We start from the raw sequence: 45,692 nt of genomic DNA, 5'->3' as shown, positions 1-45,692 counted from the left end.
GGGGCACGTCGGAACTCACGCTTGGGGAGAAGCAGCCTCTACTCTGGTAGAATCCGTTCTGTCAGAGCAAGCAGCCTCGATGAACCAAGAATCCCCCGCGCTTTAGCCGGGGGAGTGTCAACACCTCAAGAATTTGTCGATTTGCAGTATAGCTGTCGCAAAATTTGGGAGAAGTGGATTTCTCCAGAAGGCTTTTTTGCTAACTTGTATCGTCATTTTTCAAAACTTTAAAAAAGGGTTTATATTGAAAGAAAAAAATGAGACGAAAGAAAGCCCCGTCCCAACACTCACCTTCGGTACAACACAGGGCTTGTTTGAGTTAAGCTAACCGGTGCGTAAGGCGTTTAAAGCAGAGTGGACACGATCGCTGCTTTGCAAATGTGTCCGCAGTTGGGTGATGGCTTCACACAGATCCGCTTGGGAAGCCCCTTGTGCCATTTCCTTAAGGAGGTTTTGATCCGCGTCGTTCAACTCTAATTCGGTGGCGTAGTTTTGGATCACTTGCGCGATCGCGCTATCAAAGGCAAGTCCCTGTTCATGAGTGGTTTTCACCTTCTTGGCTAATTCAGCAATGCTCAAATCATCCCGACAATAGGCTTCCGCACCCGCAGCAAAGGCAGCAATTACCTGTTTTTCTGATTGGAGGGAACAACGCAATAAAACTTTAAAGGTCAGTTCCTCATCTTCTGCTTGTAACTGGCGCACCTTCTGAGTAAAGGTGACCCCATCCATATCCGATAGGATCATGGGCGCGATTGCGAGATCAACAGGAATCGATTCCAATAAAACCAATCCCGTTTCCCCATTGGTCGCTTCACTGGCAATTTCAATCCCCGCTTGTTGGCGCAACTCGGTTCTCAGTTGGATGCGAGTAGCTTCATCCGACTCCACAATAATTACCTGAATGCATCCATGCTCTTTTCCTAAGCAATATTTTCCAGTATTTCCAGCTTACTGCTGAGAGGAGTTTTGATTGCCGGAGACCGTTCCCGCAAAACTCATATCGGCTTCTAACTCAGGATGTTCCCGTTTCCGTTGCGCTAACTCTTCGCGAGTAAAAACTTTCGATTCATCAAAGCCGAGATCGATATTGGTCTGTAAGCCTTTGTATTTGACACGACCGAGATTATAGAAGCGCTTATTCAGAGTTGTTTTGGCAAAGGCTTTCAAGCAGCCGAGTAAGTATTTCCGTTTGAAGGGATCACGGGCAAACCAGTATTCGAGAGTTTTCCGCATATAGAAACGAGCATAGTTGCGCAAAACTCCTTTCAAAACCTCTTCCCGTTCCATATGATCGGGCTTCATAATCGGGGTGACAAAATTATATTGGGAATAGTCTCGCACTTCCACGCGATCGCCGAGATCTTGGAATAAATCAGAAAAGGGCCAAGGAGTAAACATATTCCAGTTCACCATATCAGGATTCCAATCAAGTGCCATGCGATAGGTTTCTTCGATGGTTTCTGGGGTTTCGTTTTCTAGCCCCATAATAAACTGCGCTTCGGCAACAATTCCGTTTTTCTTCAGTAACTGCACCGCCCGTTTGTTATCTTCAATGGTCGTTTCTTTCCGGAAAAGATTTAAGTTTAACTGTGCTGCCGCTTCAGTGCCTAGAGAAACGTGAACTAAGCCTGCTTTGCGGTAGAGGGGCAAGAGTTCTTCATCTCGTAAAACGTCGGTTACACGGGTATTAATCCCCCAATGAACTCCTAAGTTGCGCTCAATCAGTTCTTCACAAAGGGCAATGAAACGAGAACGGTTAATGGTGGGTTCTTCATCTGCCAGAATAAAGAAACCGACCTTGTAGTCTTTCACTAGGGTCTCGATTTCATCCACAAATTTTTCTGGGGTGCGCGATCGATATTTCCGCCAGAACCGCCACTGGGAACAGAAGCGACACCGGAAGGGGCATCCTCTGGCATAATTGGGAACCGCTACTCGGACATTCAGGGGCGTATAGATATAATGTTCCCATTCTAAAAGACTCCAGTCGGGGCTGAGCGTATCCAAATTTTTAATCGGAGGATGGGCAGGGGTGGCGACCACTTCCCCGTTGTCTAAGAAGGCAATGCCGTTAATTTCAGCGCGATCCGTTTGATCGGTTCCAAGCGCAATCGCGCTTAGCAAATTAACAGTGATTTCTTCCCCCTCTCCCCGAATAATATAATCCACCCATGGTGCTTCATTGAGAACTTCGGCATACATATAGGTGGGATGAATTCCGCCCATTACCGTAACCACATTCGGACAAACGTCCTTCGCAATTTTCAGCGTTGTTTCCGACTGGTAAATCATCGGGGTAATGGCAGTTGCCAAGACAACATCTGGCTGATTCGTTTCGATAATCTGCGCTAACACCTCATCCGAGATGTTTTGACTCATTGCATCTACAAATCGGACATTGGTGAACCCAGCTTGCTTCAGGGCACCCCCCACATAAGGAACCCAACTTGGCGGCCAATTTCCGGCAATTTCGGCACCACCGGCATGGTAATTGGGTTGAATCATCAAAATGCGCATTCTATTATTCCTCCTTGAGACGGTTAAAGCCGGTGTGATTTTTCAACACACCCTCACGCCATCTCTTGTTAAGACTTGATTTAAAAAAAACTAAATAACTATAAAGTAAATTACTTAAAAAATGGTGTCAAGAGCTCTTCTCTGAAATTGTTACCTAGTTTAAAAAAATAGTGCCACGGCACAATTGCCGATCAGCGTGATTGTTGAAATTCTTTACGCTTCTGATCGGAAATAATGCTAAGGGTAATATCAGAAATGACACTAGCTAACCTAAACCCTGCCCAAGATTTCCACGTTGTGAGGACTCATCCCCTGCTATGTACCGTTACCCTCTGCTTTTACTCACCCTCGCCCTTCCGTTAATGGTGAAGGTATCCACGGCGCAAGCTCAACCCAATTCCACTCTAGCGCCACCTGTGATACCTGTTACTGATTTAAAAGATATTGAGACGAGCCACTGGGCATTTTCTGCGTTACAAGCCTTGCAAAGACAATACCAATGTGTTGCCGGATATCCGGATCAAACTTTTCGCGGTGAGCAGGCGGTGAGTCGTTATGAATTTGCCGCTTTACTCAATCATTGTATTGGTCAATTGGAGATTAAGATTCGCTTAGAAGAACAACCGATTATCCAGCGACTACAAACAGAATTTGCACGAGAACTGTCGATTTTGCGAGGGCGAGTGGATGGTGTAACAGCGCTCGTGCGAGAGTTAGAAATTACTCAGTTTTCAACCACCACTAAATTACAGGGCGTGGTGAATTTAGCGGTTACCCATAGTGCTCAAAGTGGAGAAGAAACAGGCATTGTTGGGCAAGCGCGATCGCGCCTTGATTTTAAGACGAGCTTTACCGGTCGCGACTCACTCCTCACTCGTTTGACAGCTGGGAATAGCATCACTCCTAATTTAGCCAATGGGACCAGTGAACTAACTCAAACCCAGCAATGGCGTGGTAACACAGATAACACGCTAATTCTGAGTAAGCTCAGTTATCGCTTCCCACTGAGTGAGAATACGCGTACCTTGTTAACGGCAAAAGGGGGACAGCATGCAGATTATAATACCCCTGCAGTTAATCCCTTTTTGGAAGATGATAACGCTGGAACCACAACCCTTTCGACCTTTGCTCAACGCAACCCCATTCTGAGTTTAGGCGGTGGAACTGGCGTTGCGATTTCTCATTATCTCCATGATCTCCTGCACGTAGGAGTAGGATACTATACTTCAGATGCACAGGATCCAGAAACCGGCTTCGGGAATGGTTCTTATAGTACAGGGCTGCGTTTAAAGTGGAAGGCGACCGACAATCTTTCTTTTGGCGTGAATTATCTCCATAGCTATTTTCAAGAAGGAGACTTTGGTTTTAGCGATGGACTTTCTGAAGGAGAGACGATTGTGGGGACCGCAGTCGTGAATGATATTCTAGCCCAATTTCCCACAGTGACTAATGCCTACGGGATGGAAGTGTTTTGGCAAGCTAATTCTAAACTCGCCTTTGGGGGTCGCTTTGGCTACACAGATGTGAAGGCGCTAGGTGAAGGTGACGGAGAAATTTGGAATTATGCGGTTTCAATCATTTTTCCAGACTTGGGTCATACAGATAATTTAGGGGGAATTATTGTCGGTGCTCAACCCTATCTGGGTTATTTAGAAAACCAATCTGGCATAGAAAATCAGATTCCTTGGCATTTAGAAGGTTTTTACAAGTGGCAAGTGAGTGACCAGGTTACGCTTACCCCAGGAATTATTTGGCATCTCAATCCGAATCAAAATCGAAGAGAAGCTGATATTCTGACTAGTACGATGAGGATGACAGTGACCTTCTAGCAAGCATCATTGACTCATGTGAAGAATATCGCTTGATGAATTTGGGAGAGATCAGTAAACTACAGGTATAATAGGTAAAATAAAATACTAACAAACGAAAACAGTTACGTATTATTACAGTTACGTATTATTACTGATATACTGATCGAGAAACTATTACTTCCTTGGGTTAGGGTAGTCATGGAACAGCTGATTGAAGTTTTAATTGAAAACTATGGTTTTGAACTTGATGGAGAAACATCGCAAACCTTGGCAGCACGTTGGTTAGAGGAATATGATGCTTCTTGGATTCGCTTAGCCATTATCGAAGCCCTCTATTTAGGACGATATAAAACAATTTCGGTGGAGCACATTCTCAACCTTTGGGAACATCGGGGTCAACCCAAGTTTCACTTTACTCACGAGTTTGAACAGTTAATTTGTCATCGACTACCGAAAGCATTACGCGAAGTTTCTATTGCAGTTGAAAACAGAGGAAGAAATTCTTCCCCCATATCTGAACCGGAACCAGAAATTGAAGAAGAATTGGAGGCAGAAACCGTCATCGAAGATGAAGAAGAAGCACGTGAACCTTCCTTGAGTATTGACCGCTTTACCCCCTTACTCGATCAATCTCAGGTTTACTCAAAACTGAAAGCAGTTGCCAATTCAGAAGCGAATTAACTTGTGATGCGGCGAATTTCAGAATAAAACATAACCCATCCTTGATGTCCGGTTTCATTTTCTTGCCAAACCGTGCGCAGGCGTAAGTTCGGATGAGCAAACCACAGTCGTTCTTTAATAATGCTGTTTGTTTGAGCAGTGGTAGATAGCGTTAAGGCTTCATCTTCTCCAAGCGTAAAGCGACCGACAGTGGGAATAGAGTCACCACTTATTGTTTTTTGAATCAGTTTTCCCTGCTGTTGCTGTGTATCATCGGCAATCAAAAGAATTAAATTACTGCCTTTTTGGCTATCAGCATCCCAACTAATTCTTGCCCCAGCACCATGAGATAAATCGGTTGCGGTTTGATCACTCAGTTGACGAGCTACTTGTTCATAGAGATCCGCGATCGCGCCATCTTCTAGTGACAATAACTCGACCGTTAATTCAGCTTGACCATTTTCGACTTTGTTTTGCGCCAGATTATACTGAGTCCGTTGGGTAAACCATTTGCCTTCACTTTGTTCAAAAAAAGTTTTAATATCAATCATCGTTTCTAAAATTGAGTTAATTGGCAAGTTTTTCTAAAGAAATCGTTGCTGCTTTGCTCACTTGGGGGTGGCTATCTTTCTTTAAGTAATTCAGGGCGGAGATACTTTGATCAGTGGCAAAGTTGCCGAGGGCTTCGGCGAGGCGTTGACGCACCAGCCAATCTTCAGATTGGGCGAAGCGTAACATTTCTTCAATCGCATCGCTACTTTTAATTTCTCCCAAAGCCGCGATCGCGGCTTGTTGTAAAACCACTTCTTCACTATTGAGGGCTTCTAGCAACACTTGCTTCGCTTCTGGATTTTTGAGATTACCTAAAGAGACCGCTGCACTAAATCGTACCAACCAGTTGGTATCTTCATAAAATAACCGTACCAAAGGCTCAAAAGCCCGTTGATCTTGCAAATAGCCCATTGCCCCTGCGGCATCCGCCCGAATCCCATAATCCTCATCTTCAAGACATTCCAAAAGCAGCGGAAAAGACTCTGCGGTTGGTTTTACTCCCAAAGCAAACACAGCCATTGAACGAATCTGCAAACTTTTATCATATAAAACTTTTTTAATCAGGGGAACCGCTTGTTCGGGATCAACATCTCTCAGCCGCGCTAAGGCCACCATGCGATCGCGCTGACTGGAACTTTCCAGCTGCTGAGATAACTGCTCTAAATTAACATCACTCATTGTTATTGGTTTTTATAAAAAATTTCTAAGCTTTCTTGATTACCAACATAGCGCCAATGCCAAGGTTCATAACTAATTCCCTGCGCATTCTCTTCTGGAAAAGACAATTCAAAGTTGTAGCGGGCTGCATTCGCTTCTAACCAAGCAAAGGCTTCCGTTTCAGCAAAACTTTTTTCCACATGAGTGGCGGGGGCTTTCCCATCACCAATATCAATGGCATAACCCGTATGATGTTCGCTATATCCTGGGGGGGCACTCACTTCCGCTCGTTCCGTTGTTCTTTGCCGCCGTTGCGCTTTCACCCCAAAAAAGAGGTCTTCTTGCTGGGCAAGAGAACGAAACCCTGATAAAGGGACTAACAACACTCCTTCCCGCCGAGCATCCGCTTGCATCTGCAAAAAGTCTTCCGCAGCAGGGGTTTTCAACTGAATGCGACCATCAGCGGTAACGGGCGTTAAAGTTTCCGGAGATGCCGCTTCATAAGGCAAATGCCCCAATAAATCAGGACGGCTTTCTTGGAGGACGGCTTTTGAGGATAACGCTTCTTGTTCGGTTTGCGCTGTCTCGTTCTTTTTTTCTGGTTGTGATGTCAGGTTTTCTAGCACTTGTGGGGTAGAGGCCACTCTCAGGTTTGAATTTTCATTCCAGAGATAGACTCCAATCATTGCACCGACTATGGCTAAGCCTACACCAGTTCCCAGCCAAAGCCAGAAACGATTCCGTTTGGTTTTGACAATGGGAGTGACATCTCTCAAGGCTTCTGGAATTTCATCAGGAGAGGGTTGATTATTCCCAACAGACAAGGTTTCTCCTCCACATAAATAAGGGTGTGATGGGCTTTCCTCAGTTTAGCAAGCTGTGAGTAAGTTCAAGGGAAGAAAAAATTCTGAGAAAAGTCAATTCTATTTACTAAGTTTTATTGCGATTTATTTAGTTTTACTTTATATTTGTAAAAGAAGAGTAAAAGAAAAATTTATTTCACAGCAATATATGCCAGTTAAAGCGTACGTCTCCCCTAATGGAAGGCTTCTTTGCTGGAAAGGACAAAAATCGAAAGTCCTATTCTTTGTTTTCAGGGGGGAGAAAATTACCGCCTCAACTTGCATTTACTCTTCATTGAGCTTAATCCCATGCACGAGCTACTTCAGGAAAAATATAAAACATAATGGTTCAAAAAGCACTTGATTTATCATCAAAACTCTTGCGCTCTAACTTCAGCGCTAACTATTGGTCCCAGTCTGTTTGGGCAATTCTGCGAGTCGTTGTGGGTGTGATGATGATTCACAACGGACTCGATAAACTATCTGACATTGAAAGCTTTGCAACGGCTTACGTAGAAGTGATTGGACTACCTTTTCCGATCTTCTTCAGTTATGTTGCTGCCTACACTGAATTGATCGGGGCCCCCTTGGTTGCCTTAGGGTTACTGACGCGCCCGGCTGCACTGGGTTTAGTTGGGACAATGGCAATCGCCATGTATCACCATATCTTAGTTGCCGGTTTCAGTATTCCCTATTTAGAACTCTCATCCATTTATGCCAGCTGCTTCCTCTTCTTCCTCATTAATGGGGGTGGCTTATTCTCCGTTGACACCTTCATTAGCAGTTGGCTTAGCGCGCAAGTCCTCTCTGAAGAACAGCAGCCTGAACAGATCCGCCAAGATGCTCAACAGGCTACTGAGAATATCGAAGAAAAAGTTGCTTCTAAATAGCTTCTAACCGCTACTTAGATAACTGAATGAGAGAGTGATCTTGCCCGATTACTCTCTTTTTTATACTAAAACAGATTTCTTGACAGGCGTCAAAGATTACGTCTTCTGTTCAAGAAGGTGCCGGCTTTGACCGTTGGTCAATAGTTTGTTAAAAACTTCCTCGCATCCGCCGGACTCAGGTGTTGAGAGCCGACGGCAACTGAACGAAACAAACGCCCTTCAACTAAAATTTTAATGCGTTTTGCTAAACGTAACTTAATAATTGGCAGTTCTAATAAAGGAATTAAATCGCAGACTGCATTCGCCAATTCCGAATTTGGGCAGTTAATCCGAAAATCACCCCAACGCCGATTGACTTTGCAATTTCCTAAGATTTTCAATTGTTGGGATTCGGACTTATTTTCTCGATAATAATTCCAAATTAATCGGGTGAGTTGTGGATATCGCTTCATGGTACCCTTAATTTATTTCTGAAAAAATACACTCTGCTTCTTTGTTTTCATTAAACCGAAACCATTTCCGGAGTTGCCAGCTTTGTAAGAAGATTTAATGAGAGTTTGCAAATAGTAATGTTTGCGAAAAGCGCTCAATTTCCTGATGCAAGTAGAACCGTAACGATTATTTCTCAGGTGGTAATGTAACGATCCTGTAAAGGAAAAGACAAAAACACACTTTTTTGATAAGTAAGGGGAAGAGAGAACAGAATTACGCGGTTCGATGAGTAACAAGAATCAGCTATAATGGCTCTCCAGATTAAGAGATTTTAAGGAAAATTCAACAATGACTATGCACCCGAATTTAGAAGGAGCATTTCAGCATCAGGATGTCCTGAAAGTAATTAGTGGGTTGAATAATTTTGATCGCGCCAAGGTTGCCCAAGTCATTAAAGCTGCCAGTGCTGGTGGGGCAACGTTTGTGGATATTGCTGCAGATGCTGAATTAGTGAAGATGGCAAAAGACCTCACGTCTCTTCCGGTTTGCGTATCGGCAGTTGATCCAGAGGCTTTTTTGCCCTGTGTAGAAGCGGGGGCAGATTTAATTGAAATTGGTAACTTCGACACCTTTTATGCCCAAGGGCGACGCTTTGAAGCAGCAGAAGTTTTAGCGTTAACCCGACAAACACGTCAGTTACTGCCAACGATTACGCTGTCGGTAACGGTTCCTCATATTTTGCCTTTAGATGAACAAGTCGAACTGGCAATGCAGTTGGTGGAAGCGGGTGCTGATATTATTCAAACCGAAGGCGGAACCAGTAGCAGTCCCACTCATGGGGGAATGCTGGGATTGATTGAAAAAGCGACTCCCACTTTAGCGGCGGCAGCTAGTATTTCCCAAGCCGTTTTTGTGCCTGTTTTATGCGCTTCTGGCTTATCCAGTGTCACAGTTCCCATGGCGATCGCGGCGGGTGCTTCCGGTGTCGGTGTCGGTTCTGCCATTAATCAACTCGATGATGAAGTAGCGATGGTGGCAACGGTGCGCAGTTTAGTGGAAGCCCTGGCAACGGTTCAACGGCGTCGGGTTGTCCCTTCTTAATCGTTTCTGGGCGGATAGCCGTTACCCCTCCTTGGCAAGAATTTCGGCTATCCGTAAAAGTAGGGAGCAGACCCACTTGTTAAATTTTAAAGTGAAGGATAAATTCGTTGATTGTCGTCGCATATGGAATAAGTCTGCTGGTTTAGACGTGTATTACAAGGAAGTGTTTGGATTCACCACAAAGATACGAAGGACACAAAGGAATTTATAGATACGAGCCTGCCAAGTACTTTGCTATCAGTGTGTTTCTGGCTCAACAGGAGATGAGGACAGCCCTATGGAACTCCCTTTAGAAATTACTCACCGCAACCTGACCAAAAGCGAAACGATTGACACTTTAGTACGAGAACAAGTCGAGAAACTGGAAAAAGTCTGTGACCATATCAATAGCTGTCGGGTTGCCATTGAAAAAGAACATGAAAACCCAGAAACGGGTTCCCCGTATCGAGTCCGTATCGACTTAACCGTTAAGCGGGGTCACGAAATCGCCGTGGATAAAAATTCTGGTAAAAACCGTCAATACGAAGCGTTGCAGCCTCTGATTAAAGATGCGTTTAAAGCGGCCCGCCGTCAACTGCTGGAATTGACGGAACGCCAGCGTAATGAGGTCAAACAGCATTAGTCATTAGTCATTAGTCATTGGTCATTGGTCATTGGTCATTACTTACTTGAATCAGGGCTTTGTGACGGTTGCCAAAAATCAGCTGCGATCGCTGCAAGAAGAAATTGAACAAACCCCAGATCGTCACTCGACCTTAAGTGAGAGAATTAGTGAAAGGAGAGGCCCGAGAACAATTACAGCAAGCCGAAGGCATTGGTGCTTTTCTCCGGGCTTAAGTCTAACCACCCAGACAGATTAACTCACTTCGGATCAGGGAGGGGAAAGTTCTTGCTATGATAGGTACTCACCGATGATTGCAGTGGGCTTAAGAGTGAATCTTCTGAGTCCACTGTCAATCTCCCATCCATCTCAATTGTTCTAAGTTAGCGACTGATGCTTAAACATACGTTATCCGTTTTGGTGGAAGACGAAGCAGGGGTACTAACCCGCATTGCTGGTTTATTTGCAAGACGAGGCTACAACATTGAAAGTCTTGCCGTGGGACCCGCAGAAAAAGAGGGTATTTCTCGGATTACGATGGTGGTTCCCGGCGATGATCGCACCATTGAACAGTTAACGAAACAACTCTACAAGTTAATTAATGTCCTGAAAGTGCAAGATGTAACCCAAGTTCCTTGTGTCGAACGGGAACTGATGCTGATCAAAGTAAATGCAACGGCATCCGGGCGAGCGGAAGTGATTGAACTTGCTCAAGTGTTCCGCGCCCGAGTGGTGGACATTTCAGAAGACTCCCTCACCCTAGAAGTGGTTGGCGATCCCGGAAAAATGGTGGCAATTATCCAAATGCTGAGTAAGTTTGGCATTCGGGAACTCGCCCGTACCGGAAAAATTACCTTAACCCGCGATTCGGGAGTGAATACAGAATATCTCAAGTTAGTGGAAACAGTTCCCAGTCAGCCATAATCAATTTGTCATTGGTTTTTCGTCCTTTGTCCTTTGCCCTTGGGATAGCGCTACTTGAACAAGCAATCGGTTTGCAGGCAAGTCCCTAAAGACAAGGAGACAAGGTGACAAGGTGAATCTTTGATGACCAATGACCAATGACTAATGACTAATGACCAATGACCAATGACTAATCAATCACAACCTAATGCCCTGAATCGAATAATCCAATAATTGCATCGGGTGAAGCAGAGGAACCGTTTTTCCTTGTTGATGGAGATGTTTTTGAATCTGTAAAGAACAACCTGGATTAGAAGAAACAATCATTTTTGCGCCGGTGTTAAGGAGATTATTGGCTTTCTTCTCACCTAATTCTTCGGCAACTTGGGGTTGGAGCATATTATAAACCCCAGCGCTACCACAACACAGCGCCGCATCAACCGGTTCATGTAAGGTCAGGTTCGGAATTTGCTTTAAAAGTTGCCGGGGTTGGAGGCTAATTTGTTGTCCATGTAATAAGTGACAGGCGTCTTGATAAACGATGTCTAAGGGCTCATCTTGCACAGGAGAAAGGGGAGTGGTTAATCCTACTTCGGCAAGAAATTCTTGCACGTCTTTTACATTATTGGCGAAATCTTTTGCTTTGTCTTTGTAGTCGGGATCATCTTCTAAAATATGTCCATATTCTTTTAAGGTATGTCCACAACCGGCAGCATTAATAATCACGGCATCGACATCAGTTCCCTCAAAACTATCAATCATTTGTTTGGCTAAGGCTTGTGCTTGTTGTTCTTGCCCTTGGTGGGCGGGTAAAGCAGAACAGCACCCTTGGCTTTTCGGGATCACAACTTCGCAACCATTGGCAGTTAACACTCTAACGGTCGCTTCATTCACTGGGGAGAAAAAGAGACGTTGCACACACCCTAAAATTACCCCCACGCGATACCGTTTTTTCCCCTGCGCAGGAATTACATCTGGAAAATTATCTTGGAACGATCGCGCTGTAATTTCCGGTAAAATCGACTCCATTGCCGCTAAACGAGGAGAAATCCGTTTCAGTAGCCCTGTTTTCCGGACTAGGTTTGGTAAGCCTAATTTCTGATAAGCGAATAGGGGAACCAACAGTGGACGTAACCGCTGGGGATAAGGAAATAACTTAAAAATCAACTGGCGATACAGTTGATCTAACAGGTTACGAGGATAATTCCGTTCCACTTGCGGACGAGTCGCAGCAATCAGTTTGTCATATTGGACATCGGAGGGACAAGTGGTCACACAAGCCAAGCACCCTAAACAAGAGTCAAAATGTTGTGCCGTTGCTTCATCTAACTCGGCTTCCCCTTTATTAATCGCATCCATGAGGTAAATGCGTCCTCGTGGGGAATCCATTTCTTTGCCAATCACCCGATAACTGGGACAAGTGGATAAACAAAAGCCACAATGAACACAGTCATCAACCAGTTCGGGTTGCGGCGGTTTTTTTTCGTCAAATCCAGTTGCTGGCTTGATAAAATTATCTAAGTTTGCTTCTTTTTCTGTCATTTTTAAAGTTAAAAATTGCTTTAAATTCCACCTACAAAACGGTTCGGATTAAACTGATTATTGGGGTCAAATTCTTGTTTAATCTTTTTCATTATGGCTAATGCATTACCAGAATATCCCCAAGGCTCGATTTGTTCTTTAATCGTTTTAGGAGCAGAAAGAAGGGTCATAAACCCCTGATTCTTTTCACAGTAATTGCGAATTGATTGCAGAGTGGATAATGATAAATCTTCAAATAAAATTAGTTTACCTAAACCGCTCTTATTATGAATGATAGCGTAACTGTCAGGGGGGAGTTCTGAGAAAAATTGACAGTTTGCAGTGGGTAATAAGCCGAATTTACAAGTAATTTGGTTATTATTGCCAGGGACAGAAGTTAAAGATTTCAATTGATCCCATAATAAGTTTTCATTCTCCCCTTGGTAACGGGTTATTGTCAGGGAAAATGATTTTGCAATCTGGTTCAGTTCTTCAATTTGTTGATTAATACTTTCGATAATCGTTTCCCATTGAATAATGAAGCCTAAGCCTTTTCCTAAGTTGAGTTTCTCGCTAACAGCAGGAGATAATAAATCGGCACGGGTGGGCGTTAAGGTGGAATTGCGAAGGGTTTGGGCAACTTGTGTAATGGCATCCGTATCGCCCGTTAAAACAAGGGTTGCAGACGCCGGTGGTAACGGATAAGTACGGAAGGTAAGTTGGGTGATCAGACCAAGGGTGCCATAAGATCCCGTCAGGAGTTTCATTAAGTCGTATCCGGCAACATTTTTCACAACCCGTCCTCCCGCTTTGGCGATTTCCCCATCGGCGCGAACAAAGGAAATGCCAATGAGTAAGTCTCTAACTCCACCATAACGTTCTCGCCAACTGCCCGCGTCTGCAGTGGCAACAATGCCGCCGAGGGTTGCGGTTTCGGGATCGGCTGGATCAAGTGGTAGAAACTGATTGCTTTGGTGAAGTTTTTCTTGCAATTGGGCGAGAGTGATGCCAGCTTGCACCGTCACGGTTAAGTCACCCACGGCATGATCAACGATTTGGTTGAGGTGACGGGTGCTAAGGTAGAAGTCAAACTGAGGGGGAAATCCGCCCCAGGTGAGTTTAGTCCCATTGCCACAAGGAACGATTGAACGCTGATTTTGCTGCGCGATCGCGCACACTTTCCCCACCGCTGCTTCTGTTTTTGGGATAACTAAGGGCTTTGCCGGTAACTGGGGTGCGGGTTGCCACTGCGGTTCATAACTAACTTGCTGTGAGGTGATCAGCGTTTCCAATTGCTGCCTAACCGCGCTAAAATCTTGACTCATAAGTCTATTGGCTGATGTTTAACGTTTTTTTCTAGTGTCTCATGTCTATTGCCTCTTCCCGGGAAAATCATCTCAGCACCATTATTCTTGCTGGCGGACAAAGTCAGCGCATGGGAGAAGATAAAGCTTTAATGACAGTGGCAGGAACGCCGCTTCTGCAACGCACCTGTCAGTTAGCCCAAACCCTCACCCCGCAGGTTTATATTGTTACCCCTTGGGGAGAGCGTTATCAAGATATACTTCCTCCCGGCTGTCAGCTTATTCCAGAAACGGTGTCCTCAAAGGAGACAATCCCTCATGGACCTTTAGTGGGGCTATACCAGGGCTTACAAGTTGTGCAAACTCCCTGGATTTTAGCGCTAGCCTGTGATTTACCCAAACTGACCGTCTCGGAACTAGAATTCTGGTGTCGGCAGATAGAGGGAGTAACTGCAGAAAAGGTTGCACTTTTACCCAAATCGCCTCAAGGCTGGGAACCGTTAGCGGGGTTTTATCGTGACCAGTGTTCCGCCTTATTTGCCACCTATTTAGCGGCAGGAAAACGCTCATTTCAAGGCTTTTTAGACCGGCATCCCGTCCAAGAATTAACCGTGCGCGATCGTGCTACCTTGTTTAACTGTAATACTCCAGCCGATTGGCAACAAATTTCCGCCCCCACACCCGAGACTTAACGCATGACCCAACGCCACAGCAGATGAGATTTCCCTTTTCTCCGGATGCGTCGGACTCGCTTTTCCAGTTCCTGGCGGTAACGTTCGGAAAAGCCAAACAGAATATTACTACTTTGCCACAATAAGACGGCAGTAGTAATGCCAAGACACCAACTGAGCGCGATCGCGTAACCGGGGTTAAACACCAAGGCATAGCGCACGGCAGCCATTGTAAAGTGAGAACGGATCAAAGCAATTTCTTCCCTTAGCTGCCAGAAGACAATCGGTAAGGTAATCGCCCAAGAGAGAACAATCAACACCCAACGACTGAAAACAGTCAGCTGGTGCAGTCGTTGCATCTGAATCCCTAATTCTGAATCATCAACTGCCAAAACTTGAAAATCACTTACACTTGCTCATTGGACGGTTCAGGTTCTGGGGTTGCTTGTCGTTCTTCCCACCAAGCCAAGAGGGTACTGGCTAAGAAAATACTCGAATATGCCCCTAAAATGAAGCCAATAATTAAAGCCAAAGCAAATTCTTTTAAGGTATCCCCTCCAAATAATAAGATAGCAAGTAATGGCAACACTGTGGTTAACGTGGTATTAATGGAACGGGTCAAAGTCTGATTCACCGCATCATCCACCACTTGATTCATGTCCACTTCTGGTTCCATCTGCCTCGTTTCCCGAATCCGGTCATAAATCACAACCGTATCATTCACCGAAAAACCAATAATCGTTAACAGGGCAACTAAAAATAAACTATCTACTTCCACGCCAGCTACTAAGCCTAAGATCGCAAAAACACCGGAGGTAATTAAAGCATCATGAAATAGGGCAAAAATGGCAAAGACAGCATAATCGAGGCGAAAGCGAATGCTGAGATAAACAATAATCCCAAAAAATGACACTAGCAACGCTAAGATCCCGGATGTAAATAGTTCTTGACCAATGGTGGGACCCACGGTGTCAATTTTCGTGGTTTTGGGATCAAATTGCCCCACTGCTTCGGTTAAGGCACTTTGTAGTTGCGTGCGTTCGTCCACATCTAAGTTACGGGTGCGAATTGACAGCCCTTGCCGCGCTTCTCCCACCACTTGAATGCTGGCTTCAGGGAATCCTTGTTCGGTCAGGATCTCCCGAACTTGGTTCACCTCAATGGGCTGATCGCAATTATTCGGAATTGAACAATCTTGTTCTAACTGCAAACGGGTTCCCCCAACAAAATCAATACTCGGACGCAAGGGGGCATCAAATTGCGTATAAGAAATGATCATCGCCAGTAGGGAAAGGACGAAAGCAAAGGCGGAAACGGTCCACCAAAAATACCGTTGTTTGATTACCTTGAGTTTCATTTTGCCGACACCACCAAATTGGGACAGAATAATTCCGGTTTTTTACGCACCGAGGGGAACCCTAACACAGCAACAAGGAGAAAGGTGCGGGTACAGGTGAGCGCTGTAAATAAGCTCACTAAAACACCGATCGCGAGGGTAACAGCAAAGCCTTTGACTAACCCTGACCCTAACCAAAACAGAGCCGCACAAGCAATGAGTGTGGTGACATTGCTATCGAGAATACTGGAAAAAGCGCGATAAAATCCCGATTCTACTCCCCGATACAGCGTTTTGCCGGCGCGGAGTTCCTCGCGGGTGCGTTCAAAAATGAGGACATTGGCATCCACTGCCATACCAATACTGAGGATAAACCCTGCAATCCCCGGTAAGGTGAGCGTGACGCCAATTAAAACATAAGCCGCGAAGGTGAGTAAGGCATAAATTGCCAGGGCTAAATCGGCAATTAAGCCGGGTAAACGGTAGTAAACCGCCATGAACACTAAAACCAATACTAAGCCTGAGAGGGCGGCATAAATACTGCGTTCAATGCTTTCTTGACCCAGGGTCGCACCAACCGTGCGATTTTCCACAATTTCCACCGGTAAGGGCAGTGCCCCCCCGCGTAATTGAATCGCTAAGTCTTGGGCTTCTTGGATACTAAAACCGCCGGTAATAACTGCACTGCCACCGGTAATGCCATTATCGGCATATTCGGGACCGACAGTGGGCGCGCTAACCAGCACATCATCGAGGAAAATGCCTAAGCCGCGACCGGTACCGGCAATATTTTGGGTTAATTCAGCAAATTGGCTTGCCCCTTCTTGGTCAAATCGAATCGCCACTTGCCAGTTATCGCCGCTGGAAAGGGGTTGGGCGCGAGCATCTTGTAAGGTATTGCCCGTGAGTTGAGCCGGAGAAAACGACTGCGCGATCGCGCCATTGACTTCTTTTAACTCTGCTGTAGTTTCTGCAATGGCTTCGGCATTTGCGTCGGGATTTTGTCGCAACTCCTCTAACTGGGTGCGCAGCTGCTGACGCTGTAAAAACGCGGATTGAAATTCCTGTTCGGTGTTGGGTTGTTGCGCCCGAAATTCCAAGCGAGCGGTTCCACCCAGTACTCGTTCGGCTTGGGCAGGGTCACTCACGCCTGGTAACTGCACCGAAATTTGATCACCCCCTACCGTTTGCACAATCGGTTCCGAGACGCCTAAGCCATTGACGCGATTTTGAATCACCCGCTTCACCGCTTTTAGGCGGTCGGGCGTAATTTGTTGAATTTCTTCCGTGGGTTTGACCTGAATGGTCAGTTGCGCCCCGCCTCTTAAATCTAACCCCAGGGGCACAGAAAGTTGGACCAGTGCTACCAGAGCACCGATAATCAGGAAAAAAATGAGCGCGATCGTTGTTCGCTGTTGTTGCATCAGTTCTGCCCTTACACCTTCAAAGCCATCATGTCTTCCACAGCGGAAATAATGTCTTGCGGCTGCACAATGGTATAGCGTTCTAAGGTTCCATTGTAGGGGGTGGGAATATCTTGAGACGATAAACGCACCACCGGTGCATCCAGTTCATCAAACAATTCATCATTAATGCGAGCGGTTAATTCGGCACCAATGCCCCCGGTTCTCATACATTCTTCCACAATAATCACCCGATGGGTTTTCCGCACCGACTCACTAATCGTTTCCATGTCGAGAGGTTTGAGGGAAATTAAGTCAATCACTTCGGGATCGAAGCCTTGCTCTTCTAAAGGTTTGAGTGCTTGCAGAACATGGTGCCGCATTCGAGAGTAAGTGAGAATGGTAACATCTTTTCCCGGACGAACGAGTTCTGCTTGATCTAACGGCAGCCAATATTCTCCTTCGGGTAAATCTTCTTTTAAGTTATAGAGCAAGACATGCTCAAAAAAAAGAACAGGATTATTATCACGAATCGCGCTTTTAAGCAATCCTTTCGCATTATATGCGGTTGAACAAGCCACAATTTTTAGACCGGGAACCGCTTGAAAATACGCCTCTAACCGTTGCGAGTGTTCAGCCCCCAACTGGCGGCCGACGCCACCGGGTCCGCGAATCACCAGAGGGATTTTAAAATTACCACCGGAAGTGTAGCGCAACATCCCGGCATTATTAGCAATTTGGTTAAACGCCAGCAGTAAAAAGCCCATGTTCATGCCTTCGACAATAGGACGTAACCCGCTCATTGCTGCGCCCACTGCCATTCCTGTAAAGCTATTTTCGGCAATCGGCGTATCTAATAAACGCAGCTCGCCATATTTTTTGTAAAGGTCTTTCGTCACTTTATAGGATCCGCCATAATGACCGACATCTTCGCCGAGAACCGACATCTTCGCCGAGAACAAAAACGGTATCATCTCGCGCCATTTCTTCATCAGTCGCTTCCCGTAAAGCATTGAAAAATATTGTCTGTGCCATCTCGACTCTTTTAACACGAATTTAAAATTGTGATGTAAATGAGATCCTATCATCAAAATTGGCGCTTGCCTAAAGCGCTCATCTTTGACAAATTTTTCTAGGAAATGCTAGAAGATAAAGAATAAAATTCTTTTTAAAAAATCTGTACAGACGAATGACTCCTTTACCGCCGGAACGTCCCAAAAAGTTATCCTTAGGATGGTTAGAACAAGAAATTTTAGACATAGTTTGGGAGTTAGGTTGCGCCAGCGTCAAAGCGATTCATGAACGAATTTTGAGCAATCCGGACCGAGAATTAGCTTACACTTCCGTGACAACCGTTTTACAACGGCTCACCCAGAAAGGGTGGCTCAAATGTCATAAACAAAGACGGGTATTTTATTGGCAAGCAACCCTGTCTCGGGAGGAAGCCCAGGCGCTGAAGGCGTATGAGCAACTGAATCAGTTTTTAGCGGTGAGTGATCCCGATTTAGTGGCGTCTTTTGCTGATCGACTTGATACAGCCAGTTTAGAACAACTCGACGCGATCGCGCTGAGGTTAAGAGCGATTCGTCAACGGCGGGAGGAACAGCAATAATGCACACGGTAATGATTGTAATGGCGTTATTGGGGGCAGTCATCATCCGTTGGCTGTGGTCGCCCGATGCCTCTGACTATCGCCAACGCTGGGAACGCACCCTCTTTTATTTTCTTTTTCCGCCGCTTTTGCTGCTGATGACGGCAATGTCGGTTTTAGTCATGGGCACTCATGGCAAAATGTTAGGGCTGGAAAATGGTCACTTCAGTTATGGGCTGACCATCCTCTTTGGCTGTTTTGCGCTGAGTGCTTTACTTTGGCAATTTTATCAAGGAGCGCGATCGCGCGAACACCTGCCTCAAACTTCTCATACTATTGTTGCCGGTTATCCGGCGCAAGTGCTGCCAATTGCTGTTCCTTATAGCGCCCAAATTGGCTGGTGGCATTCGCAACTCGTCATCAGTGAAGGATTACTGTCGATTCTTAATTCCCAGCAGCTAGAAGCCGTCATTGCTCACGAACAAGCCCATGTCTATTACCGCGATACCTTTTGCTTCTTCTGGCTAGGTTGGCTTTATCGGATGACCGCTTGGTTGCCGCAAAGCCAACCACTTTGGGAAGAATTACTGCTGTTACGAGAACTGCGTGCGGATTGGAAAGCTGCGCAAACTGTTGATCCGATTGTGCTGGCAGAATCTTTAGTAACGGTTGCCAAGTTTACAGTGCAATATCCCGATGTCGGTTGCGCCGCCTTGAGTTGTCCTGCAACTAAAACTCGCCTCGAAGAGCGCATTGAAGCCTTAATCAATCAAGAAGAGGTCACTACTCCCCCACTCATCCATTTAGGCAGAGAACTGGTTTGGGCATTGACCCCTCTGATCACCATGCCCTGGCATCAATATTAAGAGGTGAACTGTACCATTGCGAGCAAACAACAGACCTTTAGCTTAAGAAGAGGATGATCCCTAAATTTAACTGCACTCCTCATCTTTCGCTTCGCGAAGCGTTCCTAAAAGGTCAGAAATAATAACACATCGTTTATCTGAAATATTCTCGGCTGAGAGAACAATTGTACCTTGATAGAACCCATCATCACCCAAGGCTCTACCTTTGTAATCAAACTGGATGCGCCAAGCTGTTGGTGAGCTAGCATTATCGCTTTCAAAATTGATTTTACCTAAATTGATCCGTGAATCTAAGCTATTCCACCCGCCTGTAACGTTATTGAGAAAAGGATCAGGATCGGCGTCAATCTCTTCTTCAGTGCGCCATTGCACAACGGTTTCGCCATCAACCGTCGCTTCTCGGAAACTCACTTGCCAACTGGTACTTTCTTGCCGAGCTTTTTGTTGGGCTTGTTGTATAGCACGAAAAACTTCATCTTGAGCTGTGTTCAGCCTTTGCCGTTGCATAAACCCAAACCAACTAGGCGCAGCAATGCCTGCTAAAATGCCAATAATAACGGTAATGGCTAAAACTTCTAAAAGGGTAAATCCCTGAATAGAACTTTTCTTCGGCAGTGAATTAAACATTAACGATTTCCCTTCCTCGCTTAGTTATCAAAGTACTTATCAACGACTCCTCGCACTAATACTTGGCTACTTAAAGTGGGTAAGGGAGTATAAGAATCACTGGTTTTAATGTTGTATCCCGAGCGACCGTCAGGATTACCGCGCAGATAGAGAATGACGTCTTGGTTCCCCTCGCTCACATCTCCATCGAGGCTACTTTCTCTTACACAAGCAAAGAAACTTTTTGATTGATTCGCTGCTGGTGTGCGGCTATAAACATCTATAGTGCCATTGCCATTGGTATCAGTGCCCCCACTTTCATCTAAACAGGTGGGTAGATTGCCTGTATCGTTGCTCGGATCGTCAACAAAATCTACTAAAACGTCACTTGTATTGCCATTAATAGTGGGTTTCGATGACTGTAAGTCTACATCTTCACTATCATAGGGCCAGTTCCAAAAGTCATCTGCTTTTTTCACTGGGTCAACATAACCGTCATTAAGCGTCAGTTTCAGGTATTTTTGCGAGTTGCTTGTATAAGTTTCACTGGTATTGGTATCATACTTCCGCAACTCGTACCGCCGAATGATAGACCGACCGCTCCAAGTATCGGTCGGATTGGTATCCTGAAGATAAGCCACTAAAGTATAAGTCCGTCGTTCGACTTGCAAATCGGTGCATTCTTCAAGAGTAGTGTCAGTTGAATTCAATTTACTGTTTAATCCCCCTGAACCATCGTCACATTGCAAAGGAATTTTTGCTCCTGCGGGGGAATAAGGAATTGTTTCTGGCTTCCAGAAAGCAAGAACAATGTGATAATCCTGATTAACGTCTAAATGAGACGCAACGGATTTCAGATCGCCGCGTTTGTTACGAAGTTCGTCTCCCGTGTAGATATAAGTTGCATTTTTTAAGTCACTTTCAATAAATTCCAATGCGCGTTCCATATCTTGCTGCGTTGCCGTCCGTACTTTTTCTTGTTGGTTGGCACGGACAACATCAGTGAGGAGGGCTGTTATGCTCGAAACAATGACTCCACCAATGACAATGGTGACGAGTAATTCAGTCAGGGTAAAACCCTTGGCGCGATTTGCCACTTTCTGGAAATGCAATTGATTGGCGAAGTAAGTTTTTAAGCGATGGACGTTTATCATGGCTCAATCGGCTCATTATCACAAGGTAAATTTAAGCACTATAATTATGTCTATTGGGTTTAACTGGGACAGTTACTGCCTGATGTACCAGAAAGATATTTTTGATATTCAGTGAGAGACAGTTTTAAGTCACTCCGGCTGATTTCGGTATAAGCAACTGCAATGGGATTAGTCGTTCGTTGTCCTAACCCCTGAGTGAGGTTGGAAGAAGCAACTGTGGTTTTTAAATTACCCAAATTCTCTTTCGCAGCAATATCGTAGACTCTCACTCCCATCTCAAAAACAGCTAACTGATCTTCGGCTCGACCCGATGTAAAACAAGCCCCTTCATCCCGAATTAACTGGACAAAAACATCAATGTCATTATCCCCATCGACATCTAAGGTTAGGGCTTTTTTGGGGTCCGTTAATTTAGAGCGGTCAGCCGTGAGTGTTTCTGGTCCATTGGTTTGATGGAGGGGAGAAGTGCTTGATTTTGGCGGAACATTCCCGTCTTGCTTGCTGGGAGAAAGTCCCTCCTCACGGGTGAAAATGGCTCTTACTCGATCAAGTTCTTGGCGAGCAACCGCTTGTGCTTGCTTGATATTACGACTTTGTACCCGGGTTGCTGCTGAAAATAACAGAGGAGGGGCAACCGCAGTCAGAGCAATGGTGGTAATCACTAGTGCGGCTAGAGATTCCACAAGTGTTAGCCCTTTTTGGGAAGACGGTTGGTGATTAAACTGTAATCCCAGCCATAGGGAAAATTGAGGTTTCATGATGCTCCTTATTGACAGGTCTGAGAGTTACTGGTTGCCGCTTTACACAGTTGTTGAATGTAGGGGTCGCTGGCTTCGATTTCTTGATAAATTTCACTCCGTAAGCCGGACTGAGAGAGTAAACGCTCAACAATCGGTCCTGGCGGATTGTACTGCAAGCCAACATCATATCCCCATCTCCGGTTCGGAGCTCTATAGTATGGAATCACCTCACCATTACCAGGAGTTGGATCGCTTTCAAATGTATCTTCATGGTCATAGCTGGCCGTGTCGTAGGTACTAAAGTTGAGCTGAACAAAAGAGCCACTGATAATTAAGTTAGTGCCACCCCAATTTTCATTAAAGCGGGGGAAGTTATGCAAGCCACCATAGCTTTCTCCTTCTCGGGTGGGGGTTAATCCACTGACAAAAACGGTGTTTATTGTGGTTTCACTGGCATTATTCAGTCCTTGCTTACCATTTTTACCTTTGAGATCATCATATTGCTTGATTGTCCCTCCGTCATCATAGAGAATTTTGCCATCGCGATCCAACTTAATGGGTGACTCATCGTCGCCTGGAATGCTGCGAATCCAATTTTTGCCATTATCTGGGTCTAACTTAGTATCCCGATAAGACGATGTTTGACCACTTCCACAGCCCTTGTCATTGCCTTCAATGGCATTTTCAATAACGCCATCACAGTAGTTATTAGACAGAATGGTAATCGCATCAGATAGGATTTCAGTCGGTCGCCACTGGTCGCTACCCGCTCTGGCAAAACCAGTCTCAAGGTTAGAGCGACTGTAGAAGTTGTTGTAATTGTTGATGTTCAGTTTTTCTGTGAATTCCTCTTTTGTATGAAGGTTGAAGTCGCCTAACATTGCAACTGGGTTATCGGTAATGAAAGATAATCCACGGTCTGTAGTGTCGCGACCCAGATCGGCACCATTCGCTAATCGGAAAGCATGGGGACGACGGTCGGGGTCAGTTGCATAATCAACTGGCTTGGCACTAACGCCATTTTCATCGTTTTTAGGCGGATCACGGGGCACTGTAGGATCCATGGCACAATCACCATCAGTGATTTTATCGTCTTCATTACAGCTTCCCCAGTCTGTCGCACGAGGTCGGGCAATACCATCTTCACGGATGGCATCTTCTCGGAACGCATAAACAATCCCTGAGTTGGGAATCCAGGGTTCACCGCCAGCAGCAATATCGTCTTTGAGTAAGGCTAAATCAAGGTTCATGTGGCGCACTGCCATTTGCTGACGACCGTTATACATTCCCTTATCAAGTAAAGAAACATAAGTGTTACCTCCGCTAGAGTCAGTAATCTGATTATTGATATCGAAGTCACCACTACTTGCTGTGGGTAATACAAAATCGCTTACACTGGCTTTCGGGGGGAGGGCAATTTCGCCAATGCTATCTTCAGTGCCATCTTCTTCCTCGTTACCGTTAGCATCAGCAATCACTCGGTAAGTGAAGTTCCAATTCACCCCATCGCTACTGGGGCGATCAAAGATATAGGAATCTACAATATAGGGTTCCGCATCCAGAACACCATTTCCATTGAGGTCTTCGCTAATGCCAGTCTCTTGAACGCCATTGCCATTGAGGTCATCAATTCCACCAAATACGCCATCACCGTCGATATCGATTTCATCAACAGTATCAAGAGTTCCGTTATTGTTGTAATCTTCATTGGGTTGACGCGCATTCAGTCCACCGTCATGAGCATGATCAGCAACTGGGAAGAGATAGTACAGGGAAGGATACAGAGGAGGCGCGCTTTGACCCAAGGATTCATCACAAGCTGCTAAAGCGAGTCCGACTTTTTTCTCAGTCAAACCACCCCCTGAACCAACCACAACCGGATCAAAGATGTCAGGGTCGCAACCGGTAACAATGGGAATATCTAATCCGGTTGAATCTTCAGTTAGATAATAAGCTGGATTTTCAGAAATCCCAGTAACTGGATTCCACTGTGAATTGCCTCCTGCAGAGGGTAAACCGGGCTTAAAGCCAAATTCGCGATCGCGTTCAATTTGAGGGAAAGGTTGAGTTTGACCAGTTGCTGCCTTTGCAAACTCTTCCAGCAGGGATAGATTCACTGTTCCTCCGCCAGGAGCTAAATTGAAGGCTTGAATATATTGCTCTGGAGTAAATAAAGAAAAGTATTCAGTCAATTCTGCTTCAGTTGGAGTTCCTCCAGCGTATGCTGCTGGGTCTTTGACTTTATCACTTCCGTTAGCGGAACTCACTAACACATCATTATCAGTTCGATCATCATTCAAGATGTCATCATTTGTAATGTATTCATAAATCAGTTTATTATTCGGCCCAGAAACTGCTTTGGTAATTGCTTCGCCAAAGTTAACCTCCGAATTAGAAACAGCACTAGTTAAATTAGCAATTTCTTCGTTGTAGATTGCTTCTTCTAACTCAATGTTGTAAGCCAGCATTCCTAAGTTAGCAGCAGCATTAATAATCGTTGTTTGATCCGCAATGCTCAGGTCATCAAAGTCCTCACCACTGTCGAGGGCGCGACGGAGGTTGGAATAATCCCCCCACATCGTTAAGTTGGGATAGGGGTGGACAATATTACCACCATTTTCTTGTTTTGGAGGAAATTCCCCATCAGGGTCACCGGCAAAATAAGCCAAGTTTTCCAGAGCAAGACGCAGTGGGGTTTTTGTGGGTGGGGTGGTGGTAGTGTCAATGTCAATTAAGTCTGCAAAGTCAGCTTGTGTGGTAACAAGGTCACCGTCAACGCTACCGGGCGGTTCAAATTCCCAACCGTTGGTTCCTTGCCCTTCCAAGAAGTTGGTGATGATAAAGTCAGTTCCCCCAATATTTTGTTGGTTAAATGTGGTGCTATCTTCAACTGTTATTTCTGTTCCGGGGTGGACAGTAGTGGCAAGGGTAGCAAGGGGGAAACCTCCATCTTCATGCTGATAATGGTAAACCGTCGTTGCTTGCACGGCAGCTAAATTATCCTGGAGGGTCTTAAGTTGTCTCCGTTCATAGGTTCGGCTACTGCTGTTATTGATAATGGGATAGAGCGGATCCGCCTCATCAGAATCATAGAGATCACCATCTGTGTTTCTATCTTCTGCGAGCGTCCAGTTAGACGCATTCCCTAATTCGAGACGCTGTCCAACAATGACTCGTAACCCTTGGGTATAAGCACGCCGTTCCCAGTAGCCATCTAACCCTACTTCTTGGGGAAATTCATCGGGAGGATTCAAACCCAGTAAAGTATCGATATTAAGGTCGGTTGAATCGCTCGCTTCAATTAAATCGCCATTTTCATCAAAGCCATTACTGAGCTTGGCAATCGTGACATTTTCTTCTTTACCGTACTTGGGTTTGGGTCCCCAGCGGTCATCGGCACGGTATAAGTCATCAACATAGGGCTTAAGCGAGACATCATTTCTGATCCGGGTTGATAGATTGGAGGTGTTCCAGTTCGGATCTCTGACTGAGGTATCGTAACTTCCATCACTTTTTTGATTATCTCTGGACACTAATTGATCTTCAGTAAACAGAACTAAAGGATCAAGACTATATTTGTAAATCCCTGTGTTTTGATTGGGAGTTCCCTTTACTGAGTCATTGCTGGGTTTAAAGTCATTACCTGTGTCGGGAGAGTTAGGATCATATAAATCAACTCTTTCTGTTCCATTAGCAATGGCCTGCCCTTGGAATAAAACATCATCGCCCTCCTGAATTTGAGTGATTTCAATAATATTGGCATCTTCAGAATAAATGCAGGAGTCTGGAGAACTTACAAGGTAGAAGTTGACATCACTATTCCAGGTAAAGAGATTACCATCGGTGTGGATGGCTCCATTTAATCGGAACGGAGGACCCGGGTGAATTAACAAGTCATAGCGAAACCAGACGCCAAATTTATTTCCTTTGTCTAATTGTCGATCCTGCTGAAACTCTAAAGCAGTAACGGTTTTATTGGCTTGATTTTTATTTTCAACAAAAACGTTAACCTGGAAATTGTTACGAACGGAGGTCGCATCCACGGCAAACCATCCTTGTTCGTCTTCTAAAGTCGGAATCTGACAATCGCTGGAAACCCCTTCTGAAGCTCTGATACTGAGGGGTCCTGTGCGAGTAATGAGATTGGCGGCTTTATCGCTGTCACTACTCCAATAGCCGACATCTGCTGCATCTCCTGACTCGATATCGCCATCACCATTTCCATCCACCCCACTATTCATTAAAATGGAGTAAGCCACAACTTCTGTGGTGCCATCTCCATCTAAGTCAGTTTCATATCTCCAAGCATTGTCGTCATTACCGTCACCATCGAGATCAATCCGAGTTTCATTCGGCAATGTATAAGGGTCAGCCTCGTTGCCGCCACTCCCATCTGAGATTAAATCTAAGTCAGAGGTATCAATGTATAACATCATATCTCGGACCAAGCTTTCTGACGGTACCCCAGCGGGAAATCTCGGGTCGCGGTTAAAAATGTATTCCAACTTTGCTTTTGCGCGCTCTACTGCTGGTGCTGCAATACTATCAATCCGTTCTGATTCTCGAGAACGGATGACATCTTCGGCGCGATCTCCCGTTCGAGAAATGAGGGCACCGGCAAAGAGAGCGACAACTAACAAGACTAAAACCGTTGTCGGTAAAACAAACCCCGCTTTTGCTAGACGAGGAGTGTTTTGAAGTAAATTTTTCTTGTGTTTAGACTTTGCCTTATTTTGTAATCGAGAGCGGAGAAATAAAAAGATTACTTTTCTTAGAAAGTTATAGATAGCGCGCAACAGAGCCTGAAAGGACAAGCTTAGTCGGCGGATCAGTTTGGGTGACGGTTGATGGTTGGGCATTGCTCTTAGAGAAACTTTTCTTGATAAAAGTGAATCAATCCAATTTCAGTAATAAAGATTTTTAAGTGAATAAACTTAACCTATTTTACGGGTTAAGCTAATATACTTTTATTGATATGAGCCACGGCATTAACACGGAATCGCGAAGTACATCTCATTGCGTGACAGGCGACAGTCACCAGAAAGGGGATGCTCTTTGCCGTTAGATCAGGAAACGATAATGGTTTCACTTTTTGGATTTAAGCCACAGAACTTTATAATCTATATTAATGCAAAATTGTGTTTTAAAGCAGAAAAATATATGTGATTATAAACAAAAATAAAAAATTATACCAAATCCGGTTACCATCCCCCCTAAGGCGACAATCGCTGCTAAGAGATCGCCCTAAGCAATTAGGATGGTAAAGGATGCAAAACGAACCATAAGTGATTAATTTATGCACGCACTTTCAATTCCCACTTGGATTGTTCATATTTCGAGTGTTGCCGAATGGATCTTGGCAATTTGGTTAATCTGGCGCTACGGAGAAATGACCGGGCAAAAAAAATGGTGGGGACTCTCGCTGGCAATGTTTCCAGCGCTGATCAGTGCCATGTGTGCCGTCACTTGGCATCTGTTTGATAACGCCGAAGCTTTAGACTGGCTTGTGATTATGCAAGCGGGTACCACTTTATTAGGAAATACGACCCTTTGTGCTGCGGCTTGGTGGATTTGGCGCACCGCTGACTCTTCCCCCTCACGTTAAACTGGATTAATAGGATTGTCGTCGAAATTGGAGTCGAACCCACATTGACTGAAAACGCTGCTCCGCAAGCTCAAAATAACGCAAGTTCTCATTCTCACCCGCACTCGGATTTTGAAAGTCATCCTCATGTCCACAGTGAAGAGTCGCTGCGGCGCATCGTCAATCGTCTCTCGCGCTTAGAAGGACATATTCGAGGCGTCAAAACGATGGTTTCGGAAAGTCGTCCTTGCCCAGAAGTCTTGATGCAAATTGCTGCGGTGAGAGGGGCATTAGACCGCGTGGCGCGGATGATTTTAGATGAACATTTGAGTGAGTGTATTACTCGTGCTTCTAAAGAAGGCAATATTGATACGGAATTGGAAGAACTTAAGGCTGCTTTAGATCGCTTTCTCCCTTAAAAAAGACCAGACCGCTGTAGAGTTGAAATGCAGCATCCCAACTGGTTTCATGACGTCGTTTGAGATCAATGTGGGAGGTAAGGCGCTGTAACATTTGGGGGAACGCGATCGCGCCTTCGCCAAAGGAGGTAAAATCATGCCACCGCTGAATCCCAGGCATTTTTTCTTCTAAGTAAGCTAGCAGTTGTAACCAATTGCGGCGCAGGGTTTCTCCTTTTTGAATCGTTTGACTCAGGGGGGCATTCTGTTGAAATTGATACTGTTGGTCACACAAGCGAAGAAGGGTACGTCGGTGCAGTAAGTGTAAATCACAAAACTGCACGTAATCTAACGTTTCGGTTTTCCGTTTCAGCTTGCGCCTGGCATCGGTGGTGACCACTTCCTCAAAAATCGGAAGACGCCCCTGGACTTGCTGCTGTACCTCTGACCACTGAAAGGTTAAGGTTCCTTCTTGACCTTGATCATTGGAACAACGGGCACTCACCTGATTCCCTTCGCTGCGTAAATATTGCACTTGAAACACATTGAGGGTATCGAGGGCATTGAGAGGGGTACAAAAGCAAGGAATGTTGCGATTTTGCAAGACTTTACTGTAGTAGAGCAATTCTCCCATTGCCCCAAGGCGGAACAAGCGCCACCCACGACTGGGGAGTTGTAGCCGCGCATTATAAGGATCAAGGTGAAAGGTTTTTGCCAAAATCGGCGCTGCTTGTTGTTTCTCTGTAGCAGAAATCGCACTGAGAATAAAAACCGCAGGATCTTGTCCGCCGGGTTGGGCAAGGGCTTCGGTAATGGCGTCTTTTCCCCGTTCCGTTTGTGCTGTTTCTAAATGACGGAGGGCTTCTCGGGTTTGAGAGAGCAGTTTACGATTACTACACTCCTGCAATAGCTTTTGATAGGCTTTTTCAGCAATTTCCAGATTCCCTTGTGCAGCGTCAACTTGTGCCGTATAGAAGGTCAGCCAAGGATGGTGGGGATATTCTTGTTTGCAAGTGTCAATTAATTGAGCGGCAGTGGTATAGTCTTGTTGCGCGATCGCGCTCGCAATATCCTCAAACATGATTGCCTCATCCGATACACTGTATTAAATAGCGTCTGACCTGTCGCTTTGTATTGTCATTGTGCCCCATTTCATGCTGCGAAAAATCACTTTTTTCCTTTTTTTGACACTTAGTACCGTATTCACTGGCGTAGCACTCAATAGTTGCCAAAATTCTTCTGTTCAGGAGCAAAAACGTCCTAATCTTCCGGGTACAGGCGTTAAAGTGACCCCCACTTATGTTTCTCTAGAAGAGCGCTTTCAAACTGAAATTGTCAATATTGGCTTAGAACAATTAGGTTATGAAATCGGGCGGATGCGAGAGTTAGAACCCGCCTTAATGCACACGGATCTTGCAGCAGGAGGACTCGATTACACTGCAGCCCACTGGCAACAATTAGGACGCAAATTCTATGAAAATAGTGGGGGTGACGAAAAATTGGCAAAAGTGGGTGTCATTGTTGATAATGCGGTGCAGGGCTATCTCATTGATCGCGCCACAGCACAAAAGCATAATATTACGAATTTAGAGCAACTCCAAGACCCGGAAATTGCTAAAATTTTCGATACCGATGACGATGGGAAAGCCAATCTCGTAGGCTGTAATGCCGGTTGGGGCTGTGAAACGATTATTAACCACCACCTCGCTGCCTACAATTTAACCTCCACCGTAGAACACGAAAGCGGTAAATATTTTGCTCTGATGGCAGATGTGATTGCTCGCTATCAACAAGAGAAGCCGATTTTATACTACACTTGGACCCCTCTCTGGACCAGCAGTAGACTTGTCCCCGGTGAAGATGTGGCATGGCTAGAAGTCCCTTATACGACCCTACCGGAAAAAAGCACCAGCAGCCCAAATCCGGATACGACTTACCAAGGAAAAAATTTAGGCTTTGTCACTGATGAAATTATGATTCTTGCTAATCAAGAGTTTGCCCAATCTCATCCGGCTGCGATCGCGTTTATGGAACAGGTGCAAATTCCCATTGCTGATGTTAGCGCCCAAAATCAATTGCTACGTGACGGAGAAGACAGCGCCAGTGACATTCGTCGTCATGCGGAAAATTGGGTGGCTGAACACGAACAGCAGTTTCAGCAATGGCTCGATGTAGCACAATAAAAGGGGTTATGGTCTGACCAGACGTTTAAAGGTGCGATACATCTCCGGTAGTCGTTTATAAATGGCGCTGGACTTGAGATAAATCGCATTAGCCACTGCTGGTGAACCCGACACCACTTCTCCCGGCTTCACATCGCGAGTCACACCGGATTGAGCCGTTACCCGCGCCCCATCGCCGATCACGACTTGATTGACAATTCCGGTTTGTCCGCCTAATAAAACAGAATTACCCACTTTTACACCGCCGGCTAGAGCAACTTGTCCGGCAAAAGCACAATTTTCCCCAATTTGGCAACCGTGTCCAATATGCACCCCATCATCTAACTTAGTATTGCGTCCAACCCGGGTTTCTCCCACTGCCGGGCGATCAATCGTACTATTAGAACCGACTTCAACGCCTTCTTCTAGCACCACGCAACCCGATTGCTGCATCTTGTACCAACCTTGTGCGGTGGGAACAAAGCCAAATCCTTCACCACCGATTACGGCACCACTATGGATCATGCAATCTTTGCCAATCTGAGTGCGCTCATGAATGGTACAGTTGGCGTGTAAGACTGCGCGATCGCGAATTACCACATCCGGATAAATCACCACATTGCCATAAATGCAAACGCCACTGCCAATGGTGACATGGGGATAAATGACCACATTCGGACCAATATAAACATTTTCTTGAATGACCGCTGAGGGATCAATCACTGCACTGGGATGAATATCTGGGGTAGGCTGAAAGGGTTGATAAAACAGATCAATGACACGAGCAAAGAGTAAACGAGGGGAAGGACTCGCGATCCAAGGGATTCCGTTGGCGTTCGCCTGCGCTTGTAGGGTTTCATCCTCAGGTAAAATTAAGGCACTGGCTGAGGTTTGGTTAATGTAGTCGGCAAAGCGACTGCCCTCAATGTAAGAAAGCGTATTCCCCCTGGCCTGATCAATGGCGCTGAGTCCTTTAATCTCCGGATCACTGTTGACGTTAACGGTTATGGTTGTTATTTTTTCTAGCTTTTTAACAATTTCACTGAACTTCATCACCTCGTTCTCCCATGGCTTGTCCTGCTAACCAGCCTGTTGTCCAAGCATTTTGGAAATTAAAACCACCGGTTATGCCATCAATATCTAAGATTTCGCCGGCAAAGTAAAGTCCAGGCACTAACTTACTTTCCATGGTCTTAAAATTCACTTCCTTTAAATCAACCCCGCCACAGGTGACAAATTCTTCTTTGAAAACCCCTTTGCCCTGAATGTGAAAGTGACCTTGGGTTAATTCTTTAGCAAAAGCAGTCATTTGTTTTTTCGATACTTCTGCCCAGCGTTGAGTGTTAGAAATTCCTGACGCGATCGCGAGTTTTTCCCAGAGACGACGGGGAATCATAACCGGAGAAAAGTTGGTGACTTGGCGGCGAGGGGTTGCTTCTTTTTGCGCCAATAATTTTTCTCTAATGGTTTCTAAATTTTCCTTGGGCAACCAGTTGATGAATAAGCCCATTTGGTAACGATGGTCATGTAAAACTCTTGCCCCATAAGCGGATAACTTCAAAACAGCTGGTCCGCTTAATCCCCAATGGGTGATTAAAAGTTGTCCGGTTTGTCGATAGCTTTCTTTTCCTTTAACTGCTAATTGTACCGCGACATTTGCCACACTAATCCCGGCTAAATCAGCGAATCGTTCGTCTTGAATATTAAAGGTAAACAGAGAAGGGATGGGCGGGATTATTTTGTGACCCAATTGGGTCAGCCATTGATAAGCAAGACGTTGACTTCCTGTTGCTAAAAGAGCGCGATCGCTGCTCAAATAATCGCCATTTTTTAACTCAATCATAAATCGTCCTTTTTCATAACTGACCCACTGCACTTTCACCCCAGTTTTTACTTTCACACCTTGGACTTTTGCCTCTTTCACTAAACAATTAATAATCGTTTCAGAGTTATCGCTAACAGGAAACATCCGTCCATCGGCTTCTGTTTTTAAAGGAACCCCTCGGCTTTCAAACCAACTGACCGTATCTTGAGGTTGAAAGCGCGTAAACGCCCCCCGCAAGGCTTTTCCCCCACGAGGATAAGCTTGAACCAGCAATCTGGGATCAAAACAATGATGGGTGACATTGCATCTCCCGCCGCCAGAAATCCGTACTTTCCCTAAGGGCTGTTTCCCGGCTTCGAGCAAAATGACTTCCGTTTCTGGGGTGACGCTGGCACAAGTAATCGCAGCAAAAAAACCGGCCGCACCACCACCAATGACGACTACACGCATGATTCTTTATTTATTTTTTATAAATCGGTTACCAATGACTAATGACTAATTCAACAATAAATCGCGAATAAAGAGTTCATAAACTGACAACACAATTTCCACCACAATGAGAATGACAATATACCATTCCACTCTTAAACTCGTCTTATGTTCCATCAGTTCCAGAACAGTTTGGGATGTACGATAAATTAAATCTAATTTTCGTTCTAAGGCATGATGACGTTCTTTGATTTCATATTCATCTTCAAGACGTAAATAAAGATTTTCTAGTTCTGGTACTTCCCATAAAAGTTCCGGCTTATCAATAATTTCCACTCGTGCTACCATTTTGTATTGAAAGAGAAAGGTACTGCCTAGTTCATGGAGTAATTCTTTTCCTGGACGGGTCAGTTGGTAATTTTTTTGTAAACTTGCCGTAAAGGGTTCGACTTGGTCAAAAACTGAAGCAAGCTTAGTTTCATAATGGGCTAAAACAACGGTTTTCCCTAAAATATCAGCAACAATTTGTAAATGTTCAATGCTGTATTTATTTAAGTAAAGAATGCCATTTTTAACTCGCTCACTTTTTTCCGGGTTGAGTTTGATTTCAACGCTTTCCATCTCTGGATCAGGAAATGGTTCACTGACATATCCTGCTAAGTTTTTGAGAAATTGAGTTTCTTCTTCTTGACTGAGCCCAAATAAAACAACCACACCATAAGGAAAAAGAACGGCAACTCCTGTTGCGCCAACTTTGACGACAAAAGGCAAAGTGGCAATGCATTCATAATCTTTTTCTAGAGAACGACAATCGATTGCTTCACCAATAAATAGGGCTTGTGTTTGAATCGTATCGGTTTTTGCTGTTGGAAATGCTAGGGTTTGCATACAGTGAGAGACAATTGTCCTTGATAGTAACGCTTTAATATTCTCTCTTCATCATACAAAGTTTGGTTGCTCGATCTACTAATTCTACCTGAGACTGAGGCGATTCTCTGAAAAGCGATCAAGCTGTTTGTATTGCCACTCCTGCAACTATCAAATTACGATTAGATAGTTTTTAATCTTTTTCACATTCTATCGTTAGGTCGGTGAGAACAGGCGGAGTCTATGTTAAGGTTTATGCTAATCTTTATCTTTGTTATTTTAATCTGGATCAGAACGGAATAAAAATACAGAGACTATATAAATTTACGCTTCAAGTAGGAGGTAACTCTATGAAATCTTCTTTGGTAATTCTCTATCATCGTCAACCTTATGATGAAGTGATGGATGAAGATGGGGTCATTCATTACAAAGCAAAAAAGAGTCCAAACGGTATTGTTCCGACGTTAAAGGGATTTTTTTCTAATGTCAATCAAGGGACTTGGGTCGCTTGGAAAGAAGTAAAATCAAAAGATAATGCTGAGTTTAAAGCACGGATTCCAGTCGATGAAATTGAAGATGGGGGCAACTATAATGTGCGGCGCATTGCTTTAACCCCGGATCAAGTTAGAGACTTCTATCACATTACTTCTAAAGAAGCATTTTGGCCGATTTTACACTCTTTTCCCTACCATTTTACCTATGAAACTTCCGATTGGGAAAATTTTCATGAAGTGAATCGTTTATTTGCTGAAGCGGCTTGTGAAGAGGCAGCAGATGATGCGTTAATTTGGGTGCATGATTATAATCTCTGGCTTGTCCCTCATTACATCCGCCAGATTAAACCCAACGCGAAAATTGCCTTTTTCCATCACACTCCCTTCCCCTCAGTAGATATATTTAATATTCTGCCCTGGCGGGAAGAAATTATTGATAGCCTGCTGTGCTGTAATATTGTGGGTTTCCACATCCCTCGCTATTCGGAAAACTTTGTAAATGTGGCGCGGAGTTTACGCTCAGTGGAAGTCGTTCATAAAGGTCCGGTTCCACAACATATTACACCAGTAGGAACAGCGTTAGCCGAACCAGAGATGACAACTCAATTGCGGTGGCGCGATCGGCTGGTCAACATCGATGCGTTTCCTGTGGGAACCAACCCACAACAGATCTCAAACAACTTAGATAAGCCAGAAACGCAACAACGGTATCAAGAAATTTTAGAACGCCTGCAGGGACGCAAGTTAATTATGTCGGCAGGAAGAGTCGATTATGTCAAAGGTGTACGAGAAATGCTGGAAGCTTACGGTCGCCTATTAGAACGCCGTCCTGAATTACAGGGTAAAGTAAATATGATGGTCACTTGCGTGGCACCAGCAAGTGGGATGCGAGTGTATGAAGAAGCGCAAAACTTGATTGAGCAGTTGGTGGGTGAAATTAATGGACGCTTTGCCACCTTTGAGTGGATTCCCATTATGCTCTTTACCCAGCCCATTCCATTTGATGATTTAATGTGCTATTATCGCGCGGCAGATGTCTGTTGGACAACCCCCTTGCGGGATGGCCTCAACCTGGTTGCCAAAGAATATGTTATTGCGCGGGAAGGAAAAGGGGGAACCTTGATTCTGTCTGAGTTTGTCGGGGCGGCAGTGGAATTACCAGAAGCGATTTTAACCAATCCCTATTCTATGGATCGCATGGATGATGCCATTGATAAGGCATTGGATATGCCGCAAGCTGAACAAGAGCAACGGATGGAGAAAATGTATAAAACGGTTAGTCAATATGATGTCGCCTATTGGGGCGATCATCTCTTCCAAAAGTTCAAAGAAATGGAAAAGAATATTGCTCAACAACCGAGTACTGTCTAATGCTTAATTTCTAGTCATAGAGAATTCCCCCCCCAAATATCAGGGGGGAGTTGAGTTCTCTTAAAGATCAGAGTAGTTGATTTGTTTATTCACCCGTAAATAAACTTTTCACTTTATCAATAATCCCTTCGCCACCTTCTTTGGCTTCAGAAGCGGCTTTGTCTGCTGCTTCTTTGGTTTTTTCCATTCCTTCTTGAGCTTTGTCTTCAATCGTTTCTTTGGCTTCGCTAGCTTTTTCCGTAGCGTCTTCAACTCCTTCTTCTACCGCTTCTTGAGCATCTTCTGCCGTTTCTTCCATTTGCGTCGTTGCATCATCAGCCATGTCTTCCATTGCTGCTAGGGGTCCCGGTGCAGCGATCGCGCTAGTCGCTAACCCAAAGGCGCTAGAAAATGCAATTAATCCGCAGCAGAAAATAATTAGTCCAATTTGTTTAATCATTCTTAGAATCATTATTTAATCCTCACATAAGCTCAGTCTGGCTTTCACTCTCAATACTATTGATATTTGCTTAAAAGTCAAGGATATTTAATCAGAATAACTAATTATTTTTTAATTTTTATTTAATTTTTCTAATTCCAAAAAAACGAAGGGAATTTTGAGTGATAAAGCAAGTCAGATTTAATGACTATCTATCACTTGCTTCTGTTGATATACTGCTTGCACATTGTACCAATTCAGGAAAATGCGTGCAATTTCCAAAGCCAGTTGTGATCTGCCATGATCAATTAACCATTGTAAGAGGGGGCGCATCGTTTTTTCATTTAAATTTCCGCCTAACGAGAGAATACCCCATAGCAAACGATGAAATAAGGTCATTTGGATCATCATTTTGACTTCCCAAGTAGGATGTTTTTGGTAGAATAAAACACCCATTTTTCCCCGTTGAATTTCTTGATCAATCAACTGAGGGATTTGGTCTAAATTGAAGGGTGGATGCCAATGATATCCAACAGCCTCAGGACATTTGACCAGTTTTAAACCGAGTTTTTTCAGCCGCACTCCCAGTTCTAAATCTTCCCAACCATAGAGTTGAAATTGGGGATCAAATAAACCGGCTTGTTCCAACCATTGACGATGAATGGCAACATTTCCCGTAGCAAAATAAGCAGCAGAAAAGTCAGTTATTTTATAGGGTTCAGCCGTGGGATGATCAAAGTTTGCAGTGTTAATCACTCGTCCATAAGTAAAACTAGATTCGTCACTTTGGTTTAAGCAATTGGCATGGGCTTGAATAAAGTTTTCTGTGACGACTAAATCACTATCGATAAAAATAATGAAGTCACCTTTGGCTTTTTTTATACCTAAATTCCGCGCGATCGCGGGACCTTGGTGGGCTTGTTCAAGCCAACGGACATGAGGAAAGGAGGATACTTTTAACCAAGGAATTGTATCATCTGTTGACCCGTCATCAACAATAATAATTTCATATCCAGTGACTAAGTTGGAATCAGTGATCACTTGTTTTTCCAGGGCAGAAATACACTTTTCTAAAATTGGTTTCCGATTATAAGTTGGAATAATAATGCTGAAAAACATATGAATGATTGGCAATCGGTTTAAACTTCATGATTAATTGTTAATTATTAATTATCAATTGTTGTTCCTTGTAGTGGATCGCGCTTATAGGATACGATAGAAGACTTACAACCAAGGATAGACAAAGGATAAGGAGACATTTGTGTTATGGCGCGCATGTACTACGACGAAGATGCGAACCTAGACCTGTTAATGAATAAAACCGTTGCCATTATTGGCTTTGGTTCTCAAGGTCATGCTCATGCCTTAAATTTAAAGGATAGCGGGGTTAATGTCATTGTGGGCTTATACGAAGGAAGTAAGTCAACCGCAAAGGCAGAAGCAGCGGGCTTAACCGTGAAACCCGTTGCTGAGGCAGCAAAAGCAGCGGATCTGATCATGATTTTACTGCCGGATGAAGTGCAAAAAACCGTTTATAAAGCAGAAATTGAACCCCATTTAAACCCTGGCAAGGCCTTAGCCTTTGCCCACGGCTTTAATATTCATTTTGGACAAATTGTGCCTCCGGCTGGTGTGGATGTGGTTATGATTGCGCCCAAAGGACCGGGACACCTTGTCAGACGGACCTATGAACAAGGAGAAGGGGTTCCCTGTCTGTTTGCCGTGTTCCAAGATGAAACCGGACAAGGGCGCGATCGCGCAATGGCTTACGCTAAAGGGATTGGCGGCACTCGCGCTGGCATTCTCGAAACCAGTTTTCGCGAAGAAACTGAAACTGATTTATTCGGAGAACAAGCTGTCCTTTGCGGCGGTTTGAGTGCCTTAATTAAAACCGGTTTTGAAACATTAGTGGAAGCTGGGTATCAACCCGAACTCGCTTATTTTGAATGTCTCCATGAAGTGAAACTGATTGTTGATTTAGTGGTGGAAGGCGGGCTAGCCAATATGCGCGATAGTATTTCTAATACTGCAGAATATGGCGATTACAGTCGGGGTCCTCGCATTGTCAACGAAGAAACTCGGGCTGAGATGAGAAAGGTTTTATCAGAAATTCAATCGGGGGAATTTGCCAGGGAATTTGTTTTAGAAAATCAATCGGGAAAATCAGTCCTTACTTCTACTCGTCGTCGTGAAGCCGAACACCCAATTGAAGAAGTTGGGAAAGATTTACGGGCTATGTTTAGTTGGTTGAAAAAAGGTTAATTTTTCTAGCAGTGAATGGCTGATGCACCTATAACTGAAGGGGTTTCTTAGATTATAGGTGACAGTCATCATATCCAATGCGCTGATCTGCAACGCTTATATTTAGAACTAGGAGTTTTCCTGAGAAATATGAGATTAAACCTGATTCACCCTCTTAGCGATGAATTATACTTCAACATCAGCACTGACTTTCGAGGAATTTCTCGCCCAATATCGAGATAATACCCGTTATGAACTCATTGATGGAGAACTGCGGGATATGGAACCAACGGGACCTCATGAAGAAGTTGCTGGCAGTATCGCAGGTAGAATTTATTTAGAAATTTTTCGTAATCATTACAATTGGTTAGTTCCAAAAACCTGCTTAATTAAACCCCTCTGCGCAGAAGCAACTGCCCTTCGTCCCGATACTGTTGTCTTAGATAAAGCGCAACTTCATCAAGAACCATTGTGGGAAAAAGAACCTGTCATTTGTAATGGCAGTACGATTCAATTAGTGGCAGAAGTGGTGAGTGGTAATTGGCAAGATGATTATGCCAGAAAAGTAGAAGAATATGCTTTTCTCAATATTCCGGAATATTGGATTATTGATTTTCGAGGGTTAGGGGGAGTACAGTTTATCGGCAGTCCTAAACAACCGACTTTTACCATCTGCTACTTAGTTAATGGGATTTATCAGCAAGAACAATATCGTTTAGGAGATTTGATTGCTTCCTCCCTTTTTCCCGAATTAGAGTTACGATTAGATGATGTTATGCCTGCCTAGTGCCACTCCTTTCTGGTTCAGATCGTTCAAGAGGAAAAAGCAGCTGATCTGAATCATGATCTTAGATGAAATTGATTAAAATGTTTAGCGGGTTGAAGAAGCGTTAATTTTTTTCCTAATTAATGGCTGATCAACCTATAATTTAAGCGACTTCTTAGTTATAGGTAGACAGTCATGACCTCAGAATTTTCTCAAGAATATGAATTTAATAATTCTCAAAATGAATTAATCCAAAATCTTGCCTCAACAATGAAATTTGTAGCCTATTTCCTCATTGCTGTCGGGATAATTAGTGCAATTTCCGGGTTGATTGCCATTACAAGAGGGGGATTTACAGCGTTAGTGCAAGGTGTTGTTCAGGGAATTATTGGTTTTTGGACAATCAAAGCCGCTAAGTCTTTTCAATTGATTGTTGATACCGAAGGTAGAGATATTGAAAATCTGATGGGTGCTTTAGGAGAATTACGAAAACTCTACGGCTTTCAATATTGGATTTTAATTATTGCGATCATTTTTGTTGTGATTGGATTAGTCATTGGCCTGATTGGTACCCTTTTTGGCGGTTAAAGTTTGCCAGTATTCATAACAAAAAGCTATGCGATTGAGCCGTTAGCATTGCTAGCAGAATCAATCGCATTTTTCATTAATGTGAGGAGGGTGGAGATAAGGTTACAATCCCATAAGCATCAGGAGAAAGATAACGTTGGGCTGCCTGTTGAATCTCTTCTGGAGTCAAATGACGGATAATTTCAGGATAATTAAATGCTGGCTTGAGGTCTCCTAATTGGGAGAAGAAATAACCATAAAGATTAGCGCGATCGCTGGGTTTTTCATTCTCAAAAATATAGTGGTTGGCAATTTTAGTTTGAATCCGCTTTAAATCGCTACCACTAACGGGTTCTTCTTGTAATTGTCGAATTTGCTCCTGAATTGCAGTTTCAACCTTCTCCAAGTTTTCTACAGGTAAACGGGCTGAAACCGAAAAATATCCTTGTAATTTTTGACTGGAATTTCCTGCCGCGATCGCGCTGACTAATTTTTCTTCTTCTCGAAGTTGGCGGAACAAACGAGACGCTTTGCCCTGACCCAAAATTGCTGCTAAAACATCTAAGGCATAAGTTTCTTGCAAATCATTTAAACCGGGAACGCGCCACAGCATGACAAGCCGGGCTTGTTGGAGTTGAGGATCAGTGTAAGCACGGCGCACGATCTCAGAAAAGGGGGCTTCTGGTTCGGGGAAGGAGAGAGGGGTTGGAGAGGGAGCATAACATTGGGGAGCAATTTTATCCCACGCCTCCGTAACTGTATCAATTAGCGTCTCAACGGGCAAATTTCCCACTGCGCTCACCGTCATGGTTTGGGGATAATACCACTGACGATGAAATTCGCGCATCTGCTGTGGGGTGACTTCCGAAATGACCTCTGCTGGACCTAAAACCGGACGGCGGTAGGGAAGCAACTCAAAACACGTCTCCATCGCGCGAGCGTAGGTTCGACGCCTGCTATTATCCTCACTCCGGCGAATTTCTTCTAAAACCACCTTTTTTTCCCGCATAAACTCGTCTTCCGGGAGACTGGGGTTACTCACTAACTCCAGCTGCAACGGAGCCAGTTCAGCAAAATCTTGCGGTGTCGTCGTAATGTAATAGTGGGTATAATCTTGACTGGTCGCTGCATTCATCACTCCCCCGCGCTGTTCGACTAAACGGTCGAACTCTCCAGGATCGAGGTTCGGGGTTCCCTTAAACATCATGTGTTCTAGAAAATGAGCCATCCCGTTGATTGCATCGGGTTCTACCGCAGAACCCACTTGAAACCAAATATTTAGGTTAACCGCTTCGACGGGAATTTGTTCAGCAATAATCGTTAAGCCATTACTCGGTTGATGGATTGTTGGGGTATTAAGAGCAGTCGTTGTCATGCGTTGGTTGAATTACAGTGAGCATTACTTCAATCTTAGCGATCCGTTGCCAGAATTCTTCTTACAGACACAATCTTTGTGGGAATAATTTAGTTCTGTTCTACACAGGTGGAGAATTCGGAAGGAAGAGCAGAACTTACTTGGGTTAGGGCTCAAAAAATTAGCCCTTATATTGATTTATATCACAATAATAAATTATAATAATCACATAATTTAGTAGAGTTACAGATTAAAGTTCTAATCCTTATACTTCACTAGTATCGGTAAACGATGAATTCTCAAATCTTTCGCTTCTCTCTCACCCTCACTCGATATAACTTACCGCCTCAGCAGCGCGATCGCGGCTTTGTCTTACTCCTAGTCACCAGTCTGGGTCTAACCATGATGGTTTTACGATGCAACAGAAGATCGCAACCGAGACTTGGCAACGTTAAGCAAAATAATTCCTCATTTGCACATCTATGTTACTTAATTAGAGGTCTCAACAATCATGAGAACTAAACTCAACCCAGCCAACCCAGAAGAAGGTTTATCTCTCCTGGAAACAATTGTTGGCATTCTTATGGCAACAACTTTTACTCTGGTTATGCTGCAAACGATTGTCATGGCGGCATTGCTGAAATCCAAAGCTCTCAAGGAAAGTGAAGCAGTAAAACTGATCGAAGAAGACTTAGAGATTGTTAGGAATGAAAGTACTAACTATAAACGGAATTCCTTAGCCAGTAATGCCAATTCTGGTGACAATACCATTACCATTAATTCCTCTAGCAGTTATTTTGCCAGTAATGATGAAGTCAGAATCGGGAGTGCTGGTACCTATACAGTTAACAGTGTTGATAAGAGTTCTACTCCTCCTACTCTTACTCTTGACTCAAATTTATCTCAAAGTGTTGCAGCTGAGAAAACTGTAGCAGCAATAGCCTACTGTAATGCACCTGATCGCGACTCAGGATATGCCGATCAATTTCGAGATTTCCTGCATACTCGTACCCGTTATGGCAGCGGTTCGGCTCAAACTGGAGATAGTACCCTCACTTATGAACAAACTGGCGTTAAGTCAGGATACAACTACACCATACAAATTCGTCTCAGTCCCAAAAATCAAGAGCCTTATGATGTTCTTACTGTGGAATATGCCGTGTATGACCTATCGCAAAATGAGTTTTCATCTGCCTCAACCACTGCCAAAGAAGATGCCCTTTTAACTGAAAACTATGCTGAGATTATTCCTTATGCGTCATTTGACTGTTAATCCGAAAAAGGCTTCTATTAGTACTGTGCAAGGCTTTACGCTTCTCGAAGTAATTATTATTACTGTCATGGTGGGAATTCTTGCTGCGATATCGGCACCGAGCCTCCTCACTTGGTATAACAATGTACAAGTCAAAGATGCTCTGGCTAAAGCTCAGGGAGCCCTGCAACAATCCCGCGATGATGCAGTTAGACAAAGCCAAACTTGCATCGCTGAAATTGATCAAAGTAATAGCAACGAAATTAGAGGTAGTTGTTTGATCGAGCCTGATTTTTCCTCAAGAGTTGGTTTGAGTACCGATGCCCCTAGTAACGAAGTGGCGTTTTCTTTCCGAGGAACAAATACCATTGGTAGTTCAGGAACCCTTGTTTTTTTTATTGAAAACGCTCCCGATAACCACAACAAAAAATGTTTAGTGATGTCTAGCCCCTTAGGAATAATTAGAACAGGAGATTATACCGGCGATGTTAACAGCCCGACCGCAGCCAATTGCAATACGAACTAAGACGACCAATCAGGGATTTACCCTCGTTGAACTCCTAGCCAGCTTAGTGATTACAGGCATTGTCGTTGCCGGTTTGAATGTTGGCATGACTTATCTTTTGCAAGAGAGCAAAGAAGCAGAAAAAGAAACCCAACGACGCAGTGAACTGAATCGCGCAGCAGACTTTATTGCTGAAGAAATCAAAATGGCTGAAGCAATTGCCGCGGATAGTAGCATTAGCACCGCTACGGATGCGCCCAGTTTTACTGAAGATTGCACTGATACCAGTGATGATTTGGCGTGTGTATTAATTCTACAAGTTCCCGGTGTCCCCGAAAGGATTATTTACTATACAGAGCCCGCAGCAACTCCTTGGCAAGGTCCTCGCGTTTTGAAGCGCTGGGGTCCCAATTTTTGCGCTGATGGCACTTATCGCAAGCTCAGCTCCCTTGATAGCGATGCCGCTAGTGGCGATAGTTCCGTAACCGTTCCCTCACCCAGTTGCGATTTTGCAAGCAGCGATACAGTAAGAATTGGCAGTGCAGGCACCTATACGGTCAGTAGTGTAGCTACTGCCTCTGGTGTAACTACGCTTAATCTCGGATCTAACTTATCCCAAGCTGTCTCAATGGGTGATCCAGTTGGGGTAGTAAGTACTTGGTCCGGAAATATGTTGGCTGATCGCATTGCTGATACTGCTCCTCCGCCCAACTGTAATGCCAATGAAACGCTCAATGGCAATGAGGGAGTTAATGGCGGCGTTTACACCTGTGTACAAAACGATGGAAGAGAAGCGACAATCACTCTAATTGGAGATTTAGAAGACACATCCAGCAAAAACTACACAATAAGAGCGAGAGCGTCTACCCGCAGTAATTGATTGAGTCAATGACACTAAATTAAGTGTTTGGCACTGATGTCAACAATATTATTTCGTGTCACAATGCAAACGTATTCTAAATTGGACAATTTAGGATAGCTAATTCGTGCTATGAATTCTAAATTAAAGTTTATCCTAATTGGTTACGGCAACAACCGAGGCTTTGTTATCCCGTTAATTACTGGGATCGGATTAATTATGATTGTCGTGGGAATGACATTATTTAGGACTTCCCAAAGAGATCGGGAAACTACAGTCATACGGCAACAATCGTCACAGAGTCTCTCGCTGACAGAAGCGGGTATTGTTGAGACCCTGTCTTATTTGAATCGATTTCCAGTATTCGTTGATAAAAATTTAGCGAATTGGCCAGAAACAGCAGCAAGCATCACCACTTCTGACTCCGATGCTTGTTCACAAACGACTGCTGCGACCTCAGTGGTCAATTGGGTGAGTGCAGCCAAAAAAATGGTAGATGCTGATCCCACCAATGATGACCAAGCCTGGATCAGTTTCAGCAAAGGTCAATACAGAATTTTAAACTATCAAGTTAATAACAACACAGGAATTCTGAAGATAGAAGGACGCGAAAGTCCTAGTTCAAGTGCCGTTACCGTTCTGGAAGTGACATTGCCGATTGAAATTGATTCCAGTTCAGCAGGAGTTCCCGGATTATGGTTAGCTGATAAGGTCGATCCGCCAGCAGATATTGCCACCAACGCTTCGATTAAAGCCGATATCTGTTTAGAGGGATCTCTACCAAGTGATCCTTCAAAGCTAAGTGCCAGTAAGCTGACTGCACCGGGAACTCTTGAGTTTCCAGCCGGCGGCGACCCTGCCATTACTGAAAGTGGCAGCAAGATCCCTGCACTGCCTAACCTCCCCAGTGTAAGGTATAACTTGACTAGCCTGGATGCATCAGACTGTTACATAATGCTGCCCAGGATTCCCGACAGCCAAAGAGCAGATCAAAGTTCAAATTTGCTGGTATCAGGACTAAGCAATAACTGCGGCAGTTTTAATAGTAGTACCGGCGATGTCCCCGATGACAAGGTCTATAATTATTTTTTTCAAGGATCTGATTCAATTAAACTCAGTAATGCTCAGATTTTGATCAATCCTCCGCCGGGGACAACAGTTGCTATTTATTTACAAGGGAATGTCACAATGTCAGGGACTGCTAATTCAACTGGCGCTCCTACTTCAAGCTGTGTGGGAACGACCAATAATGTTACTACCTATATTGGCCATCCAAGTGATGCTAGTAAGGTTGCCATTTATGGAAGTGCCGAGTTTGGCAACCCAGAAGGGAATCCGAATTATGGGGGAAGCAACCATACTGAGATCATTGATATTAGCGATACGACACTAATCAGTGGTTTTGTTTTTGCCCCTGATGCCGATCTGAAAATTTCTCAGGCGCAAGTGAAAGGTTCGGCTTGGGTGAAAGAAGTCCATTCGTCTAACACTTCTGGTTGTAGTATTGCGATTTCTCAGCAAGATGTGGGAAGCACTGCCGCTAATTTTGCCGGTGTCAGTGGCACTGATTTTGATCCCATTAACTCATGGCAACGGAAGAAGAGATGACTTATGCACAATGAGCAGAAAGGTTTTCTTAGAAGCTCTCTTTTAATCGGTTTTTCAGGGTTAGGAACAAGCCTATCTTTCCGGCAAGTATTGTATGAACTCTGGCCACAATGTACTTCTAAAAAGGGCGAACGATGGGACTCGAACCCACGAATGGCGGAACCACAATCCGCTGCCTTAACCACTTGGCTACGCTCGCCATTACTTAACACGTAGTATCTTAACATAGGAAACACAAGTAACGTCAACCCACTTTATGGAGATTGGTATGAAACTCAAGCCTTGGAAAATTAGCATTCTTATTAGTAGTATTGCTGTTATTGGTGTCGGAAGTGCAATGGCAATTACAAACCCCCGCCGTCAAGCTTATCAAGAATATGCTGCTGAAAAAATGGGCACTTACCTGAAAGAAGAAGTTTGTGCTGATGCCCCGCAAACGTTAGGAGATTTTCTAGAACGTCAATGTAATAATTTAGTTGATAGTGGACAGAAACCTCTCCAAGAGATGATTGCTCAATCAACCGAGAGGCACAACTATTTTTTATTTAGTATTTATGAAACGAATTTATCTTTAATGGCAGGATTGCCAAGCTATCGATTTAAAACAATCGGGATTTTTCAAAATTTCTTTACTTATGAAAGTCAAGAACAATAATTTATTAGACATCTCCATAATAGCAATAACATGGTAAGATTGAAACAAAATTTGGGTGGTGTGCGATGAAATATACTTGGAGTTACATTCAAAAAAATCCAAAGCAAGTTAAACGTTTACTGGGGATTAGTTATGAAGAGTTAAATCAGCTTCTTGAAATCTGTCGAAGCCAGCAT

At 44.2% G+C, this 45,692-nt stretch carries 45 protein-coding genes, 1 tRNA gene and 1 pseudogene; 23 read left to right on the top strand and 24 right to left on the bottom strand.

All coding sequences use genetic code 11. From position 1 onward, the window contains the following. Positions 1 to 324: 324 nt before the first annotated feature. Positions 325 to 891 carry a response regulator gene (locus GVY04_03680; GenBank protein NBD15260.1) on the bottom strand — a complete coding sequence of 189 codons (567 nt, stop codon included), beginning with the start codon at positions 889 to 891 and terminating at the stop codon, positions 325 to 327. Positions 892 to 951: 60 nt separating this feature from the next. Continuing rightward, on the bottom strand, positions 952 to 2,520 hold the full coding sequence (bchE, locus tag GVY04_03675) for a magnesium-protoporphyrin IX monomethyl ester anaerobic oxidative cyclase (protein ID NBD15259.1): 1,569 nt from the start codon (positions 2,518 to 2,520) through the stop codon (positions 952 to 954). A gap of 317 nt (positions 2,521 to 2,837) precedes the next feature. On the opposite strand from bchE, the gene GVY04_03670 reads away from it, so the two are divergent. Together GVY04_03670 and GVY04_03665 are read left to right on the top strand one after the other, a co-directional pair. Then, positions 2,838 to 4,349 (top strand): iron uptake porin, encoded by a 1,512-nt coding sequence (locus GVY04_03670; protein ID NBD15258.1) that lies wholly within the window; start codon positions 2,838 to 2,840, stop codon positions 4,347 to 4,349. Positions 4,350 to 4,529: 180 nt separating this feature from the next. Further along, positions 4,530 to 5,012: a hypothetical protein gene (locus tag GVY04_03665; protein ID NBD15257.1), complete on the top strand. Its 483-nt coding sequence runs from the start codon at positions 4,530 to 4,532 to the stop codon at positions 5,010 to 5,012. On the opposite strand, the gene GVY04_03660 is transcribed toward GVY04_03665, so the two are convergent. The 3 genes from GVY04_03660 to GVY04_03650 are packed head-to-tail and all read right to left on the bottom strand — an operon-like array spanning position 5,009 to position 7,024. Then, complete coding sequence (locus tag GVY04_03660) at positions 5,009 to 5,542, bottom strand: phycobiliprotein lyase (GenBank protein ID NBD15256.1); 534 nt, start codon at positions 5,540 to 5,542, stop codon at positions 5,009 to 5,011. The genes GVY04_03665 and GVY04_03660 overlap by 4 nt on opposite strands. A gap of 16 nt (positions 5,543 to 5,558) precedes the next feature. Further along, positions 5,559 to 6,221, bottom strand: coding sequence for a HEAT repeat domain-containing protein (locus tag GVY04_03655; protein NBD15255.1), 663 nt, complete (start codon positions 6,219 to 6,221; stop codon positions 5,559 to 5,561). A 2-nt stretch (positions 6,222 to 6,223) separates the two neighbouring features. Continuing rightward, complete coding sequence (locus tag GVY04_03650) at positions 6,224 to 7,024, bottom strand: D-alanyl-D-alanine carboxypeptidase family protein (GenBank protein NBD15254.1); 801 nt, start codon at positions 7,022 to 7,024, stop codon at positions 6,224 to 6,226. Positions 7,025 to 7,422: 398 nt separating this feature from the next. Here GVY04_03650 and GVY04_03645 point away from each other — a divergent pair, with 398 nt between their 5' ends. Continuing rightward, entirely contained in the window at positions 7,423 to 7,932 is a 510-nt protein-coding gene (locus tag GVY04_03645) for a DoxX family membrane protein (protein ID NBD15253.1), read from the top strand. A gap of 137 nt (positions 7,933 to 8,069) precedes the next feature. Here GVY04_03645 and GVY04_03640 read toward each other — a convergent pair whose 3' ends face one another. Next, on the bottom strand, positions 8,070 to 8,384 hold the full coding sequence (locus tag GVY04_03640; GenBank protein ID NBD15252.1) for a hypothetical protein: 315 nt from the start codon (positions 8,382 to 8,384) through the stop codon (positions 8,070 to 8,072). A gap of 328 nt (positions 8,385 to 8,712) precedes the next feature. Between GVY04_03640 and GVY04_03635 the strand changes: the two genes are divergently transcribed. From GVY04_03635 to ilvN, 4 genes are all read left to right on the top strand, one after another. Then, the gene (locus tag GVY04_03635) at positions 8,713 to 9,465 is read left to right on the top strand and encodes a DUF561 domain-containing protein (protein NBD15251.1); all 753 of its coding nucleotides are present in this window, start codon (positions 8,713 to 8,715) and stop codon (positions 9,463 to 9,465) included. Positions 9,466 to 9,742: 277 nt separating this feature from the next. Continuing rightward, complete coding sequence (locus GVY04_03630; protein NBD15250.1) at positions 9,743 to 10,087, top strand: ribosome-associated translation inhibitor RaiA; 345 nt, start codon at positions 9,743 to 9,745, stop codon at positions 10,085 to 10,087. Positions 10,088 to 10,118: 31 nt separating this feature from the next. Further along, on the top strand, positions 10,119 to 10,325 hold the full coding sequence (locus GVY04_03625; protein NBD15249.1) for a hypothetical protein: 207 nt from the start codon (positions 10,119 to 10,121) through the stop codon (positions 10,323 to 10,325). 134 nt (positions 10,326 to 10,459) lie between these two features. Beyond that, positions 10,460 to 10,990: an acetolactate synthase small subunit gene (gene ilvN, locus GVY04_03620; GenBank protein NBD15248.1), complete on the top strand. Its 531-nt coding sequence runs from the start codon at positions 10,460 to 10,462 to the stop codon at positions 10,988 to 10,990. A gap of 177 nt (positions 10,991 to 11,167) precedes the next feature. Here the strand turns inward: ilvN and GVY04_03615 are convergent, their stop codons facing one another. Together GVY04_03615 and GVY04_03610 are read right to left on the bottom strand one after the other, a co-directional pair. Next, positions 11,168 to 12,511, bottom strand: a complete 1,344-nt coding sequence (locus GVY04_03615) for a 4Fe-4S dicluster domain-containing protein (protein ID NBD15247.1) — start codon at positions 12,509 to 12,511, stop codon at positions 11,168 to 11,170. Positions 12,512 to 12,531: 20 nt separating this feature from the next. Then, positions 12,532 to 13,815, bottom strand: coding sequence for an FAD-binding protein (locus tag GVY04_03610; GenBank protein NBD15246.1), 1,284 nt, complete (start codon positions 13,813 to 13,815; stop codon positions 12,532 to 12,534). Between the two features lie 41 nt (positions 13,816 to 13,856). Between GVY04_03610 and GVY04_03605 the strand changes: the two genes are divergently transcribed. Then, on the top strand, positions 13,857 to 14,486 hold the full coding sequence (locus GVY04_03605) for a molybdenum cofactor guanylyltransferase (GenBank protein ID NBD15245.1): 630 nt from the start codon (positions 13,857 to 13,859) through the stop codon (positions 14,484 to 14,486). Here GVY04_03605 and GVY04_03600 read toward each other — a convergent pair. The 4 genes and pseudogenes from GVY04_03600 to GVY04_03585 form a co-directional block, all read right to left on the bottom strand. Further along, on the bottom strand, positions 14,483 to 14,824 hold the full coding sequence (locus GVY04_03600; GenBank protein ID NBD15244.1) for a hypothetical protein: 342 nt from the start codon (positions 14,822 to 14,824) through the stop codon (positions 14,483 to 14,485). The genes GVY04_03605 and GVY04_03600 overlap by 4 nt on opposite strands. A gap of 47 nt (positions 14,825 to 14,871) precedes the next feature. Further along, positions 14,872 to 15,822: a protein translocase subunit SecF gene (gene secF, locus GVY04_03595; protein ID NBD15243.1), complete on the bottom strand. Its 951-nt coding sequence runs from the start codon at positions 15,820 to 15,822 to the stop codon at positions 14,872 to 14,874. Beyond that, positions 15,819 to 17,225: a protein translocase subunit SecD gene (gene secD, locus GVY04_03590; protein ID NBD15242.1), complete on the bottom strand. Its 1,407-nt coding sequence runs from the start codon at positions 17,223 to 17,225 to the stop codon at positions 15,819 to 15,821. The genes secF and secD overlap by 4 nt, the downstream gene beginning before the upstream one ends. A gap of 11 nt (positions 17,226 to 17,236) precedes the next feature. Continuing rightward, a pseudogene (locus GVY04_03585) lies at positions 17,237 to 18,239 on the bottom strand (alpha-ketoacid dehydrogenase subunit beta). A gap of 154 nt (positions 18,240 to 18,393) precedes the next feature. Here GVY04_03585 and GVY04_03580 point away from each other — a divergent pair. Next, complete coding sequence (locus GVY04_03580; GenBank protein ID NBD15241.1) at positions 18,394 to 18,816, top strand: CopY family transcriptional regulator; 423 nt, start codon at positions 18,394 to 18,396, stop codon at positions 18,814 to 18,816. Next, positions 18,816 to 19,661, top strand: a complete 846-nt coding sequence (locus GVY04_03575; GenBank protein NBD15240.1) for a M48 family metalloprotease — start codon at positions 18,816 to 18,818, stop codon at positions 19,659 to 19,661. The genes GVY04_03580 and GVY04_03575 overlap by 1 nt, the downstream gene beginning before the upstream one ends. A 66-nt stretch (positions 19,662 to 19,727) precedes the next feature. Here GVY04_03575 and GVY04_03570 read toward each other — a convergent pair whose 3' ends face one another. Genes GVY04_03570 through GVY04_03555 form a run of 4 tightly spaced genes read right to left on the bottom strand, consistent with a single transcriptional unit; the run spans position 19,728 to position 27,020 of the window. Then, positions 19,728 to 20,288, bottom strand: coding sequence for a prepilin-type N-terminal cleavage/methylation domain-containing protein (locus tag GVY04_03570; GenBank protein ID NBD15239.1), 561 nt, complete (start codon positions 20,286 to 20,288; stop codon positions 19,728 to 19,730). A gap of 20 nt (positions 20,289 to 20,308) precedes the next feature. After that, positions 20,309 to 21,421 carry a prepilin-type N-terminal cleavage/methylation domain-containing protein gene (locus GVY04_03565; GenBank protein ID NBD15238.1) on the bottom strand — a complete coding sequence of 371 codons (1,113 nt, stop codon included), beginning with the start codon at positions 21,419 to 21,421 and terminating at the stop codon, positions 20,309 to 20,311. A 59-nt stretch (positions 21,422 to 21,480) separates the two neighbouring features. After that, a complete protein-coding gene (locus tag GVY04_03560; protein ID NBD15237.1) occupies positions 21,481 to 22,179 on the bottom strand; it encodes a prepilin-type N-terminal cleavage/methylation domain-containing protein in 699 nt (232 codons plus the stop codon). Positions 22,180 to 22,187: 8 nt separating this feature from the next. Beyond that, positions 22,188 to 27,020, bottom strand: a complete 4,833-nt coding sequence (locus tag GVY04_03555) for a hypothetical protein (GenBank protein ID NBD15236.1) — start codon at positions 27,018 to 27,020, stop codon at positions 22,188 to 22,190. A gap of 437 nt (positions 27,021 to 27,457) precedes the next feature. Here GVY04_03555 and GVY04_03550 point away from each other — a divergent pair, with 437 nt between their 5' ends. Then, positions 27,458 to 27,766 carry a DUF2499 domain-containing protein gene (locus tag GVY04_03550; protein ID NBD15235.1) on the top strand — a complete coding sequence of 103 codons (309 nt, stop codon included), beginning with the start codon at positions 27,458 to 27,460 and terminating at the stop codon, positions 27,764 to 27,766. Positions 27,767 to 27,810: 44 nt separating this feature from the next. Then, complete coding sequence (locus tag GVY04_03545) at positions 27,811 to 28,164, top strand: metal-sensing transcriptional repressor (protein NBD15234.1); 354 nt, start codon at positions 27,811 to 27,813, stop codon at positions 28,162 to 28,164. On the opposite strand, the gene GVY04_03540 is transcribed toward GVY04_03545, so the two are convergent. After that, positions 28,133 to 29,224, bottom strand: coding sequence for a hypothetical protein (locus tag GVY04_03540; GenBank protein NBD15233.1), 1,092 nt, complete (start codon positions 29,222 to 29,224; stop codon positions 28,133 to 28,135). The two genes, GVY04_03545 and GVY04_03540, sit on opposite strands and share 32 nt — an antisense overlap. A gap of 73 nt (positions 29,225 to 29,297) precedes the next feature. On the opposite strand from GVY04_03540, the gene proX reads away from it, so the two are divergent. Next, on the top strand, positions 29,298 to 30,326 hold the full coding sequence (proX, locus tag GVY04_03535) for a glycine betaine/L-proline ABC transporter substrate-binding protein ProX (GenBank protein NBD15232.1): 1,029 nt from the start codon (positions 29,298 to 29,300) through the stop codon (positions 30,324 to 30,326). Between the two features lie 6 nt (positions 30,327 to 30,332). Here the strand turns inward: proX and lpxD are convergent, their stop codons facing one another. The 3 genes from lpxD to GVY04_03520 are packed head-to-tail and all read right to left on the bottom strand — an operon-like array spanning position 30,333 to position 33,447. Beyond that, positions 30,333 to 31,358, bottom strand: coding sequence for a UDP-3-O-(3-hydroxymyristoyl)glucosamine N-acyltransferase (gene lpxD, locus GVY04_03530; protein NBD15231.1), 1,026 nt, complete (start codon positions 31,356 to 31,358; stop codon positions 30,333 to 30,335). After that, positions 31,345 to 32,580: an aminoacetone oxidase family FAD-binding enzyme gene (locus GVY04_03525; protein ID NBD15230.1), complete on the bottom strand. Its 1,236-nt coding sequence runs from the start codon at positions 32,578 to 32,580 to the stop codon at positions 31,345 to 31,347. The genes lpxD and GVY04_03525 overlap by 14 nt, the downstream gene beginning before the upstream one ends. Before the next feature lie 45 nt (positions 32,581 to 32,625). Next, complete coding sequence (locus GVY04_03520) at positions 32,626 to 33,447, bottom strand: RMD1 family protein (protein NBD15229.1); 822 nt, start codon at positions 33,445 to 33,447, stop codon at positions 32,626 to 32,628. Positions 33,448 to 33,776: 329 nt separating this feature from the next. Between GVY04_03520 and ggpS the strand changes: the two genes are divergently transcribed. Beyond that, the gene (ggpS, locus tag GVY04_03515) at positions 33,777 to 35,291 is read left to right on the top strand and encodes a glucosylglycerol-phosphate synthase (GenBank protein ID NBD15228.1); all 1,515 of its coding nucleotides are present in this window, start codon (positions 33,777 to 33,779) and stop codon (positions 35,289 to 35,291) included. An 85-nt stretch (positions 35,292 to 35,376) separates the two neighbouring features. On the opposite strand, the gene GVY04_03510 is transcribed toward ggpS, so the two are convergent. Together GVY04_03510 and GVY04_03505 are read right to left on the bottom strand one after the other, a co-directional pair. Beyond that, positions 35,377 to 35,742: a hypothetical protein gene (locus GVY04_03510; protein NBD15227.1), complete on the bottom strand. Its 366-nt coding sequence runs from the start codon at positions 35,740 to 35,742 to the stop codon at positions 35,377 to 35,379. 168 nt (positions 35,743 to 35,910) lie between these two features. Continuing rightward, positions 35,911 to 36,828 (bottom strand): glycosyltransferase, encoded by a 918-nt coding sequence (locus tag GVY04_03505; GenBank protein NBD15226.1) that lies wholly within the window; start codon positions 36,826 to 36,828, stop codon positions 35,911 to 35,913. 147 nt (positions 36,829 to 36,975) lie between these two features. On the opposite strand from GVY04_03505, the gene ilvC reads away from it, so the two are divergent. The 3 genes from ilvC to GVY04_03490 all read left to right on the top strand — a co-directional run bounded on the left by ilvC (position 36,976) and on the right by GVY04_03490 (position 39,304). Next, a complete protein-coding gene (ilvC, locus tag GVY04_03500; protein NBD15225.1) occupies positions 36,976 to 37,971 on the top strand; it encodes a ketol-acid reductoisomerase in 996 nt (331 codons plus the stop codon). Between the two features lie 160 nt (positions 37,972 to 38,131). Continuing rightward, positions 38,132 to 38,737, top strand: a complete 606-nt coding sequence (locus GVY04_03495; protein NBD15224.1) for a Uma2 family endonuclease — start codon at positions 38,132 to 38,134, stop codon at positions 38,735 to 38,737. Between the two features lie 174 nt (positions 38,738 to 38,911). Further along, positions 38,912 to 39,304, top strand: a complete 393-nt coding sequence (locus GVY04_03490) for a hypothetical protein (GenBank protein NBD15223.1) — start codon at positions 38,912 to 38,914, stop codon at positions 39,302 to 39,304. A gap of 76 nt (positions 39,305 to 39,380) precedes the next feature. On the opposite strand, the gene GVY04_03485 is transcribed toward GVY04_03490, so the two are convergent. Then, the gene (locus tag GVY04_03485) at positions 39,381 to 40,658 is read right to left on the bottom strand and encodes an insulinase family protein (GenBank protein NBD15222.1); all 1,278 of its coding nucleotides are present in this window, start codon (positions 40,656 to 40,658) and stop codon (positions 39,381 to 39,383) included. Between the two features lie 270 nt (positions 40,659 to 40,928). Between GVY04_03485 and GVY04_03480 the strand changes: the two genes are divergently transcribed. From GVY04_03480 to GVY04_03460, 5 genes are all read left to right on the top strand, one after another. Next, entirely contained in the window at positions 40,929 to 41,159 is a 231-nt protein-coding gene (locus tag GVY04_03480) for a hypothetical protein (GenBank protein NBD15221.1), read from the top strand. After that, positions 41,149 to 41,910 (top strand): hypothetical protein, encoded by a 762-nt coding sequence (locus tag GVY04_03475; GenBank protein NBD15220.1) that lies wholly within the window; start codon positions 41,149 to 41,151, stop codon positions 41,908 to 41,910. Before GVY04_03480 ends, GVY04_03475 begins: the two co-directional genes overlap by 11 nt. Further along, complete coding sequence (locus GVY04_03470) at positions 41,891 to 42,415, top strand: hypothetical protein (protein ID NBD15219.1); 525 nt, start codon at positions 41,891 to 41,893, stop codon at positions 42,413 to 42,415. The genes GVY04_03475 and GVY04_03470 overlap by 20 nt, the downstream gene beginning before the upstream one ends. Next, positions 42,375 to 43,274 carry a prepilin-type N-terminal cleavage/methylation domain-containing protein gene (locus GVY04_03465; protein ID NBD15218.1) on the top strand — a complete coding sequence of 300 codons (900 nt, stop codon included), beginning with the start codon at positions 42,375 to 42,377 and terminating at the stop codon, positions 43,272 to 43,274. Before GVY04_03470 ends, GVY04_03465 begins: the two co-directional genes overlap by 41 nt. Positions 43,275 to 43,385: 111 nt before the next feature. Beyond that, positions 43,386 to 44,861 (top strand): hypothetical protein, encoded by a 1,476-nt coding sequence (locus GVY04_03460; protein NBD15217.1) that lies wholly within the window; start codon positions 43,386 to 43,388, stop codon positions 44,859 to 44,861. Between the two features lie 126 nt (positions 44,862 to 44,987). Here the strand turns inward: GVY04_03460 and GVY04_03455 are convergent. After that, a tRNA-His gene (locus tag GVY04_03455) sits at positions 44,988 to 45,060 on the bottom strand. A gap of 69 nt (positions 45,061 to 45,129) precedes the next feature. Between GVY04_03455 and GVY04_03450 the strand changes: the two genes are divergently transcribed. After that, on the top strand, positions 45,130 to 45,516 hold the full coding sequence (locus GVY04_03450) for a DUF4359 domain-containing protein (GenBank protein NBD15216.1): 387 nt from the start codon (positions 45,130 to 45,132) through the stop codon (positions 45,514 to 45,516). Positions 45,517 to 45,692 lie beyond the last annotated feature (176 nt).

It is taken from the genome of Cyanobacteria bacterium GSL.Bin1, assembly GCA_009909085.1.
Classification (GTDB): domain Bacteria; phylum Cyanobacteriota; class Cyanobacteriia; order Cyanobacteriales; family Rubidibacteraceae; genus Halothece.
The sequence above is the reverse complement of the archived record's forward strand: the minus strand, read 5'-3'. Positions and strand labels throughout refer to the sequence as shown.

Coding starts and splice junctions, on each gene's coding strand:
- GVY04_03555 (NBD15236.1), bottom strand. CDS start 27,020: ATGCCCAACCATCAACCGTCACCCAAACTGATCCGCCGACTAAGCTTG.
- GVY04_03495 (NBD15224.1), top strand. CDS start 38,132: ATGAATTATACTTCAACATCAGCACTGACTTTCGAGGAATTTCTCGCC.
- secD (NBD15242.1), bottom strand. CDS start 17,225: ATGCAACAACAGCGAACAACGATCGCGCTCATTTTTTTCCTGATTATC.
- GVY04_03560 (NBD15237.1), bottom strand. CDS start 22,179: ATGAAACCTCAATTTTCCCTATGGCTGGGATTACAGTTTAATCACCAA.
- GVY04_03640 (NBD15252.1), bottom strand. CDS start 8,384: ATGAAGCGATATCCACAACTCACCCGATTAATTTGGAATTATTATCGA.
- GVY04_03480 (NBD15221.1), top strand. CDS start 40,929: ATGAATTCTCAAATCTTTCGCTTCTCTCTCACCCTCACTCGATATAAC.
- lpxD (NBD15231.1), bottom strand. CDS start 31,358: ATGAAGTTCAGTGAAATTGTTAAAAAGCTAGAAAAAATAACAACCATA.
- GVY04_03460 (NBD15217.1), top strand. CDS start 43,386: ATGAATTCTAAATTAAAGTTTATCCTAATTGGTTACGGCAACAACCGA.
- bchE (NBD15259.1), bottom strand. CDS start 2,520: ATGCGCATTTTGATGATTCAACCCAATTACCATGCCGGTGGTGCCGAA.
- GVY04_03510 (NBD15227.1), bottom strand. CDS start 35,742: ATGATTCTAAGAATGATTAAACAAATTGGACTAATTATTTTCTGCTGC.
- GVY04_03565 (NBD15238.1), bottom strand. CDS start 21,421: ATGATAAACGTCCATCGCTTAAAAACTTACTTCGCCAATCAATTGCAT.
- GVY04_03600 (NBD15244.1), bottom strand. CDS start 14,824: ATGCAACGACTGCACCAGCTGACTGTTTTCAGTCGTTGGGTGTTGATT.
- ggpS (NBD15228.1), top strand. CDS start 33,777: ATGAAATCTTCTTTGGTAATTCTCTATCATCGTCAACCTTATGATGAA.
- GVY04_03475 (NBD15220.1), top strand. CDS start 41,149: ATGAGAACTAAACTCAACCCAGCCAACCCAGAAGAAGGTTTATCTCTC.
- GVY04_03665 (NBD15257.1), top strand. CDS start 4,530: ATGGAACAGCTGATTGAAGTTTTAATTGAAAACTATGGTTTTGAACTT.
- GVY04_03615 (NBD15247.1), bottom strand. CDS start 12,511: ATGACAGAAAAAGAAGCAAACTTAGATAATTTTATCAAGCCAGCAACT.
- GVY04_03520 (NBD15229.1), bottom strand. CDS start 33,447: ATGCAAACCCTAGCATTTCCAACAGCAAAAACCGATACGATTCAAACA.
- GVY04_03570 (NBD15239.1), bottom strand. CDS start 20,288: ATGTTTAATTCACTGCCGAAGAAAAGTTCTATTCAGGGATTTACCCTT.
- GVY04_03465 (NBD15218.1), top strand. CDS start 42,375: ATGTTAACAGCCCGACCGCAGCCAATTGCAATACGAACTAAGACGACC.
- ilvC (NBD15225.1), top strand. CDS start 36,976: ATGGCGCGCATGTACTACGACGAAGATGCGAACCTAGACCTGTTAATG.
- GVY04_03605 (NBD15245.1), top strand. CDS start 13,857: ATGTCTATTGCCTCTTCCCGGGAAAATCATCTCAGCACCATTATTCTT.
- GVY04_03505 (NBD15226.1), bottom strand. CDS start 36,828: ATGTTTTTCAGCATTATTATTCCAACTTATAATCGGAAACCAATTTTA.
- GVY04_03550 (NBD15235.1), top strand. CDS start 27,458: ATGCACGCACTTTCAATTCCCACTTGGATTGTTCATATTTCGAGTGTT.
- ilvN (NBD15248.1), top strand. CDS start 10,460: ATGCTTAAACATACGTTATCCGTTTTGGTGGAAGACGAAGCAGGGGTA.
- GVY04_03635 (NBD15251.1), top strand. CDS start 8,713: ATGACTATGCACCCGAATTTAGAAGGAGCATTTCAGCATCAGGATGTC.
- GVY04_03655 (NBD15255.1), bottom strand. CDS start 6,221: ATGAGTGATGTTAATTTAGAGCAGTTATCTCAGCAGCTGGAAAGTTCC.
- GVY04_03470 (NBD15219.1), top strand. CDS start 41,891: ATGCGTCATTTGACTGTTAATCCGAAAAAGGCTTCTATTAGTACTGTG.
- GVY04_03670 (NBD15258.1), top strand. CDS start 2,838: ATGTACCGTTACCCTCTGCTTTTACTCACCCTCGCCCTTCCGTTAATG.
- GVY04_03630 (NBD15250.1), top strand. CDS start 9,743: ATGGAACTCCCTTTAGAAATTACTCACCGCAACCTGACCAAAAGCGAA.
- GVY04_03490 (NBD15223.1), top strand. CDS start 38,912: ATGACCTCAGAATTTTCTCAAGAATATGAATTTAATAATTCTCAAAAT.
- GVY04_03525 (NBD15230.1), bottom strand. CDS start 32,580: ATGCGTGTAGTCGTCATTGGTGGTGGTGCGGCCGGTTTTTTTGCTGCG.
- secF (NBD15243.1), bottom strand. CDS start 15,822: ATGAAACTCAAGGTAATCAAACAACGGTATTTTTGGTGGACCGTTTCC.
- GVY04_03540 (NBD15233.1), bottom strand. CDS start 29,224: ATGTTTGAGGATATTGCGAGCGCGATCGCGCAACAAGACTATACCACT.
- proX (NBD15232.1), top strand. CDS start 29,298: ATGCTGCGAAAAATCACTTTTTTCCTTTTTTTGACACTTAGTACCGTA.
- GVY04_03485 (NBD15222.1), bottom strand. CDS start 40,658: ATGACAACGACTGCTCTTAATACCCCAACAATCCATCAACCGAGTAAT.
- GVY04_03450 (NBD15216.1), top strand. CDS start 45,130: ATGAAACTCAAGCCTTGGAAAATTAGCATTCTTATTAGTAGTATTGCT.
- GVY04_03580 (NBD15241.1), top strand. CDS start 18,394: ATGACTCCTTTACCGCCGGAACGTCCCAAAAAGTTATCCTTAGGATGG.
- GVY04_03575 (NBD15240.1), top strand. CDS start 18,816: ATGCACACGGTAATGATTGTAATGGCGTTATTGGGGGCAGTCATCATC.
- GVY04_03660 (NBD15256.1), bottom strand. CDS start 5,542: ATGATTGATATTAAAACTTTTTTTGAACAAAGTGAAGGCAAATGGTTT.
- GVY04_03610 (NBD15246.1), bottom strand. CDS start 13,815: ATGAGTCAAGATTTTAGCGCGGTTAGGCAGCAATTGGAAACGCTGATC.